This window comes from Actinomyces sp. ICM47, assembly GCF_905369875.1.
Lineage (GTDB): Bacteria > Actinomycetota > Actinomycetes > Actinomycetales > Actinomycetaceae > Pauljensenia.
The window spans coordinates 1-57,671 of sequence record NZ_CAJPJE010000008.1 but is presented as its reverse complement, the minus strand read 5'-3'; the positions used below and the strand labels follow the sequence as shown (position 1 = coordinate 57,671).

Sequence of the window (57,671 nt, the reverse complement as noted above, 5' to 3'; positions counted from 1 at the left end):
TACCAGAACCCCGACGGATCCTGGGTGTCCGGCACGCTTGCGAATGCCGCCGAGGACCTGCCACGCATCGCCAACATGGGCTTCGACGTCGTCTACCTGACGCCGATCCACCCGATTGGCACGACGTTCCGTAAGGGCAAGAACAACTCCCTGATCGCAGCCCCCGGTGACCCGGGTTCCCCCTATGGGATCGGCGCGCCCGAGGGAGGACACGACGCCATCCACCCGGACCTGGGTACCTTCGATGACTTCGACCGTTTCGTCGAACGCGCCCGAGGCCTCGGCATGGAGGTGGCGCTCGACCTGGCCCTCCAGTGCTCCCCCGACCACCCGTGGGTCACCGAGCACCCCGAGTGGTTCACGACGCGCGCCGATGGCACGATCGCATACGCGGAGAACCCTCCGAAGAAGTATCAGGACATCTATCCGCTGAACTTCGACAACGACCCGGAGGGCATCTACCAGGCGGTGCGTGACGTCATCGAACTGTGGATCAACCACGGCGTGACGATCTTCCGCGTCGACAACCCGCACACGAAGCCGATCCCCTTCTGGGAGCGCCTGCTCGCCGACATTAAGGCGCAGTACCCGGGCACGCTCTTTCTGGCCGAGGCCTTCACGCGTCCCGCCATGATGCGCACCCTTGGCGCAATCGGCTTCGACCAGTCCTACACCTACTTCGCGTGGAGAACGTACAAGCAGGAGATCGAAGAGTACCTGGTGCAGATCTCCCAGGAGACCGCGCACCTCATGCGTCCCGCCTTCTGGCCCACCACGCACGATATCCTCACCCCGCAGATGTGGGACGGCGGCACTGCGATCTTCGCGATCCGCGCCATGCTCGCTGCGCTGGGTGCGCCGACGTGGGGCATTTACTCGGGCTACGAGTTCGTCGAAAATGAACCGCGTGGCACCTTCCAGGAACCCAACGACAACGAGAAGTACGAGTACCGCCCGCGTCACTGGGAGGACGCTGACGCGATCGGTATCTCTCGCTTGTTCACGCTGCTCAACGCTGCGCGCGCCAAGCACCCGGCGCTGCGTCAGCTGCACCAGATCCGCATCCACCCGACCTCCTCGGATCGCCTCATCGCGTTCTCGCGTCAGGTACCCGGCAAGTTCACTGAAGACGGCAACCCGGATACCGTCATCTGCGTGATCTCGCTGGATCCGTACGAAGGTGTCGACGGCGCGGTCTACCTGGACCTGGCGGAGATGGGCCTGGCCACGCCGGGCGGCCACATCACCGTCGTCGACGAACTCGATGGGCACTCCTACGTGTGGGGTTCGTCTAACTGGGTGGAGCTATCCCCCGTGACGCGCCTTGGCCACGTCTTCAAGGTCGAACCCGCCCATTCCTCGCCCTGGTCGCAGGCCTAACGTCGCTGCTCCCGCTCGGTGTGGCCACCCACCTACACCGAGCAGGAGTACCCCGTCAAAATCGACCACCTGAATGAGACCCGGCTCCCATTTTTGCTGGGCAAACGATAGACTATAAACACGACAGTGAACTGAGCAGTTCACACCATCTGGAGTAAGGACAATCCATGAGCTGCGAACTAACGCCGATTCAGGTCAATGACGACATTCTCGACGCCGTTGCCTCAGGCTCTTACTATTCGCCGCACTCTGTGCTCGGCGCTCATCTGAGCGAGGCTGGTGTCACCGTCCGCACCATGGCTCGCCTGGCCGACGCGGTCGACATCATCACACCGACCGGCGCTTACGCTGCCACTCATGAACGCGGCGGCATTTGGGTCGCGGTTCTGCCCGGCAAGGAGATCCCCCCTTACCGCGTGTCCGTCACCTACGGCGACAACACCACCGTTCGCGACGCCCCCTACCGTTACCTGCCGACCCTGGGCGAGATGGACACCTACCTCATCTCTGAGGGCCGCCATGAGAATCTGTGGCACGTCCTCGGTGCCCATGTGAAGACCTACACTGACGAGCTGGGCGAAACCACCGGTACCGCCTTCGCCGTGTGGGCCCCCAACGCGCGCGCCGTGCGCGTCGTCGGCGAGTTCAACTTCTGGGACGGCGTGGCTACCTCCATGCGGTCGCTGGGTTCCTCCGGCATCTGGGAGATTTTCGTCCCCGGCGTCGGCGTCGGCATGCGCTACAAGTTCGAGATCCAGGGTCCCGGCGGCAACTGGTTCCAGAAGGCCGACCCGCTGGCTCGCGCCACGGAGATTCCCCCGGCTACGGCCTCGGTCGTCACCGACTACTTCCACGAGTGGACCGACGACGAGTGGATGTCTACCCGCAAGGACCGCAACCCCCACGCCGGCCCCATGTCCATCTACGAGGTCCACGCGGGTTCGTGGCGTCAGGGCCTGGGCTACCGCGAGCTGGCCGACGAGCTGGTCCCCTACGTCAAGCAGATGGGCTTCACGCACGTGGAGTTCATGCCGCTGGCTGAGCACCCCTTCGGTGGTTCCTGGGGCTACCAGGTGACCTCCTACTACGCTCCCACCTCACGCTACGGCACGCCGGATGATTTCCGTTACCTGGTGGATGCCTTCCACCGCGCGGGCATCGGCGTCATCCTGGACTGGGTGCCCGCCCACTTCCCGAAGGATGATTTCGCCCTGGCGCGCTTCGATGGCACCCCGCTGTACGAGGATCCGGACCCGCTGCGCGGCGAACACCCCGACTGGGGCACCTACGTCTTCAACTTCGGCCGCCGCGAGGTGCGCAACTTCCTGGTCGCCAACGCCCTGTACTGGCTCGAGGACTTCCACGTCGACGGCCTGCGCGTTGACGCTGTGGCCTCGATGCTGTACCTGGATTACTCGCGCAAGGACGGCCAGTGGCGTCCCAACCAGTACGGTGGCCGCGAGAACCTGGAGGCCATCGACTTCATCCAGGAAGCGAACGCGACCGCGTATCGTCGTCACCCCGGCATCATCATGATCGCCGAGGAGTCCACGGCGTGGCCCGGCGTGACTGCCCCGACGTCCGGCGGTGGCCTCGGCTACGGCATGAAGTGGAATATGGGCTGGATGAACGACACCCTGCGCTACCTCAGCGAGGATCCGGTCAACCGCCGCTGGCACCACGGCGAGCTTACCTTCTCTCTGGTGTACGCCTTCTCCGAGAACTACGTGCTCCCGCTGTCGCACGACGAGGTCGTGCACGGTAAGGGTTCGCTGATTTCGAAGATGCCCGGCGACAAGTGGCAGCGTCTGGCTGGTCTGCGTTCCCTGTACGCCTACCAGTGGAGTCACCCCGGCAAGCAACTCCTCTTCATGGGCCAGGAGATCGGCCAGGAGCAGGAGTGGAACGAGTCCTACTCCCTCGATTGGTGGCTGCTGGACCAGGAGGGCCACGCCGGTGTCGCTGCGCTGGTGGAGCGCCTCAACAAGATTTACGCGAATTCCCCCGCCATGTGGGACGACGACTACACGGGCTTCGAGTGGATCGATGCCTCAGACGGTGATCACAACCTGATCTCCTACCTGCGTAAGGGTACTGACGCTGACGGCAACCGTGAGGTCGTCGTGTGCGTCTCGAACTTCGCTGGCAACCCGCACGAGGGCTACCGCGTGGGCCTGCCGTTCGGCGGCGAGTGGGTCGAGATCCTGAACACGGACGCCGAGGAGTTCGGCGGCTCCGGCGTGGTCAATGTCGGCACGATCATCGCGGAGGACACCCCGTGGAACGGTCGCCCGGTCTCCGCGTCGCTGCGCGTGCCGCCGCTGGGTGCCGTGTGGCTGGTGCCCGCCTCCCAGGCGCGCTGACCGAGCATTCCTCGAGACACGGACGAGGTCGGGGCAGGGATTCCTGCTCCGGCCTCGTCCGTTGCGTGCTAGGTGCGCGTCTCTCAGGCGCACGTCGATATCACATGAGGAGCATCGCCAGGCGCGTACGCGCCTTGGAAACCTCGGGGGACGAGCCTGCGACACGGAAGAGGTCAAGCAGCCGCAGGCGCAACGCATCGCGTTCCTCGGCGTCGGTAGTGGCGGCAAGGAGTTCGAGGAGCACATCGAAGGCTCCGGCTGCGTCACCTGCCGCGAAAAGTGCGTCGGCACGAGAGGCCGGGTCGTCAGCGTTCTGCTCACCGTAGGCACGCGCGGCGAAACGCACGCGGGACAGGTGAGACTTCGCGTCCTCGTCGCGCGGGTTCAGCTCGACGACGCGCTCCCACAGGGTGATCGCCTCATCGAGGTTGCCGGCCTCCTCCGCGGCCAGCGGTGCCTCATGCTCGGGGGGAATGGGCGCGGCGGTGTCCTCAGCTGCAACCGCGATGCGCGCGGTGATACCCATCTGCGCCGAGGCCTCGAGCAGCTGAGAGACGACCGGAAGGACCTGCTCCTTGGACGCGCCACCCTGAAAGAGCGGCACCGGGCGACCGCCGACGAGAGCAACGACCGTGGGAACGGTCTGGATCTGGAAGGCCTGGGCAATGGCAGGAGCCTTGTCGATATCCACCTCGACGAGCTGGAAGGCACCCGCATGCTCGCGCGTGATCTCCTCAAGCATGGCCAGCGCGGGCTTCGATTCGAGCGAGCGCGGCGACCACATGACCATGATGACCGGCACGGCCTGGGAGGTGGACATGACGTCCTGGAAGTTCTCCTCATCCGTCGTGGTAATCAGCGGGATGTGCAGCCCCTCCCCCGAGGGCGCGGCCGCGTCCTCGGCTGCGGGCGCGCTCGCGCGTGCCGACAGGTCAACGGCCCCGTGTGAATCGGCGGGAATCACGGTCGCTTCAGGGGCATCAATGCGGGGGTCAGGCGTGTTCATAGTGGTCCTCTCGAGAACGCGTAGCTATCCTCAAACGATGATAAGCGTCGTCCCCACGCCAATCGGCGTGGGGACGACGTGTGCGCTATGGGTGAAACTCAGCCCGGACTGTTGGACGGATCCAGCGCGACCTTGGTGATCGCTCGCTCGCCACCGACGATCTGCACGTTTCCGCCCGCCTTCTGCGAGGGGATACGCATAATGATCGTCGCGATGCAGTCGGCGGTTGCGGTACCTTCCACCTTCGTCCCGCTGGGACTGAGCGCGGCGGTATTCCCGGCGAGGTTCATCGTCGAACCGGCAACCGTACGCTGATAGGTCAGCGTGTACTTGACGTTCGCTGCGACCAGAGCCGAGCCATCCTGCAGGACCAGGCCCGAGACCGGGTAGCTCGTCGCGCTGGCCGCCATGGTCACGGATCCGGCGCTGCTCACCGACGAATTTAGGTCGCTCACCTGCTGCAGCGTCTGCTTGGTGAAGTCGTCGGCCACGAACTGCGTCGTATCCTGGGTGCCGGAGTTCAGCATCGTGATGTACTGCGCGAGAGCGGTGTCGGGGGTAACCGTGAAGCCCTGCGAGTCTCCGGTGACGTATGCTGATCCAGTACCGACGGACGGCAGGGTCAGATGCGTGCCGCCGAGCAGGCGCGCATAGTTCGTGAGCTTGTAGTCCGAACGCGCAGAGTCCTGCACGTAGACCTCAAGGACGGGCAGCGTCGTCGAGGACGTATCAGAGATGTTAAAAATCGCGCGCGGCCACGAATCCGAGTTCGTGATGGCCAGCGACGTCGGTTCGAAGTCCAGAGGCGGCAACGCCTGGCTGTTCGCGTTCGCCAGCGCGTACTGGGCGGTACGCATCTCCAGGGCACCCTTGGTCACCTGATCGCCGAGGTCGGCAGCGTTCAGCGAAGCGTCAGCCGTCGCCATGACTCCACCAACCGTCTCGAGCACGGACGAAATGCGCTCGTGGTCCAGGTTCGCGGCGCTCTGCGCGGAGCTACTGCCCGACTGGGCGACAAGCTCACTCGAGCAGGCGCTCATGCCGAGCGCAGAGGTCATGAGCAGGGCGGCGGTGGCAGCCGCGAGGGTCCGTCGTTTCATCACTGTTCTCCCTGACGGTCCTCGAGCCAGCCGGACATAATCGAGGTCCAGCCTCCGGTCGCCGACGCGTCATCGTCAGGAGCGGACGTGGGTGCAGGCGGGGGGGCCTGCACCTCGGTGGTACGCGGGCGCGTGACCGGAATCAGACCCGTGTTGAATTCCTGGCCGTCCACGACGACAACCTCTTCACCGTTGTTGCGCGCCTCACGCAGAGCGCGCCGCGAGGGCAGGTTGCGGCCTCCGCGGATGCCCGACAGGTCGATGACGCCGGTATCCGTCGTCGCACGCTCCGGGGGATCCACGTCGAAGGGGCCGGTGTTGAGACCGTGTCGGCCGCGGCGCTCGAACGTGTCCATCATCGGATCCGGCGCATAATCGGGTGCGGACAGGGCGCTGATATCCGGGGCGGGGACACCAACAATGGACGCGCGGACGATGGACTTATCCCTCGTCGAGCGTAGCGGAAGAGGTTCACGGACTGCGGCGTCCCGAGCGGACAGTTCGTCGCGTGTCCTATCCGAGGCAGGGGCTTGGCCGGTTGAAGACACGAAGGCGGCAGCGCCCCACGCTGGAGCAGCCTGTTTCTGGGTACTATCCTCGATCTCCTCGGACTGAGCATCCTCGAACATGTATGCCACAGCCTCGTCATCGTCATCGTCAGCGACGACGGGTTCGTCTGCGGCGGTCTCATCGACGGCGGGTTCCGCAGCGGGGGGCGGCGCGACCGGGGGCTCCGAGACAGCGGGGGCGTGGGCAGCGCGGGAACCGGACTCGCGGGCGGCGGCAACCATCTCAGCCACCTCGGCCGCGTTGATCGTGGAGGTGTCCAGGGTGTCGGCCTTGCGGCGCTCCTCAATACGCTGTGCGCGGATCTTACGCAGGCGCAGCAGCTGCCAGCGCGTCAGGAAGAGTGCAAAGGCCAGAAGGGCGAAGAACGCAGCAGTCAGGAATGCGATGATCGCCAGCAGGTTCACCTGCTCGACCTGCCACGTCAGCGTGAACGTCAGGTCACCGGGGCCACCCGCGGAGGCAGCGACAGCCGACCGCCCGCTGGGAACGTTTTCGAGATCGAGGGAGACACTACCCGTGCCGCTCTCCTGTTTGAACCACATGGGCGACTTCGCCAGCTGATCGGCCAGCTGCGCTGAGGTCGGGTCATCAAGGGGCTGTGCACCGGACTGCACAGCATTCTGAGCGTTCGGGTTCACCATGCCGGTTCCGTTCGCGGCATGCGATTCCGCCTTCAGCTTGGTGCGATCAGCCTCGACGCCGATGACCTCGGTGTAGGCTGCATTGCCGATCCAGCCCTTCGCGTCCTGCGAGGTGCCGATCACGAGCGTGACGGGGGCACCCGACTTCGACGTGGCGGTCACCGTGACGTCATCCTTGACGATCGACAACACATTGTCACGCGTCATGATCAGGTCCGTCGCGGATTCCACCGTCGAGACCTGCTGCGCCGGCGGCCGTAGCACGGTCACGCCGAGCAGCCCAATAAGGATGCATACGAGTGCGACAGCGCCCATCGACGATGCCGCCACGTATCGCTTTAAGAGTTCCACGGTAGCTCCTCAGGTCCAACGCCCACACTGCGGGCATTCTTCAGCCCCCACTTTACGTGCAAACCCAGTGAACAGGCGCATTCGCAGGCGAGGCAGTGATACATCACATTTCATTTCACAGGGGTCGAAGCCCACGCCGCCAGCATTCGGAGTGCCAATGCCGACGGCCCTCAACACCCTGCGGCAAACCGAAGGGGGCTTCCTCGGGCCACGCCACAACATGCGGCGTTCCCCTCGGGATGGGACGCAGGCACGCGGGGCAGGTGTATTCCTTGACCGCGCTGGGCAGACGGCGAACCTGATAGTCGCCTCCGTCCGGGCCCTGCTCCGTGCGCGGCACGGAAGCGAGGCGGTCCATCTGCAGTGGACGCGCTTCACCCCACGGCCGTTTCTTGCTTCGTTTACCTCTCACGCAACCACAGTGCCACGGCGGAACACACGGCGCACGTTCAGCTCCTTGTCGACCTCGACAATGTCAGCCTTCTTTCCGGGCGAGAGCGTGCCCACGGTGTCGTCGCCTAGGATGGCTGCCCCCTGCGCCGACGCCATGTAGACCGCGTCTACGAGCGGGATACCGCCCTTCGTCACGGCCACGCGGACGCAGTCCAGAAGGTGAGCGGTGCCCCCTGCAATCGCATTGCCCTGCGCCAGGCGGGCAACCCCGTCCTTGACGACGACATCCTGCGGACCCAGCGTGTACGCGCCGTCAGCCATACCGGCCGCCGCCATCGCGTCGGTAATAAAGACGACGTGATCGCGGCCCACCATTTCGTAGACGTCTCGCACGAGCGTTGGATCAACGTGGATCGAGTCGCAGATCAGCTCGGCGACAGCACCTCCCCGCGCCGCGTCCGAGAGGAACTCGGCGATGGGGCCAGTGTCGCGGTGGTGCAGCGGGCGCATGCCGTTAAAGAGGTGCGTGATCGTCGCGCGGGGTCCGCGTGTGGTCTGCACCTGAGCGAAGCGCTCGCGCGAGTAGGCCAGTGCCTCGCGTGCCTTCGTCGAATTGGAGTCGGTGTGTCCCCACGAGGGCAGCGCTCCCCCATCAATGAGCGCTTCGGCAACGGAGCCGGACCCATAGGCGTTCGGTTTCTCGGGGGCAAGGGTCATCGACAGGGCGTACCCCTGGCAGTCCTCCAGAAGAGTGCGGGTCAGATCCGCGTCAGGATCGATGATGTATGTCGGGTCCTGGGCACCACAGCGCTCGTGGGAGACGAAGGGCCCCTCGAAGTGGATGCCGGCGATCTCGCCAGCGGCGGCGAGCTGAGCGAGCGTCTTGGCACGGGCACGCAACACGTCGGCAGACGCAGTCACGCACGAGGCAACGAGGGTCGTTGTGCCATGGCGGCGGTGTTCCTTGACAGCGACGAGCGCTGCCTCGGCTGTCTCCGCGTTCGGGAAAGACTCGCCACCACCGCCGTGGCAGTGCACATCGACGAGACCGGGCAGGAATGTCGAATCGGTGGCCTCGGGAAGCTCACCGTCATAGTCGGATACGGGGCAGGCACGAGTAATAGTCGAGCCGTCAATCTCGATAACTCCGTCATCAACAATGGAGTTTTCGAGGACCAGGCGGCCGCGTAGCACAGAATCAGTCATGATCTTCATTGTGGCACACCTGACACTCAAGCGCTCTCACTTCGACATCCAATTCTCCCAGTCCTTCATGAGCGCACGTGCCTCCTGCGCATGCGCCTCTCCCCCGTCTGCGAACGAAAGAATTCCACCCGGCGCGCGCACCGCGACAACACGTCCGCCCGACACCACGATAGGACGGAACATACCATTCTTCGCCGGACAGATGAGTCTCTCCCCGGCCTCGTCCGTCAGACAGGTTCGATCCCTGTACCCTACATGCAACTCATCGAAAGCTGGCAGCGCAAAAGTTCCCCTGGCCTCGTCCCTGCCTGACGCCACCAGGTCCTCCAGGTCGGCGCGAGCAACCGCATCGCCGCGTCTCGACAACCTCATCCCAGCCGTTTCTGTTACCTCGAGGGCACCCCCTAACGCACGCCGCGCCTCGGTGAGTGTCAGCCCGGTCCACCTGGCCAGGTCGGCCGCATCGATGGGGCCATGCCCCCACGCGTAACGCGCCGCAAGCAGAGCCAGCGCTTCCTCATGCCCAGCTTCCCCCTTCGCAACGCCAGGAGCCTGCGGGAGCGAACGCGCGTCGATCAACAGATGCTCCCCCGCCCGCACTGGACCCGAGGTGAGAAAACCATCGAGGTGCAGGCGCATCATGAGATGACGGCGTCGCAGGCCAGCCTCGGAGGAGGCTGAAGAAATTACCTCGATCCCAGCGCTCTGCCACGCCTCGATCAGCTCCGCGCGACTCACGCCCTGCGGCGCGTTATCCAGCACGGCATACGAGGCAGCCGCCGCCCGTTCAACGACCGCGTCGACGAGGCCCAGCTCGATCGCCCTACGCTCCCACGACCCACGACGATGGCGCAGCACACGTCGCAGCCAGTGGTGGTCTCGAGCACTCGTGACGTGCACCGTGCCGCGCATCGGCCAGGAACGAACCAACTCGCCGCGCGCAAACGACTCCTCAACCTGGGCGCGAGACACACCCGGGCAGCGAACCCCAATCGCCCAGGGAATGGCACTCACCAATTGGCCTTGAAGCGCGAGCAAAGACTCGACCGCCTCCACCGGGGTGTGCGCACAGGTCGCACTCACCAACCCCTGGGAAACGATGCGCGACAAGCTAGCATGCAGGTCAGCGGGCATCAGAACAGACGCGACTCGGGGTCGTCAAAGCCGCGCATCGCGTCGTAATCCAGGACCACGCAGCGAATACCGCGATCCTCAGCGAGCGTGCGAGCCTGCTTCGTAATCTCCTGTGCCGCAAAAATCCCCGTGACGTCACCGAGAAGCGCATCTCGACCGAGAAGAGACAGGTAACGAGTCAGCTGCTCGACGCCATCGATGCCACCGCGGCGCTTCACTTCAATCGCCACGTATGCTCCATCGGCATCACGCACCATCAGGTCAACCGGACCCACCGGTGTGGGGTACTCCCGGCGTACCAGCTCCCACCCCTCACCCAGAATCTGAGGGACCTGTTCGGCGAGGAGCTCCTGCAGGTGAGCCTCCACGCCGTCCTTCACGAGGCCGGGGTCCACTCCCAGGTCCTCCGTGACGTCAGCAATGACGTCATGGATGCGGATGACTAGCTTGTCATCCGTCTTGTCGGCCTGAACCGTCCACACCTGCTCCACGCCTTCCTCACCCTCCTCCGGCTCACCGAAGGAGACTGTGCACGGAGCCGTCATCCAGTTGAGAGGCTTGTACGAACCTCCCTCGGAGTGAATAAGCACAGAGCCGTCACCCTTGAGCATGATGACGCGCTTAGCAGGGTCCAGGTGGGCGCTCAGTCGACCGGAATAATCAACGGTGCAGGTAGCAATAACAATACGCACCCCGTGAGCTTACCAATCTCGGTCACGGGCGGCGCGGAGGACCAGACTCAACCCAGGAGACCAATCCGTTATACGTCAAGCGTTCCACGGCGACCTCGTAACGATGCTCACCATAGGCCAGGCGCACCTCGACCATGGCACCATCGTCCGAATGGGAGATCGGAGCGGACACTTCCATACCGCGACGAGGAATCGAATACACCGGCTTCAGAGACATGGCGACCAGGCGATACCACTGCAGTTCTTCGACGCCATAGACGCCGATCCCGGCCGTCCACCCCGCATGGTGGTCCGGGCGCGACCAACAGCGGAACGCGCCCAAACGCGCAGCGATCCTGCGGGCGCGCACATTCATGTACGCCCACAGGATCACCGCCGCGCACGCGAGGAGAACCACTACCGCGATCAAAACATGTATCAGGCTCATCAGGTTCTCCTCGCGTTGCGTCAACCTACTGTGATGCCACTGTAGCGCGATCCGCCACGACCGTGATGAAATCGGAGTCAACTGAGGCGAATCCCCCACTGACCTCGACGGACACGATCTCATTGGCACACGTCACCGTGACAATTCCATCGCCCAGCTGGGCGAGCAGCGGCTGACGGCCGGGCAGAATGCCCAGGCTGCCATCAACCGTCGGGATCTGGACGGCGCTCGCAGCGCCGTGCCACAGGCGCGCCTCATGAGAGACGACCTCAACCTGCAGGGACTTCGCCGACGCCATCAGGCTTCCTTGGCCAGCTCGTGAGCATTGCGCTCCAGATCGTCGATGCCGCCGCAGTTGTAGAACGCCTGCTCCGGAACATCGTCGTAGTGGCCCTCGGCGATGCGCTTGAACGCTTCGATGGTCTCCGACAGCGGCACGGTCGAGCCGGGCACGCCCGTGAACTTTTCAGCCATGTACATGTTCTGAGACAGGAACTGCTCGATGCGACGAGCGCGCGCAACCGTGACCTTGTCATCCTCGCTCAGCTCGTCGACGCCGAGGATCGCGATGATGTCCTGCAGTTCCTTGTTCTTCTGCAGGATGGCCTTGACGTGCGTGGCGACGTCGTAGTGCTCGCGGCCCACGAGGGCAGGGTCGAGGATACGCGAGGTCGAGGCCAGCGGGTCCACGGCGGGGTAAATACCCTTGGCCGCGATCTCACGGGAAAGCTCGGTCGTCGCATCCAGGTGAGCGAAGGTCGTCGCCGGAGCCGGGTCGGTGTAGTCGTCGGCGGGAACGTAGATCGCCTGCAGCGACGTGATCGAGTGGCCACCGGCCGAGGTAATGCGCTCCTGAAGCAGACCCATTTCGTCAGCCAGGTTGGGCTGGTAGCCAACGGCCGAGGGCATGCGGCCCAGCAGCGTGGAGACCTCGGAACCCGCCTGGGTGAAGCGGAAGATGTTATCGATGAACAGGAGAACGTCCTGGTGCTGGACATCGCGGAAGTACTCCGCCATGGTCAGGCCGGTCAGCGCGATGCGCAGACGCGTGCCCGGCGGCTCGTCCATCTGACCGAAGACGAGAGCGGTCTTGTCGAAGACGCCCGCCTCTTCCATTTCGCCGATGAGGTCGTTGCCCTCACGGGTGCGCTCGCCGACGCCGGCGAACACAGAAACACCGCCGTGGTCCTGAGCAACGCGCTGGATCATCTCCTGAATGAGGACTGTCTTACCGACGCCCGCGCCACCGAAAAGGCCGATCTTGCCGCCCTGCACGTAGGGGGTCAGCAGGTCGATGACCTTGATGCCGGTCTCGAACATCTTGGTGCGCGCCTCGAGCTGGTCAAAGGCCGGGGGCTGGCGGTGGATCGGCCAGCGCTCGGTGACCTCGAGGGTCTCGCCCTCTGCGAGGTTGAGGACGTCACCGGTCACATTAAAAACGTGGCCCTTCGTGACGTCGCCGACGGGCACGGAGATCGGGGCACCGGTGTCAGTGACGGGGGTACCACGCACGAGGCCGTCGGTGGGCTTCAGCGCGATGGTACGCACGAGGTTGTCGCCGAGGTGCTGGGCAACCTCGAGTGTCATCGTGAAGGTCGACTCGCCCTCGCCCTGACCGGCGAGGTTCACTTCGACGGTGAGTGCGTTGTAGAGCGGCGGGATGCGATCCGGGGGAAACTCCACATCGACGACAGGGCCGACGACGCGGGCGACGCGCCCCTCGGCGATTGCAGGTGTATCAGTCATTGTTTTACTCCGTGTCTCGAAGGGGTCAGCTCGCGCTCAGAGCGTCGGCCCCGCCCACGATTTCGGTGATTTCCTGGGTAATTTCCGCCTGGCGGGCCGAGTTCGCCAGACGCGTGTACTTCGTGATGAGTTCCTCAGCGTTGTCCGTCGCCGTGTGCATCGCACGCTGACGCGATGCGAGTTCGGACGCCGCCGACTGGAGAAGGACGTTATGGATACGCGCCTCAACGTAGAGGGGTAGCAGCGTATCCAGGACCGCTTCGGGCGACGGGATGAACTCATACTCGGGTAGCGCCGAAGCAGGATCATCCGCGTAACCGCGCTCGGCCTCGCGTTCCTCGTCTGATTCAGGGGTGTCCACGACCGTGAGGGGCAGCATCTGACGTACCTCGGGCACCTGGCTCATAACCGTCTTGAAGCGGGTGTACACGAGGTGCAGAGAACCAACGCCGGTCGTCGGGTCCGGGTCCAAGAAGCGCTCGAGCAGCACGGATGCGATGTCACGCGCGGTCTCGGGCGAGGGCGAATCGGACTCGCCCTCCCACTCGCGTTCGATAGTAACGCCGCGGAAACGGAAGTAGGCAGCCGCCCTGCGTCCGAAGGTGTAGAGCAACGGCTCGAAGCCGTCAGCCGTCAGGTCGGAGATGAGCTTCTCCGACTCACGCAGAATGGTCGCCGAATAGGCTCCGGCCATGCCACGATCCGATGCCACAACCAGGATCGCAACGCGCTTGGTGTCCTCGCGTTCCAGGGTCAGTGGGTGGTCGAGGTCCGTGTGGACCGCAACCGCCGCAACCGCCTGAGTCAGAGCCTTCTCGTATGGTCCGGCCTCGGTGGCAGCGCGCCTCGCCGCGCCAATGCGAGACGCAGCGATCATCTCCATGGCGCGGAAGACCTTCGCGAGCGTCGTCGTCGAAGCGATGCGCTGCTTGTAGATCCTCTGCTGTCCGCCCATCGTTTAGGCCTTCTCGTTCGTGCGACCGCGCGAGATTTCCTCGCGGGTGCGCTCCGCCACGACCTCGCCGTCCTCCGCGGAGGCGGCACCGCGTCCGGCGCTGATCCACTGGCGGTGGAACTCTTCGACGGCTTTCTTCAGGGCTTCCTCGGTATCCTTGGACAGGTCACCGGTTTCGGCAATCGTGTCAAGGACGGTGGAGTTCGCGCGAAGGTGGTCGAGGAGACCGCGCTCGAAGCGCAGGACATCCTCGACCTCGATGTCATCGAGGTAGCCGTTCGTGCCCATCCAAATCGAGGCGACCTGGTCTTCCATCGCGTAGGGCGTGGACTGGGGCTGCTTGAGCAGCTCCATGAGGCGCTCACCGCGGGTCAGCTGACGACGGGTCGCCGCATCCAGGTCGGAGGCGAACATCGCGAAGGCGGCCATCGAGCGGTACTGCGCGAGCGTGAGCTTGAGCGTACCGGCGACCTTCTTCATCGCCTTGGGCTGGGCGGCACCACCGACACGGGACACGGAAATACCCACGTCGACGGCGGGACGCTGATTCGCGTTGAACAGGTCGGACTGCAGGAAGATCTGGCCGTCGGTGATCGAAATGACGTTCGTCGGAATGTACGCCGACACGTCGTTTGCCTTGGTCTCGATGATCGGCAGGCCGGTCATCGAACCGCCGCCGAGGGCATCCGACAGCTTCGCGCAGCGCTCCAGCAGGCGGGAGTGCAGGTAGAAGACGTCGCCGGGGTATGCTTCGCGGCCCGGCGGACGGCGCAGCAGCAGCGACACCGCACGGTAGGCCTCGGCCTGCTTGGACAGATCGTCGAAGACGATGAGGACATGCTTGCCCTGGTACATCCAGTGCTGGCCGATGGCGGAGCCGGTGTAGGGAGCCATGTACTTGTAGCCGGCGGGGTCCGAGGCCGGGGAGGCGACGATGGTCGTGTACTCCATGGCTCCCGCATCCTCGAGCGTAGAACGCACGGAGGCGATGGTCGAACCCTTCTGGCCGATCGCCACATAGATGCAGCGCACCTGCTTGTTCGGGTCGCCGCTCTTCCAGTTCTCACGCTGGTTGAGGATCGTGTCGAGCGCAATCGCAGTCTTACCGGTCTTACGGTCACCGATGATGAGCTGACGCTGGCCGCGGCCAACCGGGATCATCGAGTCGATGGCCTTCAGGCCGGTGGCGAGGGGCTCGTGGACGCTCTTACGCATCATGACGCCGGGAGCCTGCAGCTCGAGCGCGCGGCGCCCATCCAGGTCCGTGATATCACCGAGGCCGTCGATCGGGCGGCCGAGGGGATCAACCGTGCGGCCGAGGTAGCCGTCACCAACGGGAACGGAGAGGACCTCGCCCGTGCGATGGACGAGCTGTCCTTCTTCAATGCCACCGAAGTCACCGAGGACGACGGCACCAATCTCACGCCGGTCGAGGTTCATGGCCAGGCCCAGCGTCCCGTCCTCGAAACGCAGCAGCTCGTTTGCCATGGTGCCAGGCAGGCCCTCGACGTGGGCAATACCATCGGCCGTTTCGATGACGTGACCCACCTCTTCGGTGGCCACGTCCGCCGGACGGTAGGACTCCATGAAGGAGTCCAGTGCTCCGCGGATTTCCTCCGGGGAGATGCTGAGGTCAGCCATGAGGATTCCTAACTAAGAAAAAGTGAAGTAAATGATGGACGAGGGGCGCTAGCTAGCGATGGCGTCCCGAGCGGCGCTGATCCTGGTGGCCAGCGACGCGTCAATGGCGGTCAGACCGGCGCGCAGGCGGAAGCCTCCGATAAGCGTGGGATCCACCGAGATTGCCAGGTCAACGGTGACGCCGTAGCGCTTTTCGAGAATGGCTCGCAGACGGTCAACCTGAGCCTCGGTCATCGGCGAGGCCGTGGCGACCGTGACGAAGAGGCGGTCCTGCATGGTGGCTGCCCACTGGGCGTACCTGCGGATGTTGTGCAGGAGTCGTCCGTGGTTGGAGCGGCCGACGGCGCGACGCACGAGGCGCATCGTCCACACGCTGACTCGCGAGCCAAACAGGCTCGTGGCCAGGTCACCTCGCTCATGCGAGTCGCCTGTGGAGATGTCGGAGAGGCGCACGCGCACCTCTCGGTTATGGTCCAGGAAGTAACGGACCTGGAACAGCTCCTCACGAACCTGGTCGAGCGCCCCCTTCACACCTGCGGCATTCAAGACGCTGAGGATGCCCAGCACTTCGAGTGTGTCATCGACGTCAGTGGGGCGACGCCAGTGGTCGGCGACGACAAGATTGACGACGGCCATCGTCGCAGTTGTCACGTGGGAGGCGAATGCTTCCTGTGCGAGGGATTGCTTGTCCGCCAATGACCGGGCCGGGTCGGTCAGCGCACGCGCGAGACGAGTGTTTTCCTTAAACAGGTCGGCCAAGCCGAAGAAGTCCTCGGCGACCCGCATCGCGTCGGTGCCCGGGGTGGCGAGGGCCGCCGCCAGGTCGGTCGCGAACGGGACTGACTCGATCGTGCGCATCTGTGTCATCGCTTCTCCTCGACCAGGGCGTTGTCGGCCTCGAGTTCGTCAAGGAAACGATCAACGACGCGAGAGGTCAGGGCCGTGTCGGTGAGCTGCTCACCGATGATCTTTTCGGCCAGCTCGGAGGCGAGCAGACCCACCTCGGAGCGCAGGGAGATTTCCGCGGCCTGCTTTTCAGCGAGGATCTGGCGCTGCGCACCCTCGAGGATGCGGCCCGCTTCGTTGGTTGCCTCGTTACGGGCTGCGGCCACGATGGCCTTGGCCTCATCGTTGGCGCGCTCACGAATCGTGTGCGCCTCGGCGTGTGCCTGGCGGATGATCTCTTCACGCTCGCGCGCAGCGGCAGCCTGGTCGGCCTTCGCTTGCTCGGCAGCACCGAGACCCTCCTCGATTGCGGCAGCTCGCTCGTCCATCGTCTTGTAGATGCGAGGAAGCGCGTAGCGTCCGACGAGGAGCAGGACGATAAGCAGAACGAGAGCCGACCAGAAAATCTCATACAGCGGCGGCAGGATGACGGCGAGGCCGCCGACCTCCTGGTCCGCAGCGGCGACAATCTGGTGCATGGCGATCACTTAACGATGAGCGGCAGAACGAAGCCGATGAGGCCGAGAGCCTCAACCATGCCGGCACCGATAATCATGTTGGTGAAGAGACGACCGGCAACCTCGGGCTGACGGGCGGTCGCTTCCTGGGTCTTGCCGACCATGAGGCCGATGCCGAGGCCGGGGCCCAGGGTGGCGAGACCATAGCCGATGTAGGCGAATGCTGCGGTTCCCATAGTGGTTTCCTTCTGTTAGTAACGCCGGATGGCGTTGGGGGTCAGTGATGTTCGATGGACAGCTTGATGTACACGGTCGACAGGATCGTGAAGATGTAGGCCTGCAGGAAGGCAACGAAGACCTCGAAGCCGGTCATGACAAACATGGCGGCACCGGTCAGTGCGGAGGCCGCCGACAGGACGGAGAGTTCGTGCAGCAGAATCGCCGTGCCGAAGTAGGTCATGCCCAGCAGCAGGTGCCCGGAGATCATGTTGCACAGGAGTCGCAGCGTCAGTGTGACGGGGCGGACGATGAAGTTCGACAGGAATTCGATCGGCGTGATCAGCAGGTACATGGGCACAGGCAGGCCGGGCGGAAAAAGCTGGGAGGAGAAGAATCCGCCCACGCCCTGCTTGCCGATGCCCGCTCCGATGAAGGTCACGTAGGTGATGAGTGCGAAGACCATCGGCACGGCCACGACCGACGAGGCCGCGATGTTGATACCGGGAATAATGCCCGCGATATTCATCGAGAGCACACCGAAGAACAGGAATCCGATAAAGCCGGAGAACTTGCGCCCCGTCTTGGGGCCGAGCATGTCGAGCGCAACGTTGTCACGGATGTACCCGGCGATGGCCTCGACAGCCATCTGACCGCGGGTGGGCACGAGCTTCGGCTTACGCGCAACGGCCACCAGCACGAGGCACACGACCAGGCCCATGATGACGCGGGCCAGAGTCAGGCGGTTGAACTCGTAAAAGGTTCCCTCACCGAAGATTACCGAGGGAAAGAAGTCCTCCAGGGCGGGCTGATGAGGATGCTGGGTGAACGCCGGGTAGGCGGTCGCGCCAATGATGAGGAGCAGGATCGCGAGGCTCACCCAGTACCAGCGCGGCTTGGACGCGGAAGCGCGGCGAGCGGGCGCGTTATTGGACACGGAACGTGCCTCCTTCATCGGAACTCCATTGGTTGTGTTGCCTCACTAGCAACTCGTTTCATTCTATACAGATCGGCGCGCCCGCGGCGCGCGCAACAGTTAGTCGTTGTGAGGGTGTGGATCCACGTTTATCGTACGCCTACGGGCCATGACGATCATCTCAACGGTCGAGGACACAATGATGGCGATAATCGTTGCAATCGCAGCAATGCGCACGTCCATACCGAGCATGCGCGGAACGTACAGGCCCAGGGCAAGCAGTGCGATTTTCGCGACATATCCGCCGCTCACCCACGCGAGGAAGCGGGCGGGTGAGGCCAGGGCACGTGAGGTGAAGAACCACTGGGCACCGCAAATGACGGCGACCATGGCGAGGGCCAGAAGGTAACTCATGCTGCGTCCGTCCCGATCTCGTCCTTCGGAAATTCGCGAGTTGTGACTGTCACACCCACGGCGGCCGCAATAACCGCCCCTAAAGCGACCTTCCACCACGCGAAACCGAGCAGCCCCGCGGAGGGGAGACACACGATGGCGGTCCACATCCACAGGATTGCCACAACGCCGCGGTGGGAGTGCCCGGCAACGAGGAGGCGGTCATGGAAATGTGAACGGTCAGCGATGAATGGACTCTTTCCACGGCTCATCCGTCGCACGGAGGTGACGACGAGGTCGGCGACGGGCATGAAGATGACGGCCATCGGCAGGATGAGCGGCAGGGCCGAGACGATCACCTGCTGGCGCCCGAGCAGTGACGGGTCGATTTTGCCGGTGACGATGATGCCGGCGGCGGCCAAAACGAGGCCCATGGTCTCCGCTCCCCCACCCATCATGATCGAGGACGGGTGGAAGTTGAACCAGAGGAAGCCCGCGCATACTCCGACGAGAGCAATAACGATAAGGCTCGCGGTTGTCGCGTAGGAGGCAGACCCCATGAGGCGCGTGATGACATACGAGTAGATAAAGAAAGATCCGGCACCAATCGCAATCATGCCGGAGGCCAGGCCGTCGAGTCCATCGATGAAGTTGACGGCGTTCATGATGCCCACGATGAACAGGACGGAGATGAAAAGCCAGAGCCTTGAGGAACCCAGCGTGATACCGAAAATCGGGAAGGACGCGAGCTGGACGCCGCCGAAAGCCATGCCGCCTGCGATGAGGACTTGCCCGCCGAGCTTGGCCATCCAGTCGAGCTCGATGATGTCGTCGATGATGCCGAGGACGCACATGGCACCGGCACCAGCCATGACGGCCCACGGGACAGTGGTCGTAAACAGCGGTGCCATGTAGGGAATGCGCGAGGCGACGAGCATCGTGACGATGAGCGCGATGGTCATGGCGACGCCGCCCAGACGCGGGATCGGTGTCTTTTGAATGTCGCGCCCACGCACGGGCGGCAGGATATGAAAGCGCAGGCAGGCCCAGCGCACGGCTGGGGTCAGCAGGATCGTCAAGGCCATTGCCATGGCGGCGAGCAGCAGGTAAACCTTCACGAGTGGCGTCCCTCCGTTTCCCGAATGGGCATGTCGGCGACCGCGCTCAGGTCGGCGAGGCTGATGGTCCCCTGGCGGATGACGCGAGGGTCGCCGTGGGCGCAGTCGACGATAGACGAGGCCGTGGTCCCCCGGGTGGGGCCACCGTCGAGGTAGGCAGCGACGGAGGTGCCGAAGTAACCGATGGCCTGCTGGACCGACGTGGCGGGCGGGTGGCCGGTCAGGTTCGCGGAGGTCACGGCCATGGGACCGAAGTCGCGCAGAAGGGTCAGGAGCGCGTCCTGGTTCGGCATGCGCACGCCGATGGTGCCGCCAGTCTCCCCCAGGTCCCACCCGAGGTCGGGGCGGGCACGCAGGATGAGTGTGAGTCCGCCGGGCCAGAAGGCGCGCGCGAGGGTTCGCGCATAGTCGGGAACATCGACGCACAGGGAGTCGATGGCGTCGACCGAGGCGACGAGGACGGGCGGCGGCATCTGACGACCGCGTCCCTTGGCGGCCAGCACCGCGTTCACGGCATCGGGGTTGGAGGCGTCGCATCCGATCCCGTAGACGGTGTCCGTGGGAACGACGAGGACACGACCGCCGTTCAGTTCACGGATTGCGTGCGCTAGCGCGTCGGCCTCAAGGTTCGGTGTTGCGCTCAGGATCGTCTCAGTACTCATCGGTGCCATTGTGTCACGGATCGCGGTCGGGGTATCAGCGGGGCACGCGGGCGCGCAGGAAGCGCATACGACCGGCCAAGTCCGCCTCTGTCGCAGCGTCGACCATTCCGACGGAGGTCGCGTAAGCGCGCAACGCCTCGTCCTGGCTGGGCGAGTGCTCCATCAGAAGCAGGCCGCCCGGACGCAGAAGCGTGAGGGCACGGCGGATGATCCGCGCGGGAATATCCAGTCCGTCCTCGCTTCCCCCGTAGAGGGCCGAGTGCGGATCGGCGCTGGCCTCGGGCTGGGTGGGCATCTCGTCGGCCGGAACGTAGGGCGGGTTGGTGACGACCACGTCGACCAGACCGTTCAGGAAGTGGAGGGTCGCGGGGTTCGTTGCGTCGCCGCGTTCCAGGTGCACGCCGCGCGCGCCGATACGGTCGCGGTTATGGCAGGCCAAGGCGAAAGGATCCGGTTCCTTTTCGACGGCCCACACTTCGGTGCGCGCGGCCTCGGTGGCAACGGCCAGCGCGATCGCCCCGGAGCCGGTGCACAGGTCGACGACGCGCGCCTCGCCGCGGCTACCCACGACGGAGCGCGCCTCGTCAATGGCCAGGCCCGCCAGGACCTCTGTCTCCGGGCGCACGATGAACATGCCAGGCATTGCGGTCAGGACCAGCGAGCGGAAAAACATGCGTCCCGTGACGTGCTGGAGGGGAATACGCAAGGCTCTCTCTGCTACGCCGCCGCGCAGCTTCTCCGCCTGTTCGGGGTCGAGGACGGTGGGTAGATCCCACTGCGTGGTGACGTCGCACGCCCACTCGAGGAGCTCGCGCACGTCGGCGTCGACCGAGTCAACCCCGGCCTCGTCCAGGCGTGCGCGCGCCCACGCCCGGGCCTCGTGCAGTCCCCACTGACCCTCCACCTGCGCGCTCATGCGTTCGCGGCGGCGGCCAGGCGTTCGGCCTCATCGGCCTCCTGCAGGGAGGAAATGACGGCATCGAGCGCGCCCGACAGAACGGCATCGAGGTTGTGGGCCTTGAAGCCCGTACGGTGATCCGCGATGCGGTTCTCCGGGAAGTTGTAGGTGCGGATGCGCTCGGAGCGATCCACGGTGCGCACCTGGGACAGGCGCTGGGCCGAGGCCTCGGCCTCCTTCTTTGCGCGAGCCTCCGCAGCGAGGCGAGAGGCGAGGACGCGCAGGGCCGCTTCCTTGTTTTGCAGCTGGGACTTCTCGTTCTGCATCGACACGACGATGCCCGAGGGAAGGTGGGTGATACGCACGGCAGAGTCGGTCGTGTTGACGGACTGGCCGCCGGGGCCGCTCGAGCGGTAGACGTCGATGCGCAGGTCGTTAGGGTCGATGACGATCTCGTCGTCGTCCTCGATCTCCGGCATGACGAAGACACCGACGGCGCTCGTGTGGATACGTCCCTGGGATTCGGTAACGGGCACGCGCTGCACGCGGTGGACGCCGCCCTCGTATTTGAGGTGGGCCCACACGCCCTCGTCGGGGGCGGGTGTGCCCTTCGCACGGATCGCGAGCGTGATGTCCTTGAAGCCGCCGAGCTCCGTATGGGTCGCACTCAACTCAGTAACGCTCCAGCCGTGTGCCTCGGCGTAACGACCGTACATGCGCGCCAGGTCGGAGGCAAACAGCGCGGATTCTTCGCCGCCTTCACCGGCTTTGATTTCGAGGATGACGTCCATCGCATCCTCGGGGTCGCGGGGAGCCAGGATTTTGACGAGGGCCTCATGGGCCACTGCTTCCTCTTCTTCGAGGGCTGGAATCTCGTCAGCGAAGGATCGGTCTTCGGCAGCCAGTTCGCGGGCAGCCTCAAGGTCCCCCGCCGCCGTGCTCAGCCGATCAGCGGCGGCCTTGACGCGGCCAAGCTCAGCGTACCGGCGGCCGACGCGGCGCATCAGCTGGGGGTTCGTCAGTGTCTGTGGATCAGCCATCTGGGCCTCCACCTGCGCATATTCCTCCAACAGCGGGCCCAGTGCGCCCAGCTCATCCGTCGCCGCCACGATTCACCACATCCTTACGAGTCAAACGTTTGAAAAAGCGGCGGCGCCGCCAGCCTTCAGGCCGACGACACCGCCGTCGAGCTATCCGCTCACCCTCATCACTTCGAGGGGCGCACGCGCTTGCCGTAGCGAGCCTCGAACTTGGCGACGCGGCCGCCGGTGTCGAGGATCTTCTGCTTGCCCGTGTAGAACGGGTGGCAGGCCGAGCACACGTCCACGCGCATCTCGCCGGAGGTGAGCGTGGAACGGGTGTGGAACGAGTTGCCGCACGTGCAGGTCACGACGGTGTCCACGTATTCGGGGTGGATGCCCTTACGCATGGGATACTCCTGGATCGTTTGGTGCCCCGGGTCCGGACATGCAGCGTTCCTCGCATCTGACGGGGATTCGCCCTCCAGCGCGCGCAAGCGCCTGGGGCATGCCGGTGAACCGGTAAGCCGACATGTCATTATGGCACAGCAGCCCAACGCCTTCAACGATGGATGCCATCAGGTGAGCGTGAGATCGGCTATGGGGGTCGGCCTCTCCTCTGCTCAGAACGACGAGGATGAGCCTGAGCCGTGGAAGCCACCCGAGCTCGACGTGCCGTGCGAATGGGAGGACGAGAGGCTCACACGACTACGGTTGCGATAATCATTCGCGGTACCAAGGTTTGCCGGCGACGTCAGGTAGGTCTCGTATGAGGCGCTATATCTCGTGATTCCGTCATAGACGATGTAGCGGTTGAAGTACGCGGGCGGCACGTAGACCGGCGCGTTGTAGGCCATGAAACGCCCCGATGGGATAGCTGCGCTTCCACTCAGGTCGATGCCCGCGCAGTGCGCTGTCAGGCGAATCGTGACAGCGGGATTGTAGGAGTGCGACCAGCCGTCGACGGAGTACGTGCCTATGTAACGCAGATCGTAGTCCTTGAGTTTTTCTCCCTTGCCCGCCTGCCAGCGGGAGTAGCGCCTGCGTCCCATCCACGATGTGTCGGCCGCCAGCACGTTCTCGACGAACACCGCCAGGCGGAGCCTGGCCTCGTTCGCAATCCAGTCAAGGCACTCCAAGGCCTTGGCAGGTGTCACCTCTGCTCGCTCGATGCTGCCTTGCAGGTTCTTCACGGCCACGCGCTGCTCGTTCGTCCACGCGCTGAGGGTGGCATACAAGGTGATGACGTGCTGATAGTTTGTCCGGTCCGCAGCCGTGCGCGCGACCAGGTCCACCACGTCCAGGTCCTCGAAGACCGACCCCACCTCATTGGCCCACACGCTGCGCCAGTTCGGGGAAAGCGCGAAGAACTCACACGCTGCCTCCATCGCTGTGTCCGCGTCCGACAGGTCCTGAAAGGCTTGGGTGAGCGACCGCATCGTTGTCTGTTTCCCACGAGCCGAGGCGATGTGGGCACGCACCTTCTCGCGCTCCGCCCGCGCAGCCTGGTAGCGCGCGGTCAGGCCACGCTCATAACCCCCTTCGGCGAGGAGCGCAGCAAACGAACTCTCGACCCCGATGTGACGCTTTTCCATAGCGTTCCACTGTTCGGCGAGCGGCCTCGCGACCTCGTTTGGCCGACGGCGGGCTTTCCCACCGATCAAACAGACGACGATTCCGGCGGCCGTCGTCGTCCACGCGTAAAGGGGAGGCCACGGAACGATATTCCCCTGACGCTGAGTGTTCTCGCCCGGGATCAGCGCCGCAGCCTTGTTCACCGCGGCGACGATGCCTTCGCTCCAACGCCCATTGCGGAAGTCATCCTTCGCCGCATCCTGGACGTCCTTCTGAGCAGCCAGGGGAAGAACGACATCATCGCCGACATAGGTACCCACCATATGATCAGCGGGCGACACGACTAGGATTACATACCCATTCGCCCAGGTCGAGCCGCCCGCGCTCAGCCACTCCGGATGATTGGCGCGCGCGTAGGTGACCACCGCCTGATCCATGTCGTCGCCACTGAGGCTATCGGTCGACAGGACCACGAGGTGAACGGCGCGCGTGAAACGAACGTCCTCGAGGACGGCATTCAGGGGACGACCGCCGATGTCGCGAAAACTCCCCGTCTCGTCGTGGACCTCCACGACGGGCGTGACCGGGTTACTCTGCTTCGGTACCGCATGGACATTGACGTAGTAGGCAGTGCCCAACCACACGGGCGCGACGAGGAACAGGAGGAGACCGGCCACGAAGCACAGGACGCGCAACGATGTGGGTGGATGCTCTGCTTCCCTGTCAGCCCCGTTGAGTGTCATAGATATCATGGCTCCACTCTGGCATGAATGACGGTCGGTTGCTCGGTATCCCGCGTTCCTGCTGTCAAGCAGTCTGACGGGCGACGTACATGACTGCTGCGCCGCTCAGGCCGACGAGGAAGCGTCGCCGCTGCCGTCCACATCCTCAGTCAGGTATCGATCAAGATACATCGGCAGCAGATAGACGAACGAGCGACCAGCCGTCAGGACACCGGTCGCCGGGGCTGCCAGCCCGTTCAGGTCGACGCCTGCGGAGTTTGCAATCAGTCGGATCGTGGCTGCCGGATTGTACTCGACGTCAGTGTCTGCGTCCTCGCTCCAGTAGGCCCCGTCATACTCGGCGTTAGCCGCGGTCAGGCTGATTCCCGCGCCCTTCCACCGCGCGTAGCGTGCGCGTCCCTGAGACGAGGCATCGGTGGCGAGCGTCGCCTCGATGAGTTCGGCGATGCGCGTGCGCGCATCATTGGTGATTTGGTCGAGTTCTTCCAGCGCCTGTGCGGGAGTGATCTGCCCGCCCTCGAGGCGCTTCCCGAGGTCGTGTACGGCGTCTTTGTGATCACCCACACGCTCCCTGAAAGCCTCAATATCCGTCAGGATGTGCGGGTCCGTACCGATTGCTTCGAGGCTGTCTGCGACGTCATCGAGGACGTCCAAGTCTTCGAAGACCGGGCCGACCTCGTTGCTCCACACGTCGCGCCAGCCGGGCGCACACGCGAAGAAGTTGCGCGCAGCCATGATTGCGGCATCCGCGTCCGCCAGGTGATCAATGCCCGCAAGAACCTCATCACCGTCACCTCTTGACGTCTCGCTGAGCGATGCGAAGAAACCCGGCGACTGGTGCTCGGCGATTCGAGCGCCGACCCTGGCGCGTTCGGCTTGGGCGCGCTCGTAGCGCGCTGACAGACCGGCCTCGTAGTGCCCGGCACCGACGAGCGAGGAGAACACGCGCTCAACCTGCCCGTGCTGCCCCTCCAGGGCCACCCATTTGTCTGCGATCATCGTCATTTTCTGACGTCCCGAGCGCCGAAGATCCCAGCCGTGCCACAGCACGCCTATTCCGCACAGCACCATGACCCAGCCGGTCCAATTAGGCCATTCCACCGCGTCCCCCATCCCGTGACGGGCCTGGGTATAGATGGCGATTCCCAGCTGAAGAGGAGCCACGAGGACAAGAAAAAGCCCCAGCACGAGACGCAAACAACCACGCACGCCGCTCCACAACCGGCGCGAGGTTTCCCGCGTAGCCTGCTCATCGCTCTCGTTCGGTGTCGTGTCCGCCATGCCCCAACTCTGGCACACACCACAGCCGGTTGCCCGGTATTTACGCGCGCACCCGAGAAGAAAACGGGGCGAACGGCTCTCGCCACTCGCCCCGCGTTAACCCGCCGCTCACTCGGAGGGCGTCGTCTTCTGGATAAGCATGAGGAACTCAGCGTTCGACTGGGTTTCCTTGAGCTTGTCGAGGACCAGCTCGAGGCCCTGCTGCTGGTCGAGGGTGCCCAGGACGCGACGCAGCTTCCACATGATGCGCAGCTCCTCGGGCGCAAACAGCAGCTCCTCGCGGCGGGTACCCGACGCGTTGAGATCGATCGCCGGGAAGATGCGACGCTCGGCAAGCTGACGCGAGAGGCACAGTTCCATGTTGCCGGTGCCCTTGAACTCCTCGAAGATGACCTCGTCCATCTTCGACCCGGTCTCCACCAGCGCGGAGGCGATGATGGTCAGCGAGCCGCCCTCGGAGAGGTTGCGGGCCGCGCCGAAGAACTTCTTGGGCGGGTAGAGCGCGGACGCGTCGACGCCACCGGAGAGGATACGGCCCGAGGCGGGCGCAGCCAGGTTGTAGGCGCGAGACAGTCGCGTCAGCGAGTCGAGGAGAAGGACGACATCCTGGCCCAGCTCCACGAGGCGCTTGGCACGCTCGATTGCGAGTTCGGCAACGGTCGTGTGGTCCGATGCGGGACGGTCGAAGGTGGAGGCGATGACCTCGCCCTTAACGATCGAGCGCATGTCGGTGACTTCTTCGGGGCGCTCGTCCACCAGGACGACCATGAGGTGCACCTCGGGGTTGTTCAGCTCGATGGCCTTGGCCATCTGCTGGATGACCATGGTCTTACCGGCCTTGGGCGGCGAGACGATGAGGCCTCGCTGCCCCTTGCCGACGGGCGCGACAAGGTCGATGACGCGCGGCGTGTAGGCCTTCGGTGAGGTCTCCATGCGCAGCTGCTCGGAGGGGTAGACCGGCGTCAGCTTGCCGAATTCGCGACGCGCCTGCGCCTGCTCAATCGTCATGCCGTTCACGGAGTCGACGCGCACGAGGGCGTTGTACTTCTGGCGCTGACGCTCGCCCTCGCGGGGCAGGCGGACGGCACCGGCGACCGCGTCACCGGCGCGCAGGCCCCAGCGGCGCACGTTGCCGAGCGTCACGTAGACGTCGTTCGGGCCGGGCAGGTAGCCGGAGGTACGCACGAAGGCGTGGTTCTCCTGGATATCGAGGATGCCGGCAATCGGGGCGAGGTTGTCCTCGCCGCCGCGCGCAGGGCGCGCTTCGCGATTCTCACGGCCCTCACGATTCTCACGGTTGTCGCGATTCTCGCGCTCGCGACGGGAGCGACGTCCGCGTTCGCGGCGTCCACGCCGTCCCTCAGTGTCGTCGCCGTCGGGCAGCTCGATGTTCAGGACGGTCTCGACGACGGTCGTGTCGGGTTCCGGCGTGGATTCACTGCGTTCGGAAGCGGGCAGCGGCAGATCGAGGGTGACATGCGCGGGTTCGACGGCCCCCTGGCTCACCGCGCGACGGCGGCGTGAACGACGGAGCCCCTCGGCTGCGGGCATCTCAACGGCGGGCTTGTCGGCCAGGGGGACCTCGGGCTGCGCGGGAACGGCCGGGGTTTCAGACGACGAGGCAGGGGTCTCCTCTCGGGGAGCGGCTTCCTGCGTGGTCGGAGCGCTGGCGTCGTTGCTCAGGAGCTCGATCAGCTGGGGCTTGCGAAGCTGGGAAATGCCCTTGAGACCGCGGGACGCGGCCAGAGCTTTCAGCTCAGGCAGCTTCATCGCCGACAGCGACGCGGTCGTCATCTCGGCGGGGTTTTCGTTGCTCACGAAGTGGTCCTTACTGGAATGCGCCCAAGTCGGGCGAGGTGAATTGCTCAAGCACACGAAAAAGCTTGATGGAAGAAGATGCGCAATGAGGGCGCACCGCAATGATCGGAGTCGAGCATTCGACTCGGACCTGAAAAAAATATAGCAAGACCGCCAGCCAGCTGTCGATCAGACAGCAAAACTGACGGTGCTTGCGCAGAAACTCACAGATGAGAGGCTAGTTAGAACTCCACCTTCGCTAAAGATCCACGTGTGATCTGCACGCCGGAAGCGGCGACCGTGAGGGGGAGGACACGCCACCCGGAGTCCGCGGCATCGCTGCGGATCTGCGCACCAACGGGTTCCAACGAGATGACGGTGGGTCCGGCACCCGAGACCACGGCGGCGTACCCCGCACCGCGCAGCCAGTCGACGAGGGCCAGCGAGGGTTCCATGGCACCGCGGCGCTGCTCCTGGTGGAGGCGGTCGCACGTCGCTTCCATGAGCACCGCGTGCAGATCCGCTCCCCCGCTGGCCTGCGCATGACCGGACAGGATCGCAGCGAGCGCGCTCGCGCGGGCGACGTTGAAGCGCGCATCCGCGTGAGACACGTTCTCAGGCAGCGCAGCGCGGGCGGTGGCAGTACGCAGCTCGAAGTCGGGAATGAAAACGACGGGAGACACGCCCGTCGGCGGGTTCAGCCGAAGCGCACCCACCTCCTTCGTGTCCTCGTTCATCCAGGCGACGGTGGCCCCTCCATAGACGGCGGGCGCAACGTTGTCGGGGTGTCCCTCCAGTTCCGAGCCGATCTCGAGGATCTCCTGGCGCCCCAGCACGTCCGGGTCGCCGATGAGCGCACGGGCCAGCGTCAGGCCGGCGACGATTGCGCTCGCGGAGGAACCCAGGCCTCGCGAATGAGGAATACGGTTCATGCAGCGCATGCGCACCCCCACCTGGGGAGCGCCCGCATGGTCCAGGGCCAGGCGCAGGGCACGAACGACCAAGTTATCCTCACCGAGGTCGACGTTGCCGGCCCCCTCGCCTTCGACGACGACAGAGGTCGGCCCTGTCGTCGCGTGGATCGAGACCTCGTCCCACAGGTCGAGCGCGAGGCCCATGCAGTCGAAGCCGGGACCCAGGTTGGCGCTCGTCGCGGAAACCTTCACTGCGACAAAGTCATCGTGCACGCGCACCTCACTCCCCCTCAACGCGGATCGTGGAGGTCACCTCGCGCACAGCGTCGGACACGGCGAGCGCACGAGCGACGGCACGCAGGTCGGCCTCGCGGGCCTGGTGGCTGGTCACGACGATGACGCACGCACCGGGAACCTCGTCGTTGCGCTGGTGCACCGACTGGATCGAGACGCCGTGGCGGGCGAAAATACCGGCGACGTCGGAGAGCACGCCGAGACGGTCCTCGACCTGTAGGCGGATCTGGTAGCGCGTGTGGGTCGATCCCGGATCGAGGATCGGCAGATGGGCGTAGACGGATTCGCGCGGGGCGTGGCCTCCGAAGGCGCGGTGATGCGCAGCAGCCACGAGGTCGGACAGGACGGCCGAGGCCGTGGGAGCTCCGCCGGCACCCTGGCCGTAGAACATGAGGCGTCCGGCGTTCTCACCCTCGACCAGAATTGCGTTGAAGGCGCCGTCGACGGAAGCCAGCGGATGGTCGGATGGCACCTGGGCGGGGTGGACGCGCATGGCGACGCCTTCGCGGCCATCCTCACCGATGCGGCGCTCGGCGATGGCCAGGAGCTTGATGGTATGGCCGACACGAGCGGCCTCTTCCATGTCCTCCTTGGTGATATTGGAGATACCTTCGACCGCAACGTCGTCGATGCCGACGCGCGTGTGGAAGGCCAGCGAGGCCAGGATGGAGCACTTCGCTGCGGCATCCAGGCCCTCGACGTCTGCGGTCGGGTCGGCCTCAGCGAAGCCCAGGTCCTGCGCCTGCTTGAGGGCTTCCTCGTAGCTCAGGCCCTTGGAACTCATCGCGTCCAGGATGAAGTTCGTCGTGCCGTTGACAATGCCCATCACGGTGGTGACGCGGTCGCCGGCCAGCGACTCGCGCAGACCGTACACGACGGGGACCGCGCCGGCCACGGCGGCCTCGTAATAAAGGTCCGCGTCGTTGGAAGCGGCTGCCTCGTACAGTTCGGGACCGTGGGCGGCCAGCAGTGCCTTGTTGCCCGTCACGACCGAAATTCCCTGCGTGAGGGCGCGCAGTACGAACGTGCGCGCAGGCTCGATGCCACCGATCAACTCGACCACGAGGTCCATCCCGTCAATCGCCTCAGCAGGGTCCATCGTCAGCAGCTCGCGATCAATCGGCGAATCACGCGGAGCATCCACATTGCGGACGAGGACGCGACGAACCTCCATCTCAGTGCCGGAACGAGCCGCGAAATCCTCGCGGCTCGACTGCAGGATGCGAATGACCTGGCTACCGACAGTTCCAGCTCCAAGAACGCCAACTCCGAGGACCGGACGGGGTACAGACATAGGAATTTTCTCCTTCGTGAAACGGGCACTGACACCAGTGTATGTGGTCAAAGCCCCCACTTTCTTTACGGGGACCTTCGTCCTACAATTGAAGTGTAAGAGACTTAAGACCCACACCCCTGAGACACAGAACATAGGTCGATAGACGCAAGCGGTTGTCCCGCCTCATCGGTCGTAGGACAATAGACCCAAGCGCCGGAATCCGGCGCACTGACGGAGCTTTGCTCCCTACAACCGTCCCCACAGGGATACGGAAAGATCCGAGAAGAGGAAGAATGACGACAGCAGACCAGAAAGCCTGGGAAGGTTTTGTCAAGGGTAACTGGTGCGATGAAATCGACGTGCGTGACTTCATCCAGCTGAACTACACGCCGTACGAGGGCGATGCCTCGTTCCTGGCGGGTCCCACCGAAAAGACCATGCGGGTCTGGAACACCCTTGAGGAAAAGTACCTTTCCGAAGAACGCAAGGTGCGCATCCTCGACGTTGACACCGACACCCCGGCTGACATCGACGCTTTCAAGCCCGGTTACATTTGCGAGGACGACAACGTGATCGTCGGCCTGCAGACCGACGCCCCGCTCAAGCGCGCAATGATGCCGAACGGCGGCTGGCGTATGGTCGAGACCGCCATCCACGAGGCCGGCAAGGAATACAACCCCGAGGTGAAGAAGATCTTCACCCAGTACCGCAAGACCCACAACGACGCGGTCTTCGATATCTACACCCCGCGTATTCGCGCCGCTCGCTCCTCCCACATCATCACCGGCCTGCCGGATGCCTACGGCCGTGGTCGCATCATCGGCGACTACCGCCGCGTGGCCCTGTACGGCGTGGACCACCTGATCGCCGAGAAGCAGAAGGACAAGGATCGCTACGCCGACCAGCCCTTCTCCGAGCACTGGGCACGTTACCGCGAGGAGCACTCCGAGCAGATCAAGGCCCTCAAGAAGCTGAAGAACCTGGCTCAGTCCTACGGCTACGACATCTCCGGCCCCGCCACCAACGCGCACGAGGCCGTGCAGTGGACCTACTTCGGCTACCTGGCTTCCGTGAAGTCCCAGGACGGTGCCGCCATGTCGATCGGTCGACTCTCCGGCTTCTTCGACTGCTACTTCGAGCGCGATCTGAAGAACGGTACGCTGGATGAGTCCGGCGCGCAGGAGATCATCGACGCCCTCGTCATCAAGCTGCGCATCACCCGCTTCCTGCGCACCATCGCCTACGATCAGATCTTCTCCGGTGACCCCTACTGGGCCACCTGGTCGGACGCCGGCTTCGGCGACGACGGTCGTACGCTGGTCACCAAGACCTCCTTCCGTCTGCTCCAGACCCTGGTGAACCTCGGCCCGGCCCCCGAGCCGAACATCACCATCTTCTGGGACGAGAACCTGCCCCGTGGCTACAAGGAGTTCTGCGCTCGCATTTCGATTGAGACCTCCTCTATCCAGTACGAGTCCGATCCGCAGATCCGCGCCCACTGGGGCGACGACGCCGCCATCGCATGCTGCGTCTCCCCCATGCGCGTCGGCAAGCAGATGCAGTTCTTCGGCGCTCGCGTCAACGCCGCCAAGGCTCTCCTCTATGCCATCAACGGTGGCCGCGACGAGATGACCGGCAAGCAGGTCATGGAAGGCTACGAGCCCGTCCAGGGTGACGGCCCGCTCGACTTCGACGACGTGTGGAAGCGCTACGAGGAGATGCTGGACTGGGTCGTCGGCACCTACGTCGAGGCCCTCAACATCATCCACTACTGCCACGACCGCTACGCCTACGAGGCCATCGAGATGGCACTGCACGACGCCGAGATCGTGCGCACCATGGGCTGCGGTATCGCCGGTCTGTCCATCGTCGCCGACTCCCTGGCCGCGATCAAGTACGCGAAGGTCTACCCGATCCGCGACGAGACCGGCCTGGTCGTCGACTACCGCACCGAGGGCGACTTCCCGACCTACGGCAACGACGATGACCGCGCCGACAACATCGCCGCGACCGTCGTCCACACCGTCATGGACAAGATTCGCGCGATCCCCATGTACCGCGACGCGATCCCGACCCAGTCGGTCCTGACGATCACCTCGAACGTCGTCTACGGCAAGGCCACCGGTTCCTTCCCGTCGGGCCACGAGAAGGGCACCCCCTTCGCCCCCGGCGCGAACCCGGAGAACGGCATCGACACGCACGGCATGGTCGCCTCCATGCTGTCGGTCGGCAAGCTGGACTACAACGACGCGCTCGACGGCATCTCGCTGACGAACACGATCACCCCGCAGGGCTTGGGCCGCTCCAAGGAAGAGCAGATCCAGAACCTGGTCGGCATCCTCGACGCGGGCTTCGTCCCGGACGATTCCTGCGCCTACGACGGCACCAAGGGCTACTGATCCACCATTGGCGGGGGTCGATGTGCAACCTGCGTTGATCCCCGCCACCCACCATCGTGGGCGCACCGCAACCCGGTTCGCCCAGCCGGCACCGCCGGCGTCTCACAAGTAAGGAGAAATGTTATGGCAACCAAGACCTACGAAGAGCGTCTCGCTGACATGAAGGCCGCTCGCGAGGAGCGCGGCGACAAGGACGGCCTGTACCACGCGAACATCAACGTTCTCGAGGAGTCCACCCTGAAGGACGCCATGGAGCACCCCGAGAAGTACCCGAACCTGACCGTTCGCGTCTCCGGCTACGCCGTGAACTTCGTCAAGCTCACCCGTGAGCAGCAGCTGGACGTTCTGTCCCGCACCTTCCACCACTCGGCCTGATCGGTCGAATGTAGTGGGGCGTCGGGCGTACGCGCGACGCCCCACTACTCTGTATGCCGCTGTCGGCCAATCCCACCGACCTACCCCGGCCTCGTTCCTGCGTGAACACCGCGCCCCATCCCCTCGAAGAAGGAAACATGACGCAGACCCTCGCTATTCCGACTTTTCGCGAGCAGGACTTCCAAGCCCCCCAGTCCCGCACCGTCGGTGCGGGTGTTGAGGGCCTTGAGGAGATCACGGACCTGGAGCGTTCCGAACGCCTGCGACGCATGCGCGAGGGCACGCTCGGTTCGATCCATTCCTGGGAACTCGTGACAGCCGTTGACGGTCCCGGAACGCGCATGACCGTGTTCCTCAATGGTTGTCCCCTGCGCTGTCTGTACTGTCACAACCCCGACACGTTCCTTATGAAGGATGGCGCACCCGTGTCCGATACGGAACTGCTGTCCCGTATTGCGCGCTACCGCCGCATTTTCCGCACAACGAAGGGCGGAATCACGCTATCCGGCGGTGAAGTTCTCATGCAGCCCCATTTCGCCAAACGCATCCTCCTGGGTGCTAAGGAGATGGGCGTGCATACGTGCATCGACACCTCCGGTTACCTGGGCGCGAACTGCGATGACGAGATGCTTGATGCCATCGACCTCGTGCTCTTGGACGTGAAGAGCGGCGACCCCGAGACGTACAAGAAGGCAACGGGCCGCGATCTGGCTCCCACGATCACCTTCGGCGACCGCATCGCGGCACGCGGCGGTGACACCCGTATCTGGATCCGTTTTGTCTTGGTTCCGGGTCTGACGGACGACCCTGACAACATCCGCATGGTTGGCGAAATCGTCAGCCGCTGGAAGGACGTCATCGACCGCATTGAGGTTCTGCCTTTCCATCAGCTCGGCAAAGACAAGTGGCATTCGCTCGGCCTGGAGTACCAGTTGGAGGATGCGAAGGCCCCGACACCCGCAGCAACGGAGGACGTGCGCAACTACTTCCGTTCGTTGGGTTTCGAAGTCCACTGACCCACGCACGCATAGAAGGACCTCGGGAGGATTGAGCTAGGCTCGCTCCCCCGGGGTCCACGTGCATCCGCTTGACCCCCAGCCGCGCTCGGCCACATACGCGCGCGAGTCCTCACGGTAGGGCGTATCGAGGCGATCAACGTAGAGGGTTCCGCGCAGGTGGTCGTACTCGTGTTGGAAGATGCGAGCGAGCCATCCGCGAGCACTCGCCTGGACGGTGTTCCCGTCGGCGTCGTAGCCGCGTAGGATCACTCCGAGCGCGCGACGTAGCGGGTACTGGACACCGGGAACGGAGAGGCAGCCTTCGGACTCGTTCGTCATGTCGGGCTGCGTGGGTAGAATCGCGCCGACGCCATCGTTATCCCAGACGAGTTCGAGCGTCGGGTTGACGACGACGCCGCTCATTGCGGAGTTGTAGCTGCGGGCTGCTCCGTCGTTGAGTCCCAGGATGTCCTTGTAGCGCCGATCAAAGGCACCACCACCGCGATAGGACCAGACGAAAAGCTGGAGTCCGACGCCCACCTGCGGAGCGGCTAAGCCGACGCCGGGGGCTGCGTGCATCGTCTCGATCATGTCGGCCACCAGGTCGCGCAGGGTTGAGTCGAAGGATTCGACGGGGTCCGCGACCCGGTGGAGGATCGGCTCGCCCGTGATGTAGATCGGCAGGATGGTCATGCCCGCTCCCCCGTTTCCCCGAGGCTTATAACGCCAACGCTGGCGGCTTCGATGGCGCGCGGCACGCTCGGGTCGAGTGCCTTGATGACGCGGGCGGGGTTTCCGACGGCGACGGAGTTCGGGGGAATCGAGCGCGTGACGACCGCGCCCGCGCCGATGATTGAGTTTTCGCCGATGCTCACGCCGGGGCAGACGACGACGGAGCCGCCCAGCCACACGTTGTCCTCGAGGGTGATGGGCGCGGAGGATTCCCACTTGGCGCGACGAGGCCCGGGTTCGGTCGGGTGGATCGCCGTGTAGAGGGAGCAGTTCGGTCCGATGAGAACGTCAGCACCGATCACGATAGGAGCAACATCGAGGGCTGTGAGGCCGAAGTTGACCCAGGAGCCGTCCCCGATGGTGATGTTGTAGCCGTAATCGACGCGCAGGGGCGGGCGGATGTCAACGTCCTCCCCCACCTGTCCGAGGACCTGGGAGAGCAGGTAGCGAGCGATGTCTGGGTCGCTCGGGTGAGCCTGCTCGTAGAGGCCAAGGAGGCGAACGGCCCGCCTCGTGAGTGCTGAGAGTTCATCGTCCGCAACGTAGTAGTCGCCGTCGCGCATGCGTCGGGCGGGCGTGCGCCCATCGTCGTGGAATCGGGGGTCGTCGAAATTGGTTCCCGGGGAGATGGTCATGCGACCAGGGTAGTCGAGGCCCTCTCCAGTCGCGGCGCGCGGCGCGCGTCCAAGTGGCCCAGGAGTGCGTGCAGCTGGGAGATGTCGGCTGCGGGGTCTTCGGGGTGCCACTGCACGCCGATAATGGGGGCATCGATCGACTCGATGGCCTCGATCGTTCCGTCGGGAGCGTAAGCGCTGACTTGAAGGCCTTCGGCGAGGCGTGCGACGCGCTGGTGGTGCGCCGACGAAATGACCAGCTCTGAGTCAGTGAGGACGGGAGTAAGGGCACGCTCAAGGTGGCTGTCGGTCTCGACACGCACGCTGTGGCGAATGAAGCGGTGATCGGAGAGGATCGTGGGGTTCGTGTGGGTGCCGTCCGCACCGTCGATATGCTGTTCGAGGGTGCCGCCGAACGCGGTGTTGATGATCTGCATACCGCGGCAGATGCCCAGCAGCGGTGTGCCGGTGCGGGCGGCGTAGTCGACGAGAGCGAGCTGTCCCTGGTCGGCGCGGTACCAGTGGCGACCCTCGCGGTTGTAGCCCTGCGAACCGCCGTAGTTGAGCGGATGGACGTCCTCGCCGCCCATGATGATGATCGCGTCGGCGGCCTGTGCACGTAGCGCTGCCCCCTCGGCTCCGTCCTCCTGCGCGTACTCGCGAATGACGTTCCAGGTCGGCAGAGCTGCCTGGAGAAGACGATCCCACAGGCGCATGCAGATGTTGTTGTATGCCTCGTCCCCCGGCCGTGCCGGCAGGACGTTGGAAATCAACAACGTCGGCTTCGTGTGGTTCGTCATGGCCTCTATCATGGCAGGCGACGGGTCGGCGCGCGCGTTGCGTTCACAAAATGGCGTTTTGTGACAGCGCGCGTCCACGTCGTAGGCACTGCGAAAAGTGCGCGTTTCTCGCGTGAAATCAACGGACGAGGCCGGGGTAGGCCACGCGATCACGCGTCCACGCCCCGGCCTCGTCCCACGAAACGAACGCTCAGGCGAGCGCGCCCATCGGATCCCACGCGGGCAGATGCAGGGGTTCCTCCGTGATGACGGCGCGCAGATCGGCGGGCAGGTCGTCCACGTGCACGGCCACCTCGAAGACGTTGGCGTCGAACCAGGCGGCGTCCATCGTGAAGAAGCCCTTGTCGCCGTGGTCCTCGCCCCAGGAGTTCTCCACGCGGAAGCGGCGGCCCTCCCCGACCTCGTCAATGTCGACGCCGGTGAAGAGCATCGCGTGGTTCATCGCGGACTCGCCGGTGTTGACACGCTGTTCCTTGGAGGTGGAGAAGTCCACGCCGAACATGTTGTCGAAGTCGTAGAGCCCCTCAACGAACAGGCCGGAGGTGCGATCAGACTGCTGGCTGCAGTCGGCACCGAACCAGACGGCCCGGCCCGAGGCGAGGATGGAAGCCGTGATCTGACGGATCTGCTCGACGGGGGTGTTCACGTACAGGATCGGGCGACCGCCGACGACATTGCCCATGTGGTCGACGGTCAGGGTGTGGCCCTTGGGGTGCTCGGCACGCGGGTCGTCGACGAGGCACACGTACTGCGTGAGGTCCACGTCCACGTAGCGGGAGTAGAACTCGCGCGGGGTAAGGACGCCATCGCGGTGGAACTCGCCCGAATCGTCACGCCACTCCCACTCGAAGGAGGCCGGGGGCTCGCCCAGGCAGATGACGAGGATGCGCCACACGTCGGCCAGCGCAGCTTCCTTGACCTCGTTGATCTCTTCCTCGGAGGCTCCGTCTGCGACGAGGGCACGAAGCTCCAGGGCGGTGCGGCGCAGGACGACCTTCAGGCGGTTGTTCATCGGGGCGGTGTGGCCCGAGGATTCTGTCTCGGGCATCGCGGTCTTGGGGACGAGGCCGTGCTTGAGGTACAGGGATACAGCCATGTCCCACTGGCCGCCGTCGGAGAGAACGTCGCCGAGGAGGAACTGCAGGAGTCGGCCGTCCAGATCTTCGGTCGCGGCCGTAGCAATGATGTCGGTCAGGAAGAAGTTAGCGCGCTCGAACTTGTCCCAGAAGAGGACGTAGTTCTGCGAGAACTCGAAGTCCTTGAGGCCCAGATGCGTGCGGGTTGTCGAGCGCAGGAGGTTCAGAGAGGAGAAGAGCCAGCAGCGGCCGGACTTCTTTTGGGAGGTGACCTTCCAGTCGTCCACCTTGTGAGAAACAACCGTGGGGGTGGCGACGACCTTCGCGCGGTCGAAGGCGACGGATTCGACGCCGGCGTGGGAAACGGCGTTGCGCGCCACCGTGCGGGCGCTGTCCGAGTATGCCTGAAGGCGGTCAATCAGCTCGTCGGTGATCTCGTGAGCCATAAGTCTGGGCATCCTTTCTATCGAGAGTCATTCTCTATAAGAATACGCCTGGCGCGTGATGCGAACGACTCGACTCCGTTTAGAATGAATGTGTTTCATGTTCAGTGAACGCACAGGAGCATTCATGGTTACGGTAGGCGCATCGGGGCGCGAAGTGAGTCTCACGGCCGGAGACTATCGGGCGCGGATTGTCACGGTCGGCGCGGGCCTGGCCGGCTTGACGTATCGGGGCCACGAGCTGATCATTCCCCACAGCGTGGACGAGTGTCCCCCCGCCTACCTGGGCAAGGTGCTCATGCCCTGGCCGAATCGCATCGCCGAAGGCACCTATTCGTGGGAAGGAACCTCCTACGACCTGCCCGTCAACGAGCACGCTTTCGGCACGTCTCTGCACGGCTTTGTGGCCTTCCAAGAGTGGGAAATCGCCGAGGCCGACACCTCCTCGGTGCTCCTGCGCACTCTCATCCCGGCGCGCTACTCCTACCCGTGGACGCTCGTTGCGTCCGCTCGCTACAGCCTGGATCCGGAGCGCGGCCTCGCCGTCGAACTGTCGGCAACGAACATCGGCGAGGGCACCGCCCCCTACGGCGTCGGATTCCATCCCTACATGGCTGTCGACGGTGTACGGGTGGATGATCTGGAGCTTGAGAATCCCGCGTCGATTATCTACAAGGCCGACGCCTCCATGATCCCGGTCGCCCCCCACGACGTCGCTTCCTTCGGCCTTGACTTCCGCTCCCACGCCCTCATCGGCGCTTCCCTACTGGACCACGCGTTCGGTGGTCTGCCGGAGGGCACCTGGACTGTCACGCTGCGTGACCCCGCCTCCGGCGTCGGCGTATCGCTGTCCTCGGATGCTCCCTGGCTGCAGGTCTACTCGGCGGACAACATCGGCCGCGTGGGCGTTGCCGTCGAGCCGATGAGCTGTCCACCCAACGCCTTCAACTCAGGCACGGACGTGGTTGCCCTGGCGCGTGGCGACAGCTACACGCTGCGCGCACGCATCGCGGGCACCGTCACCGCCTAGTAGGCTCCGGCGGCAGCGCGAATCAGCGTCAGGGCGACTGCGCCAGCCGTGGAGGAACGCAGGACATTGGCCCCCAAGCCGACTGTTCGAGCTCCGGCGTCCACCAGCTGAGCGGTCTCCTCCGGACCGATTCCTCCCTCGGGGCCGACAATCAGGGCAACGCGCGCGGGCAGGGACCCATCCGTAGCGTCCCCCTGCACCCGTGCAAGGGCAGCTCCCAGGGACTGCGTGGCCTCTTCGTGACAGACGAAGGCCACCCCGGCCTCGTCCGTGAGGGCGCGCACCCAAGAGGCCAGCTCACGACTGTCCGTCACCGCCTCAACGACGGGCACGTACGCGCGGCGTGACTGCTTAGCGGCTGCCCGCACGACGCCCTCCCATTTGGCGCGGCCCTTCTCGGCTTTCGGTCCCCTCCACTGGACAATCGCGCGCTGCGAGGCCCACGGGATGACCCGATCAATACCGATCTCGGTGCAGATTTCCACGGCGGCCTCGTCGCGTCCGCCCTTGGCCAGGGCTTGGACGAGGATGATCTCGGGGCGCGGACTCTCTTCCTGAACAACCTCACGCACCACGAGGGACAGCGAAGACTTGTCAGCCCCCACAACCTCGCAGGTCAGGCGCAACCCGCGCCCGTCGGCGACGTCCACCCACTCCCCTGCGCTGATGCGGCGCACGGAAGCAGCGTGACGACCCTCGCTGCCCCCGAGCGTCGCACGCTCCCCCACCGCCAGCGACGAGGGAACGCAGGAGAGGTCCTCAGCGAGAAAAACGGGCCGTGTCATCGCGCATCAGCCCATAAAAGTGTCGCGCAGCTTGTCGAAGAACGTCGGCTGCTGGCGGTAGGGCTCCACGCGGACCTCACCGCGCACCTTCGCGAGTTTTTCCAGCAGTTCGCGCGACTGATCGTCAAGCTTCTTCGGGATTTCGATATCCACGTGCACGTGCATGGCACCACGGCCCGAGCGCTGCAGGTGGCCGACCCCCAGACCCTCCAAGACGATATCGTCGTTGGGCTGCGTCCCCGGGTCGATCGTAACGTTCTTCTTCCCATCCAGGGTGTCGAGTTCGAACTCGGTACCTAGGGCGGCAGTCGTCATCGGGATCGTGATCCACGTGTGCAGGTCGTCTCCGCGGCGATCAAACACGGGGTGCTTCTTTTCGCGGATGGACAGGTACAGGTCTCCGTTGGGGCCGCCGCCCGTACCGACCTCGGCCTCGCCGCTCACGCGGATCTGGGTACCTTCGCTGGCACCGGCCGGAATGTTGATGCTCAGAGTGCGGCGCGTCGGAACACGACCCGTGCCGTTGCACTCGGTGCAGGGACTGGGGATCGTCGTGCCGAAACCCTGACACGTAGGGCACGGTGCCTGCGTCTGCATGCGGCCAAACAGGGAGTTCTGGATCTGCGTGACGAAGCCGGATCCCTGGCACATCGTGCAGGTCTCGGAAGAGGTACCCGGCTGGCACATCGAGCCGTGGCAGGTGTCGCACAGAACGTGCGTCTTGAAGGACACTTCCTTTGCTGCACCGAACGCGGCGTCCTCGAGGGTGATGTCCACACTCACCTGCTGGTCCTTGCCTCGGCGCACGCGCGAGGCCGGGCCGCGTGAGGAGGCACCGAATCCGCTGGCGAACACGGCCTCGAAGATGTCGGAGAAACCGGTGAAGGGCGCGCCCGCGCCAGCTCCACCACCGCGCAGGGCGTCGGGGCCGCCGATGTCGTACATCTGACGCTTCTCAGGGTTCGAGAGCGTTTCGTAGGCGACCGACAGCTCCTTGAAGGCTTCCTCCGAGTCCGCACCCGCGTAGTCCGGGTGGAGCTTACGCGCGAGCTTGCGGTACGCCTTCTTGATCTCGTCCTGGCTGGCGTCTCGGGAGACGCCGAGGACCTCGTAATAGTCTCTCACGCTTCCTGTTCCTTCCCGCGGGGGCGCTTATTCGTCGTCTGATCGGTCATGGACTGCATGGTCAGTTGGTATTCTCCTGGGCCAGGTACCTGGACAAGTAGGCGGCGACGGCTCGCACGGAACTCATGGTGCGCGCGTAGTCCATCCGCATGGGGCCGACGATTCCCAGGTGCGCGCTTCCTCCACTCTCGTCCGCCCCGGCACGGTAGGTTCCCGTGACCACGGCGGCCTCAGCCAGGGCATCATGGGGGTTTTCCGCGCCGATACTCACGTGCAGGTCTTCGCTGGGGTCGGCCTCGGAAAAGAGACGCATGAGGACGACCTGCTCTTCGAGGGCGTCCAGGACGGGGGCAATGTCGCGGAAGTCGAGTGCTCCGCGCGCCAGGTTGGCGGCGCCAGCGACGACGATCTTCGCCTCACTGGCTCCGGAGAGCACATCGGTGAGTGCCGCGCCAACCGCATCAACCGCACCGCTCAGCTCAGGCCGACACGAGGCCGTGGCCGCCTCCGCGCACGAGCGCACAGTTTGTGAGGTGGCGGCTTCACAGTGAACCCGCAGGTGGTCGCGCACCTGGACGACCTGGGCATCGTCAAGGGGGGTATCGAGAGTGAGGGTCCGCTCCCCTACCTCTCCATCGGTCGTGATCGCGACGATGAGGACGCGGCCCGGAGCGATACCGAGAACCTCGAGGTGCTTGAGGGTACGCACGCGCGAACCCGGGTATTGCACGAGGGCCACCTGATGGGTGACCTGCGCGAGCAGTCGAACGGAGCGTTCCACGACGTCATCGATATCGACGGACTCGGAGAGAAACGTTTCCAGAGCCTGGCGTTCCGGGGCACTCATGGGCTTGAGCTGGGCGAGGCGGTCAACGAAAACGCGGTAGCCGCGGTCGGTCGGGACTCGCCCGGCAGAGGTGTGGGGCTGGTAGATGAGTCCGGCTTCCTCCAGGACCGCCATGTCGTTGCGGATCGTCGCGGATGAGACACCCAGACCTCCCGCAGCGATGGCTTTTGAGCCGACAGGTTCGCGAGTGGCCACGTACTGGGTGACGATGGCTCGCAGGACGTCAAGCCTGCGATTTTGCGCGCTATTGCGTGCCATCTCACTCCCTTCGCCCTGGCACTCTCTTTTTCTGAGTGCCAATGCTACTCCCCGCGCCCAAGCCGAGGCGACCCGTGCGCTGCCGGATATGTGCGCTCATTGCGAACCTCACGGCCACGGTCCGCCTCACTGCGCCCAGGGCACCGTCACGAAGTCGATGAGTTCTTCGACGCGCCCCAGCAGCGCGGGTTCTAGGTCGCGATACGTGCGCACAGTAGAGAGGATGCTCTGCCTGCCCATGGCGATGTCACGCTGGTCGGCGTGCGGCCAACCGAGGGCGTCAAGGGTCCCATGCTTGATATCGATACCACGTGGAACGTCAGGCCAGCGTTCAAGGCCGACGCGAGCGGGTTTCACGGCCTGCCAGATGTCAACGAAGGGGTGTCCGAGGACGAGAACCGCGCCCAGCCACCTGCGCGAGACGGCCTCGGCGATACGCGATTCCTTCGACCCCGGAACCATGTGGTCAACGAGGATGCCCGCGCGCGCTGTGTCCGCAGGACCGAAGACCTCCAGGACCGCCTCGAGGTTGTCGACGCCCTCGAGGAGCTGGACCGCGATGCCTGCCTCTGCCAGGTCCTCTCCCCACACATGCTGCACGAGTTCGGCATCGTGGCGTCCCTCCACCCAGATACGCGAACGCTTGGCAACCTTCGGGCCGCTCGATGTGGGGGCAAACGAACCGGAGTTCGTGATACGCCGCCCCGTCGCGCTGACCTGCACAGTCGACGAGGCCTTGGCGGCCTTGGGTCGTGGAGGCAGCGCCTCGATGGGACGCCCCTCCAGCCAAAAGCCGGGACCCAGCGGGAAGGACCGACGCACTCCGTGCCGATCCTCGAGTTCGACGAGGTGAACACCGCCGGACTTTTCGACGCGCGTGACAGCTCCCACCCAGCCGGAGGACACGTCCTCAAGGACCATGCCGATCTCGACGTGTACGGCCACCGAACGCGGGCGACGGGCACCGGGACCGTCTCGATGCGGGTCGTGGGCGAAGATATCACGCCCGTAGGGATCTGCTGTGCTCACCCGGGATACTCTAAGTGGCGTCACCCGAACGTCTGGAGCGCCACGCGGACGAACAGCGCCACCAGCGCAGCCAGAATCCAGGAGGAGATCGAGCCGATCAGGAACTCCTCGGCCTTTTCACCCGTGGAATCCTGCGAGATCTCAGGGAATCGAATGACGCCCTTAGCCGCGACGACCGCGCCGATAGCGACGTCCGCACCGGCACCCACCAAGACGATGACAAGCAGGCGTTCAAGGGGACCAATCCAGCGTCCTCCACGCAAGGCAGGCCCCTCTTCTTCAGCTATTGCCACGTCAGTATCGGCACCCGACGAGGAAGCGAGGCGCAACGAGTCCTCGTCATCCTCAACCTGCGCGCCGTCGCCCTCTGGCGCAGCTACTCGCGCGCTCCCGCCATCGAGCTGGTCGGTATCGGCGGGCATCGGAGGCAGGACAGGAGCGTTAATCCACCCCGGAACGGGGTCCGTCGCTCGGCCTCGGGCACACATGAGGATCGCGGTGATGAGATGGTTGGCGGGCCCCAATGCCATAAAAGTAATGGCAATAATGAGGTCAAGTGGCCGCACATCAAGCAAGGACAACGCGGGATACTGCCCCGGTTCCACGATTATCAGAGCTACGAAGCCGATGGTGGCCAGCGCCCACCTAGTGAGCACGCCGCGAGCGGACCCGTCCACCAGGTCCCATCCGAACCAGACAAAGGCGAGCACGGTACCCGTCACGTTCGCAAACGTACTCACCCCAAGAACGAGCCACGAATAGAGCACGACCCCAATGATGAGCGTGACAAACAGTACGAGGCGACGCGACCACCGCCTCGGATCGGACGTCAGTAGGACTGTTAGCTCCGAGGCAGCGATGCCAAGAAGAAGAGTTTCATGCACGAGTGGCCTCCGCAATGAGAAGAGAGGACTGGATGAGCCCCGCCCCCGTGCCCCGCGCGAAGTCTGAAATTGCCTGTTGCGAGAGCTTTTCGACGCGCGCAATCTCCACCTGCGTCTTACCGAGCAGGAGCGAGGCGGTGATACGACGGTGGCGAGCAGAGAGTTTGAGGATCGCATGGTCACGCAGGCTCAGCAGCGCATTGACCACGGTCTGGCAGCTTGACGACACGTAGGTTTCCACGGAGGCATGAGCTACAAACCACGTGCGAATAAAGGGGTTGGAGGAATCCTGGACATCGTGCGCGCGATTGATAGCCGCACGCGCAGCCCACCACGCCGACCCGTCCTGGAGGGATGTTCCTTCACCCGCGCGAGGACGCGCCGGTGCCTGACGATGGACACCGGAAGAGAACTCTTCGATACGACCCGCACCAATGCCAAAACGTAGCTGAAGCTGAGGAGGCAGCAGAAGCTGAGTACGCAACGTTAAGAGCAAGGCGTCTTCAAGGGAGTAGGCGACAGCCTGAAATTCGTCACCCACCGTCGGGTAGGGGGCTTCCAGGAGACCAAGCCCCTCAGCAGCCCTCTCAAGAGCAGCTTCAAAGATTCTCTGAGCCTCTGCACGATTGGTCAACGTACGAGAGCCCACGATGTCAGCAATGACAGCGTACCGCAGAGTCACAGTCCCACACTTTTCCTTGTATACCGCTCTCTACAAGTCCGATTATGGAGAAGTCTTGTAGACAGCTCGGCTTCACATGACAACTCTAGGGGACCATACTTCAACCACGATGTCAACATTATTGCGACGTAATCGGAGCTTGTCACACCCTATACAAGCACAAACTGACAAATGGTGGGTATTTGTTGACATAATTTGTCTTGTATTCGCCTAAATACAAGTCAGTTAATTATTTGTCTGAACAATTTTGAATATTTGCCAAAATGTTGAAATCCGCGTCATTGCAGCCTGTCAGGATCAATATCCCATCAATTCGCGCGTCACATAGTCAGCCAACAGCCGGCCACGCAGTGTCAAAACCGCACGCCCACCCAGCGCCGCGACACCGTCGATCAGTCCATCCGCGATGAGCGCGGTGACGCGACCACTCGCACACTCGTCGACGATGCTCCCAGACACGGCCTCGTCGCCCCGACCAACCCCCGCAAGTCCATCAAGCGCCACGCCTTCGGACGTACGCAACCCCAGCATGACACGTTCAAGTTCGCGCTCCTGCGCGCCCAGGACCTCCCCCGCTGCCGCGGGCGAGGCACCCGCGCGCAGGCGTCCGGCATACGCTCCCGGGTTCTTGACGTTCCACCAGCGCGCACGCCCCACGTGAGAATGGGCACCCGGCCCAAAACCCCACCAGTCCCAGTCGCGCCAGTACGCCAGGTTGTGCGCGGAGGCGTGTTCAAAACTCGTGGACGGCTGCCCGGAGGCTAAGTCGGCCTCGGTCGCGCGCGCGAAGTTGGAGATCTCATACCAGACGTATCCGGCCTCGGCAAGCAGCGCGTCTGCCAGCTCATACTTGGTGGCCTCATCGTCCGGGTCTGGCGTGGGCAGCTCGCCGCGCGCAACCTGCGCGCCCATCTTCGTCCCCTCCTCGACGACGAGAGCGTAGGCGCTAATGTGATCGGATTCGTAGGACAGAGCGGCACGCAAGGACGCCTCCCAGTCCGCAAGGCTCTCACCGGGCGTCCCATAGATGAGATCGACGGACGTCGATAGACCTGCTTCCTTCGCCCACTGAACAACGAGGGGCACACGCTCGGGCGTGTGAGTACGGTCTAAGGTCGCCAGGATCTCCGGCACGGCGGACTGCATGCCAAAGGACACTCGCGTGAAACCGGCGTCAGCCAATGCGTGCAGATCCTCACGCGTCACGGTGTCTGGGTTAGCTTCGAGCGTCACCTCAGCGCCGGACGCAATCCCTATGCGCTCACGCAGGCCCGCCAGAATGTCGATCAGCTCGGTCGCATCCAGCATCGTCGGTGTACCACCGCCGAAAAACACCGTCCGCGCGCGGCGCGCAGGCAGGCCGACCTCCTCCATGACACGCACCGCCAGATCCGCCTCAGCCAGGACAGATGGCGCATAATCGCCTATCTGCGCGCCCGGCCCGAAACCCACCGTGTACGTATTGAAGTCACAGTACCCGCAGCGCACGCGACAAAAAGGCACGTGCACGTACAGGGACAGCGGGCGACCACAATCAGCCTCGACGAGGCCGGGGTCAAGCGCTCCGTCAGCTGGCCACCGCGTTCCGTCAGGCTGGGCGGGACTCATGAATGTCCGTCAACCACGAGGGCGGCGAACGCCGACAATGTCATGAGCGTGGCGGCCCGCATCGATGCCTCGCGTCTCAAAGTGCGTGACGACTCGGCCTTCGAAACGCGGCGCAAATCCGCCACGCTCCGGCTGCGGATCCTCCGGGTCCGGACGCTCACCCGCATGCGGGTTCTCAAATAGTTCGCAGGCCTCAATGACGTCGCGCATCTGCCAGGCATAGTCATCCCAGTCGGTGGCCAGACGCCACACGCCGCCATCGCGCAGGAGACGTCCGATCTCAAGTGCGAAGTTGTCGGAGACCAGGCGACGCTTGCGGTGCCGGGCCTTGCGCCACGGGTCCGGGAAGAAGGTCCAGACCTCGTCGAGGGACGCGTCCCCAAGCATGATCGGGAGTGCCTGGGCGGCATCGGCCTCGATGACGCGGATGTTGTCCACCTCGGCCTCGACAGCCTTAGAGATCAGTTTCGCGATGCCGGGAACCCACACTTCGAGGGCCAGGAAGTTGCGCTCAGGGTGGGCGGCGGCCGCAGCGACGATCTGCTCGCCCGTGCCTGAGCCAATCTCAAGCGTCACGGGAGCGCTGCGTCCAAACAGCTCGGCCAGATCAAGCGTAAAGTCCTGCGCGACCGTCGTGTATCCGACTCCGCGACGCGGCTCAACCACGTAGCGGTGCGCATGCGCCTCCCACGTGCGCGCCAGGTTCGACGGCAGCTCGCGAGTACGCCGCGTGAAAGACTTCGTGCGGCTCAAGAACACCGTGCCCTCTGGAGCCTCGCCCGGACGTCGGCCCGCGGCCTGCTCACCTTGAGCGCGGGCCTCCACGGCCTCGTTCACCTGATTCGCGCTCACTTCTTACCCGTCGGAACGTCGGAGGTCAGGGCAGCAATGAAGGCCTCCTGCGGCACGTCGACGCGACCGATGGACTTCATGCGCTTCTTGCCTTCCTTCTGCTTCTCGAGCAGCTTGCGCTTACGGCTAATGTCGCCGCCGTAGCACTTGGCCAGCATGTCCTTACGCAGGGCCTTGATGGTCTCGCGGGCGATGACGCGCGCGCCGACCGCGGCCTGGACCGGAATCTCAAACTGCTGGCGGGGAATGAGTTCCTTCAGGCGCTTCGTCATACGCTGGCCGTAGTTGTAGGCACCGTCGCGGTGCACGATCGCGCTGAACGCGTCCACGCGGTCACCGTTCAGCAGGATGTCGACCTTAACGAGGTCAGCACTTTGCTCACCGCTCTCCTGATAATCCAAGGAGGCGTAACCGCGCGTGCGAGACTTGAGCTGGTCGAAGAAGTCGAAGACGATCTCGGCCAGGGGCAGCTGGTAGTGCAGCTCGACACGGTCCTCGCTCAGGTAATCCATCCCCCGCATCGAGCCACGCCGATCCTGGCACAGCTCCATGATCGTGCCCGTAAACTCCGTGGGAGTCAGGATCGTCGCGTTGACGACGGGTTCGCGCACCTCGGAGATCTTGCCCTCGGGGAACTCGCTCGGGTTGTCGACGCGCACCTCGGTGCCGTCTTCGGTGATGACGCGGTAGACGACGTTCGGGGCGGTCGCGATGAGGTCCAGGTTGAACTCGCGCTCAAGCCGCTCTCGAATGATCTCCAGGTGCAGCAATCCCAGGAAGCCGCAGCGGAATCCAAAGCCCAGAGCCGCCGAGGACTCCGGCTCGAAAGTAAGCGCCGCGTCGTTGAGCTGAAGGCGTTCCAGCGCGTCACGCAGATCCGGGAAGTCCGAGCCATCGACCGGGTAGATGCCGGAAAAGACCATCGGGTTCGGGTCGCGGTATCCGGCGAGGGCCTCGGTCGCGCCGCGCACCTGGCTGGTGACGGTGTCGCCGACGCGGGACTGACGCACATCCTTCACACCCGTGATCAGGTAGCCAACCTCGCCGGCGCCGATGCCCTCTTCCGGCTTCGGCTCGGGCGAGATGACGCCCAGCTCCAGGAGCTCGTGGGTGGCACCCGTCGACATCATGCGCACGCGCTGACGGGTCGACAGCACGCCGTCGACGACACGCACGTAGGTGACGACCCCACGGTACGTGTCATACACGGAGTCGAAGATCATCGCGCGCGTCGGGGCATCGGGATCACCCTCGGGAGCGGGGATTACCTCGACAATACGGTCGAGAAGTGCTTCGACGCCCTCACCGGTCTTGCCGGACACCTTGAGTACCTCATCCTCATCGCAGCCGATGAGCTGGGCAACCTCATGCGCATACTTCTCGGGCTGGGCACCCGGCAAATCGATCTTGTTCAGGACCGGGATAATCGCCAGGTCATTCTCGAGAGCCAGGTACAGGTTCGCGAGCGTTTGAGCCTCGATGCCCTGCGCGGCGTCGATGAGCAGGACCGCGCCCTCGCATGCCGCCAGGGAGCGGGACACCTCGTAGGTGAAGTCCACGTGCCCGGGCGTGTCAATCATGTTGAGCGCGTATGGGGTGTCCTTGTGCGCCCACGGCATGCGCACGGCTTGGCTCTTGATCGTGATGCCACGCTCGCGCTCGATGTCCATGCGATCCAGGTACTGGTCGCGCATCTCGCGAGCCTCGACGACGCCAGTCAGCTGGAGCATGCGGTCCGCGAGCGTCGACTTCCCATGATCGATGTGGGCGATGATGCAGAAGTTACGGATCTGCGCCTGCGGGGTGTGGGACGGGCAGATCTGCGCCTGCTGCGCGGGCGTGGGGATGGGCACGTGTACCTCCGTGAAGTCGTTAACCTCTTTATCGTCCCATTGTCGTAGGCCTTTGTGCCAGTTCAGGGGCGGGAAGTCGCGCACACTCGCCCAGGCTCACACCCGCGCCCAAGCGCTACTGAAAGTCCTGCGGGCTGATGCCGGCCTCGGCGAGCAGCTCCACTGCCTCGGTCATGTCGCACTCATCCCAGTCGTCGGGGTGATCAGCCTTGAGCTTGCGGGCAATCGACATCGCGGTGTCGTCGTCTCCGCGCAAGATCGCCAGGGTAAGGAGGATCGTGCGAATGCGCGCTGTGAACTCGTCTCGGTCCCCGAGGTAGCGTCGACAGTCCTCAGCCAGGACAGTCCACAGGCCTTCTCCCGCGACTCGGTCCCCGCCCATCCAGGTGTTGCGCGCAATTTCGTTGCGCAGACGCAGGACTCGCCAGTCGCCTCGGTCGGCGACACGCAGGAGGGCCTGAAGGTTGCGCTCGTACAAACGGATCGCTTCCTCGTACTGACGGTCAGCAGATAGCACTTCGGCGAGGTTGTCGCGCACCGTCAGCACCGTCATGTCCTCCTCGTCGCACAGGGGCTCCATGTCTGTCAGCAGCTCCCGGTAGACGCGCGCGGCACGAGACCACTTACCCGTATTCTTCCAAGGCATGGCCGAGTTGTTACGGATCGCGAAGGCGAGCTGTGGGTCCAGGGACGGGTTGTTTCTGACGTCGGCCACCAGGGCGGAGAACTTGCGGGCCGACATGTCCGCGTCTCCGAGGATGGCGAGCCAGTAGGCCTCCGAATTACGCAGCATGAGGATGAGCGGGTGATCGCACTCCAAGTAGCTGGTTCCCAGGTGGGCCGCGCCTGCGGCGATCACGCGGCACTTCCCGTAGTCACCGAGGGCCGCGTGCCAGTCAATGCAGAGCTTCGCAGCCTCAAGCCTCAGCTCGATCGACGCTTCCTCGTTATCGTAGGCCTCACGTGCATACTCGAGCGCCTGGTCGAGTCTGCCGGACGTGGCACTACGAAGAGCCGCGCTCAGGGATGCACGGGTCTCCATGTCGGGGGTGGAGGCGAAAGATGAGCTCGGGCATCCAAAGGAATCGATGGGGACAGACATTCCGTGAATCGTTGCGGTCGACATCGTTGTCACCTGTCTTTCAGTGAGGGAGCTATTCAACGAACACATCCAGAGTGACAGCCACGTACATTTACTGTCACGTCCGACAATAAACCCTGTGCATAACTTGCATCCCACGGATGCTCTGTGGATAACCACTGTTCGACCCCGCTCCCGTATGCTGGTGCCATGAATTCACTTCTCACCGGCATCGTGCGTGCACTCCTCGGCTTCCTCACCAACACGGGTTCGTCGAACACCGAGTCCACGGGCCAGAACGCAGCGCCCGCCCATCCAGAGCCGCGCCCCGACAAGCGCCAGGAGAAGCACTCGACGTCGCACACCCCCACGCCCACTCCCCGACCCCAGCAGTCCCAGCCACGCGGGAATGCCCACCGCTATGAGGACCCGGCTACCTCGAACCGCCCCCACACCTCGATTCGAGAGGCCAGCATCGCCGACGCACTGGCCCACGCCTCGTACCAGCCGATCATGGACGGCGACGCCGACCCGGGCGAAGTCGTGTGGACGTGGGTGCCCTACCAGGAGGACGCTTCCGTGGGCAAAGACCGCCCCGCTGTCGTCATCGGTGCCCAGGGCGAGGGCGTCTACCTCCTACAGCTGACCAGCAAGGACCACACGCGCGAAGCCGCACAGGAGGCCGCCGCGGGGCGCTACTGGTTCGACATCGGAACGGGTGCGTGGGATTCGAAGGGACGCCCCTCCGAGGTTCGCCTCGACCGCGCGCTGTGGGTCAAGGCCACCGACGTACGTCGCGAAGGTTCGATTCTGCCCGAGGTGACGTGGCGTCGCATCGTCGACGCACTCGAGGAGCATTACCGCACGCACGGCGAGTGACACACCGCCCGGACCGCAAGCCGACCCCGCCAAAGAATACGCGACCGCTCCCCGGAGCACTCACAACCTTGACGTGACCGACCTTACGAGGCCTCGGCCCGTCTCGGGGCGCGACGACTAGCCACACTGCTGGTATGCTTGGTCGTTGGACTCCCGGCCTGGTCGGGCAGGGGGTCTGGTTAGGACCGTTTGCGGGTGTCCCCACGCCTAAGTCCCGGTCTTGACACAGCCCTCACCGACCCTGCAAGACATACATCAAGGAGAAATCCGACTGTGGCAAACATTAAGTCCCAGAAGAAGCGCATCCTGACCAACGAGAAGCGCCGCGTTCGCAACCAGTCCGTGAAGTCCGAGCTGAAGACCCTGGTGCGTCACACCCGCGAGGCCGTTGAGGCCGGCGACAAGGAGAAGGCTCTCGCCGCGCTGCGCGTTGCTTCGCGCAAGCTGGACGTCGCCGTCTCCAAGGGCGTCATCCACAAGAACCAGGCCGCGAACCGCAAGTCCAAGCTTGCTCGTCGCGTCGCCTTGATCGCTGACTGATCGCAAACAATAGTTTGACGTGAAGCGGGTCGCCCTTCGGGGCGGCCCGCTTTCGTATACCCACTCCCCCGCGCGCTTGCGCGCATGGTCGAGGAACGCCCCCCAATCAGTCCCATACGCACGCAGCGCACACATGACGAGGCCCCAACCTCGTCCGACGACGAATGAGGCCGGGGCCAGGTGCGCGAAGCGACGACCGCTAGTCGAGTTCGAAGGCTCCCGTGTAGAGCTGGTAGTACACGCCCTTCTGAGCGATCAGATCGTCGTGGCTGCCGCGCTCGATGATGCGTCCCTGCTCCAGGACCATGATCGCGTCGGAGTTCCGCACCGTCGAGAGGCGGTGGGCGATGACGAAGACCGTACGCCCCTCCATGAGGTTGTCCATGCCCTGCTGCACCAAGGCCTCGGTGCGCGTGTCAATCGAGGAGGTCGCCTCATCCAGGATCATCGCGGGCGGGTCGGCCACGGCCGCGCGAGCAATCGACAGGAGCTGCGCCTGCCCCTGAGACAGGTTCGAACCGTTACCTGTCAGCATCGTGTCGTAGCCGTCGGGCAGGCGACGAATGAATGAATCGGCGTTGGCCAGCTTCGCGGCCTCGATGCATTCCTCGTCCGTGGCGTCCAGGCGGCCGTAGCGTATGTTCTCCATGACCGTGCCCGTGAAGAGCTTGACGTCCTGCAGGACGACGCCGAGGGAACGGCGCAGGTCCGACTTGCGGATCTTGTTGATGTTGATGCCGTCGTAGCGGATCTTGCCGTCGGCGATGTCGTAGAAGCGGTTGATCAGGTTCGTGATCGTTGTCTTGCCTGCTCCCGTGGCACCCACGAAGGCGATCTTCTGACCGGGCTTGGCCCACAGGGAGATGTCGTGCAGGACATCCTTCTTATCGTCGTAGGAGAAGTCCACGCCCTCCATGACGAGTTCGCCGCGCAGGCGCGTGTAGGTGACCGTGCCGTCCGCCTTATGGGGGTGACGCCACGCCCAGATGCCCGTGCGTTCCTCGGTGGGTTCGACCGAGCCGTCGGGCAGTTCACGGGCGCGCACGAGGGTCACGTAACCGTAGTCTTCCTCGGGTTCCTGGTCGATGAGGGCAAATACTCGGCCCGCACCCGCCATGCCGAGGGCGATCATGGGGACCTGCATCGACATCTGGCCGATGGTCTGAGAGAAGTTGCGGACCATGCCCAGGAAGGACACGACGATGCCGACCGTAATGACGTTGATGCCGAACAGGTGCACGTTCGGGGTCTGTTCCAGGATCATGACGCCGCCGACAATGGCGATGACGACGTACATGATATTGCCGATGTTGCCCAGGGCCGGCATGAGGACGTTGCCGTAGATATTCGCCTTCTGCGAGGAGTCGAAGAGTTTCTGATTGTACTCGACGAACTCGTCCTTGGCGTCCTGCTCGTGGTTGAAGACCTGAACGACCTTCTGGCCGTCCATCATCTCTTCAATGAAGCCTTCTTCGTCCGCCAGTGCAGCCTGCTGGGCCTTCATGAAGCGGCCCGAGAGTCCGCCAAGCTTGCCCGTCAGGAACGCCATGAGGCCGCCCACAACGAGGACGACGAGGAAGAGCCACACGGAGTAGTAGAGCATCGTGCCGATCAGCACGATGATCGTCAGGCCCGACTGGATGAGAGTCGGGATCGACTGGCCGATGAGCTGACGGATCGCGTCTGTGTCGTTCGTGTAGGTCGACATGATCGCGCCGTGTGGGTGTGTATCGAAGAATCGCAGGGGCAGGCGCTCCATCGAGTCGAACATGTCGTCTCGCATGTGCTTGAGCGTCCCCTGCGTCACGATCGCCATGGCGCGGGTGTAGATGAAATTGCCTATGACACCGGCGCTGAAGATGATTCCCATCGTGACGACGAGGCGTACCAGTGTTCCTCGCACGGCGTCGAAGCCGCTCGCGAGGCCCGGGGTCACGACGTTGTCAACGATCTGCTGCATGAAGATCGAGCCGACGGCCGAGGCCACGGCGGCCAGGATGATGCACACGACCGTCAGGGTGATGCGCACTGGGTAGTGGTGGAACACGTAGCGCATCAGGCGACCGAAGGGACGCTCGATTCCCTCGAGCTTCTCCGAGTCCTCCACGCGGGAGTTAACCGAACGTGCCATGTCAGGCCACCTCGCTTTCGCTCGCGGCGTTCTGGGAGTCGTAGATTTCGCGGTATTCGCCGCCCGCTGCCATCAGCTCGGCGTGGCTGCCGCGCTCCTTGATGCGTCCGTCGTCCAGGACGATGATCTGGTCCGCGTGCTCGACGGAGGACAGGCGCTGGGCGATGATGATCGTCGTCGTGCCCGGGATCTCGGTCTCGAAAGCGCCTCGGATCAGTGTGTCGGTCCTGGTGTCCACCGCGGAGGTCGAGTCGTCCAGGATGAGAATTTTAGGGTTCTTCAGGAGCGCGCGGGCGATGCACAGGCGCTGCTTCTGGCCGCCTGACACGTTGGTGCCGCCGCGGGAGATCACGTAGTCGTAGCCGCCGGGCAGCTGCTGGATGAACTCGTCGGCCTGCGCGAGCTTGCACGCGTGCTCAATCTGTTCGTCGGTGGCCTCGGGGTTACCCCAGCGCATGTTGTCCTTGATGGTGCCGGAGAAGAGGACGTTCTTCTGCAAGACGACGGAGACGGCATCGCGCAGCGAGGTCAGGTCATAATCGCGCACGTCGCGCCCGCCGACCTTCACGGAGCCTTCGGAGACGTCGTAGAGGCGGCAGATCAGCTGGATGAGCGAGGTCTTGGCTGAGCCGGTGCCGCCCACGATGCCGAGCGTCGAGCCGGATTCGATGCGCAGGTTGATATCGGACAGCGCGTTTTCTTCGGCGGTGGCGGAGTACTTGAAGGACACGTCCTCGAAGATGACGGAACCATCCGCAACGTCGGTCGCACCGTTCTCGAGTGAAGTCAACGACGGCTCGTGGTTAAGGACCTCGGCGATACGATGCGCGGACTCAGCCGCCATGGTCGTCATGACGAAGATGAAGGCGAGCATGAGCATCTGCGACAGGATCTGGATGCCGTAGGTGATGAGGGCGGTCAAGCCGCCCTTTGTCAGCTCGGTTGCCCCCGAGTTGATAATGATCGAAGCACCCACGTAGTCGACGGCCACAATCGCGGCGAAGATGAAGAACATCATGACGGGGCTGTTGAGCGCGATGAGTTTTTCGGCGTTTGTGAAGTCCTTGCGCACGTCGGCCGAAGCCGAGCGGAACTTCGTGGTCTCGTGTTCCTCGGTGACGAAGGACTTGACCACGCGGATCGCGGCGACGTTTTCCTGCACGGAGTTGTTCAAGGCGTCGTACTTTTTGAAGATACGGCGGAAAATCGGAAAGGCGATGAGCACGATAGCCGCCAGGATGATGGCAAGCACCGGCACCATTCCCAGGAAGATGAGCGCCATCTGGACGTTGATACGCCACGCCATGACGATGGAGAAGATGATCATGAGCGGCACGCGTACAGCGATACGGATCATCATTCCGAATGCATTTTGCACGTTCGTGACGTCGGTCGTCATGCGGGTGACCAGCGAGGAGGTGGAGAAGCGGTCGATGTCCGCGAACGAGAAATCCTGCACTTTAAAGAACAGATCCTGACGCAGGTTCTTCGCCAGGCCCACCGAGGCGGTCGCTGCGAAGCGCGCGGAGAGAATGCCACAGGCCAGCGAGGCGAAGGCCAGTCCGGTAAGGATCAGTCCCAGGTGCATGACGGGGCTCAGGGACACGCCGTCGAACGCATCCACCAGCGACACCATGGTCAGCGGGATCAGACATTCGAGGATCACCTCCCCGATGATGAACAGCGGGGTCAGGATCGCGGGAGCCTTAAACTCCCGCAGTCGCCCCATCAACGTTCGAATAGTTTTCATGAATCTCCTCAGTTCCGTCGTTCTTCTTCTCCGTGACGAGGCCGTGGCGCTTTCTCAGCGTCCGTGCAGCCTGCAGATAGTGATGATTGCTTTTTCGATGGCGCGCTGCGGATCCCGCGACGCGCCCTTCGTTTCGGCGTCGGCGGTGGCGATGGCACCGAAGGCCCCGGCCAGCGAGGCGTCGGACCAGCCGCGCAGCTCACGCCGGGCACGGTCGACCTGCCAGGGAGCCATTTTGAGGGCGGACGCAGAGCCGCCGATGGATACCTTCGCCATGGCGCGGAACTTCATGGCTAGCGCGGCGACGAGTACCTGCGGGGCAATACCTGTCGCAAAGGCGTGGCGCGTAAGAGTGAGGGCCTTGGCGGAGTTTCCGGCGACAGCTGCGTCGGCGACGTCGTAGCCGGTGGCCTCGACGCGTCCGGCCTGGTAGCGGCGCACGTCCTCCAGGGTGATGCGTCCGCTCACGTCGGAGAGCAGCTGGGCGAGGGCACCGGCCATGGCACGCGGGTCATTACCGAGCGCGTCCACGAGGGCCTGCTGCGCTTCGGTATCCATCTGTCGGTGCGCGGCTCGCACGTCGGAAGCGATGAGCGCCAGCTTATCGCGGTCGTTTTTGAGCGGATCGGCCGGGATCACGGGCCATTTCGCCTTGGCGATCACGTCGATCACCTTCTTGCCGCGAGCGTTGCCGCCGGGGTGGGCTAGGAACATCCACACGTCGGGGGCGGGGGCTGCTGCGTAGGCGATCAGGTCGCTGGCGAGGGCATCACTCATCGTTTCCAGGTCGCGGATGATGACCATGCGGGACTCGCCGAACAGGGAGGGCGAGGCGATGACGTCGATCTGTCCTGCCTGGTAGGTGGCGGCGTTGATGTCGGTGCGCTCCAGGTTCGGGTCGGCCTCGTAGGCCAGTGCGCGCAGCCGGTCGAGGGCACGGTCGACGAGAAGGCCCTCGGGTCCCTTGATCAACACGATGGGGGCCAGCGTGATGGGGGCGGGTGCTGCCGAGCGTGATCCGCGTGCTGCCACGTCTTCCTGCCTTTCGACGCGATGGTAACTCCCTAAGTCTGCCACCGCGGGCGCTCATCTGCGTCCGCCTTTGCCCTGGGCGGACATGAGTCGTGGCAGGTGTCACCGCCTTGTGCCCAACGGTTGCACAGAGGAGTTCTCCGTGGAGCTAACACGGATGAGGGAACACACGCCCTCGCGATGCCGATGAACCACGCAGGCGTCACGGGTCCGCGTGAGGATCCCAGGCCTCGTCCGTCAGGGGCACGACCCAGCGCCGCCACACGCACCACAGTGCCCACCCGCATCCCGCGCACGCGTATAGAGAGAGGATGGTCCGCGCTCCCCCGGGCACCTGTGTCCCCGATCCTGGCATCCCCTCGAAGAACCGTGCGGAGGATGCGATCCACCCGGTCGCCCAGGAGGCCACTCGCGCGCAGAATTCGGCGATCCCGGGGCTGATGTGCGCGAGGAGGGCTCCAGCCAGGCCCGCGAGCGTGGCCACGGGCACCGCAGGCTCGGCGGCGACGTTGGCGGCGATCCCCCACACAGGCACGGATCCCGACAGGGACACGACGAGTGGCGCGGTGGCGAACTCTGCCAGGGCGGGCACGCACACCATCTCGGTCAGCCGACGCAGGACCTGACCGATGCGCGTATCTCCCCGGATACGCCGTTTCGTGCTCCTCACGATGGCTGCCGCGGGTCCGACGACAGCCAGGGCCGCCAGCGCGGAGAGCGCGAACCCGTAGGATCGGGAAGCCCACGGGTCGATGAGGAGGGTCCCAATGACGACGGCACCGAGAGCTGCGATGGCCTGTCCTTCGCGTCCGAGTATCAAGCCAAGAGCCGCGACCGACGCGACGCACACGGAGCGCACGACGGAGGCCTCCGGTCCGACGAGCACGACGATGGTCCCCAGCACCGCAAGTGTCGCGCCGACGCGCAGGGGCACGCGCGCGGGCAGGATCAGGGTCAGGGCCGCCAGGATGATAACGATGTGGGAGCCGGACACAGCCGTCAGGTGCGTGAGGGAGGTGGCTTTCATGGCGTCGGACAGGTCGGAGGGCACCAGGCGGTCGTCACCGATCGCCATGCCGGGAACGAGGCCTCGCGCGTCTCTCGCCAGATGTTCGCACGCACGCGCGAAGGCCCGGTGTGTGTCCCGCCTCCAGCCGTCCAGGCCGCCGGGACGCTCTGCGAGAATCGCGGTCCGGGCTCGGATCGAGCCGACGGACGGAGCGGCGGCCGCGAAGGAGGCATCGAGGCTACCAGAGATCTCGTAGACATCGCCGCGCGCCGCGTCCTCCCACCCCGGGGCACTCACCAGGGCGGTGGCACCAGAGGTCAGCCACCGCTCCCCCACTCTCACCGCAAGGATTTTCACGCGCGCTCGGTACTTCGTCGAGAAACCGGACGAGGCCGGGGCCGGGTCGCGCTCGAGCCGGACCCGCGCGTGGATCGGCCCGGAGTCCATACGAGCGGGGTCAGTGAGGTAAGCGCGTCCCGCAGCGGAGGCGACCGCGAGCGCGCATGCGGTGGATGCGAGGATGAGGGCAGCTGCTAGGCGGAGGGATCTCGGTGGGGTGAGGGCATGGCGTGGTGGGCGTGTGTGCCTGTGGGACCAGGAGTAGGAGGTGGCAGTGATGGCGGCCGCGAGCGCGCATGTGGCGATGAGGGGGTGGGGTGCGGGGTGGGTGGTGGCCCACCAGGTTGTGGCCCAGGTGGCGGTGGCTGGGGTGAGGAGGCGCAGGTCGATCATGCGGGGAGCGCATTGGG

53 protein-coding genes (1 of these 53 running past the window's edge) are annotated in these 57,671 nt (G+C 64.4%); 8 read left to right on the top strand and 45 right to left on the bottom strand.

Annotated elements, in window-relative coordinates; all coding sequences use genetic code 11:
• Positions 1-1,380, top strand: the 3' portion of a protein-coding gene (locus QZ149_RS03080; protein ID WP_291449828.1) for a maltotransferase domain-containing protein. Its footprint begins 663 nt before the window's first position; 1,380 of the gene's 2,043 nt are visible here — the last part of the coding sequence; its start codon lies off the left edge, out of view; the stop codon is at positions 1,378-1,380.
• Positions 1,381-1,547: 167 nt separating this feature from the next.
• Positions 1,548-3,743 carry a 1,4-alpha-glucan branching protein GlgB gene (glgB, locus tag QZ149_RS03075; RefSeq protein ID WP_291449827.1) on the top strand — a complete coding sequence of 732 codons (2,196 nt, stop codon included), beginning with the start codon at positions 1,548-1,550 and terminating at the stop codon, positions 3,741-3,743.
• Between the two features lie 100 nt (positions 3,744-3,843).
• On the opposite strand, the gene QZ149_RS03070 is transcribed toward glgB, so the two are convergent.
• The 27 genes from QZ149_RS03070 to QZ149_RS02940 form a co-directional block, all read right to left on the bottom strand.
• A complete protein-coding gene (locus tag QZ149_RS03070) occupies positions 3,844-4,749 on the bottom strand; it encodes a tetratricopeptide repeat protein (RefSeq protein ID WP_291449826.1) in 906 nt (301 codons plus the stop codon).
• Positions 4,750-4,847: 98 nt separating this feature from the next.
• Positions 4,848-5,849 carry a hypothetical protein gene (locus QZ149_RS03065; RefSeq protein ID WP_291449825.1) on the bottom strand — a complete coding sequence of 334 codons (1,002 nt, stop codon included), beginning with the start codon at positions 5,847-5,849 and terminating at the stop codon, positions 4,848-4,850.
• Complete coding sequence (locus tag QZ149_RS03060) at positions 5,849-7,375, bottom strand: hypothetical protein (RefSeq protein ID WP_291449842.1); 1,527 nt, start codon at positions 7,373-7,375, stop codon at positions 5,849-5,851. Before QZ149_RS03060 ends, QZ149_RS03065 begins: the two co-directional genes overlap by 1 nt.
• A gap of 151 nt (positions 7,376-7,526) precedes the next feature.
• Positions 7,527-7,769 carry a hypothetical protein gene (locus QZ149_RS03055; protein ID WP_291449824.1) on the bottom strand — a complete coding sequence of 81 codons (243 nt, stop codon included), beginning with the start codon at positions 7,767-7,769 and terminating at the stop codon, positions 7,527-7,529.
• A gap of 50 nt (positions 7,770-7,819) precedes the next feature.
• Complete coding sequence (locus QZ149_RS03050; RefSeq protein WP_291449823.1) at positions 7,820-9,010, bottom strand: amidohydrolase family protein; 1,191 nt, start codon at positions 9,008-9,010, stop codon at positions 7,820-7,822.
• Between the two features lie 36 nt (positions 9,011-9,046).
• Complete coding sequence (locus QZ149_RS03045; protein ID WP_291449822.1) at positions 9,047-10,144, bottom strand: crosslink repair DNA glycosylase YcaQ family protein; 1,098 nt, start codon at positions 10,142-10,144, stop codon at positions 9,047-9,049.
• On the bottom strand, positions 10,144-10,836 hold the full coding sequence (nucS, locus tag QZ149_RS03040) for an endonuclease NucS (protein ID WP_291449821.1): 693 nt from the start codon (positions 10,834-10,836) through the stop codon (positions 10,144-10,146). The genes QZ149_RS03045 and nucS overlap by 1 nt, the downstream gene beginning before the upstream one ends.
• Before the next feature lie 22 nt (positions 10,837-10,858).
• Positions 10,859-11,263, bottom strand: a complete 405-nt coding sequence (locus QZ149_RS03035; RefSeq protein ID WP_009648814.1) for a DUF2550 family protein — start codon at positions 11,261-11,263, stop codon at positions 10,859-10,861.
• Between the two features lie 25 nt (positions 11,264-11,288).
• Positions 11,289-11,561, bottom strand: a complete 273-nt coding sequence (locus QZ149_RS03030; RefSeq protein ID WP_291449820.1) for a F0F1 ATP synthase subunit epsilon — start codon at positions 11,559-11,561, stop codon at positions 11,289-11,291.
• Positions 11,561-13,009 carry a F0F1 ATP synthase subunit beta gene (gene atpD / locus QZ149_RS03025; protein ID WP_291449819.1) on the bottom strand — a complete coding sequence of 483 codons (1,449 nt, stop codon included), beginning with the start codon at positions 13,007-13,009 and terminating at the stop codon, positions 11,561-11,563. The genes QZ149_RS03030 and atpD overlap by 1 nt, the downstream gene beginning before the upstream one ends.
• A gap of 25 nt (positions 13,010-13,034) precedes the next feature.
• Positions 13,035-13,964 carry a F0F1 ATP synthase subunit gamma gene (locus tag QZ149_RS03020; RefSeq protein ID WP_009648838.1) on the bottom strand — a complete coding sequence of 310 codons (930 nt, stop codon included), beginning with the start codon at positions 13,962-13,964 and terminating at the stop codon, positions 13,035-13,037.
• Between the two features lie 3 nt (positions 13,965-13,967).
• A complete protein-coding gene (gene atpA / locus QZ149_RS03015) occupies positions 13,968-15,605 on the bottom strand; it encodes a F0F1 ATP synthase subunit alpha (protein WP_291449818.1) in 1,638 nt (545 codons plus the stop codon).
• Between the two features lie 48 nt (positions 15,606-15,653).
• A complete protein-coding gene (locus QZ149_RS03010; RefSeq protein ID WP_291449817.1) occupies positions 15,654-16,472 on the bottom strand; it encodes a F0F1 ATP synthase subunit delta in 819 nt (272 codons plus the stop codon).
• On the bottom strand, positions 16,469-17,029 hold the full coding sequence (gene atpF, locus QZ149_RS03005) for a F0F1 ATP synthase subunit B (protein ID WP_291449841.1): 561 nt from the start codon (positions 17,027-17,029) through the stop codon (positions 16,469-16,471). Before atpF ends, QZ149_RS03010 begins: the two co-directional genes overlap by 4 nt.
• A 5-nt stretch (positions 17,030-17,034) precedes the next feature.
• On the bottom strand, positions 17,035-17,244 hold the full coding sequence (gene atpE, locus QZ149_RS03000) for an ATP synthase F0 subunit C (RefSeq protein ID WP_003792932.1): 210 nt from the start codon (positions 17,242-17,244) through the stop codon (positions 17,035-17,037).
• Between the two features lie 41 nt (positions 17,245-17,285).
• The gene (gene atpB / locus QZ149_RS02995; RefSeq protein ID WP_291449806.1) at positions 17,286-18,179 is read right to left on the bottom strand and encodes a F0F1 ATP synthase subunit A; all 894 of its coding nucleotides are present in this window, start codon (positions 18,177-18,179) and stop codon (positions 17,286-17,288) included.
• A gap of 81 nt (positions 18,180-18,260) precedes the next feature.
• Positions 18,261-18,554, bottom strand: a complete 294-nt coding sequence (locus QZ149_RS02990) for a hypothetical protein (RefSeq protein WP_291449804.1) — start codon at positions 18,552-18,554, stop codon at positions 18,261-18,263.
• Entirely contained in the window at positions 18,551-19,651 is a 1,101-nt protein-coding gene (locus QZ149_RS02985; RefSeq protein ID WP_291449803.1) for an MraY family glycosyltransferase, read from the bottom strand. Before QZ149_RS02985 ends, QZ149_RS02990 begins: the two co-directional genes overlap by 4 nt.
• Positions 19,648-20,322, bottom strand: a complete 675-nt coding sequence (locus tag QZ149_RS02980; RefSeq protein ID WP_291449801.1) for an L-threonylcarbamoyladenylate synthase — start codon at positions 20,320-20,322, stop codon at positions 19,648-19,650. Before QZ149_RS02980 ends, QZ149_RS02985 begins: the two co-directional genes overlap by 4 nt.
• 25 nt (positions 20,323-20,347) lie before the next feature.
• The gene (locus QZ149_RS02975) at positions 20,348-21,229 is read right to left on the bottom strand and encodes a HemK/PrmC family methyltransferase (RefSeq protein ID WP_291449798.1); all 882 of its coding nucleotides are present in this window, start codon (positions 21,227-21,229) and stop codon (positions 20,348-20,350) included.
• A complete protein-coding gene (prfA, locus tag QZ149_RS02970; RefSeq protein WP_291449796.1) occupies positions 21,226-22,320 on the bottom strand; it encodes a peptide chain release factor 1 in 1,095 nt (364 codons plus the stop codon). Before prfA ends, QZ149_RS02975 begins: the two co-directional genes overlap by 4 nt.
• A 98-nt stretch (positions 22,321-22,418) precedes the next feature.
• Entirely contained in the window at positions 22,419-22,640 is a 222-nt protein-coding gene (gene rpmE, locus QZ149_RS02965) for a 50S ribosomal protein L31 (protein WP_009648831.1), read from the bottom strand.
• 213 nt (positions 22,641-22,853) lie between these two features.
• On the bottom strand, positions 22,854-24,557 hold the full coding sequence (locus QZ149_RS02960) for a DUF5129 domain-containing protein (RefSeq protein ID WP_291449794.1): 1,704 nt from the start codon (positions 24,555-24,557) through the stop codon (positions 22,854-22,856).
• A 96-nt stretch (positions 24,558-24,653) separates the two neighbouring features.
• Entirely contained in the window at positions 24,654-25,712 is a 1,059-nt protein-coding gene (locus QZ149_RS02955) for a DUF5129 domain-containing protein (protein WP_291449840.1), read from the bottom strand.
• A gap of 225 nt (positions 25,713-25,937) precedes the next feature.
• Positions 25,938-27,647: a transcription termination factor Rho gene (gene rho / locus QZ149_RS02950; protein ID WP_291449791.1), complete on the bottom strand. Its 1,710-nt coding sequence runs from the start codon at positions 27,645-27,647 to the stop codon at positions 25,938-25,940.
• 221 nt (positions 27,648-27,868) lie between these two features.
• Complete coding sequence (thrB, locus tag QZ149_RS02945) at positions 27,869-28,819, bottom strand: homoserine kinase (protein WP_291449790.1); 951 nt, start codon at positions 28,817-28,819, stop codon at positions 27,869-27,871.
• Position 28,820: 1 nt separating this feature from the next.
• A complete protein-coding gene (locus QZ149_RS02940) occupies positions 28,821-30,128 on the bottom strand; it encodes a homoserine dehydrogenase (RefSeq protein WP_291449787.1) in 1,308 nt (435 codons plus the stop codon).
• 275 nt (positions 30,129-30,403) lie between these two features.
• On the opposite strand from QZ149_RS02940, the gene pflB reads away from it, so the two are divergent.
• From pflB to pflA, 3 genes are all read left to right on the top strand, one after another.
• Positions 30,404-32,509, top strand: coding sequence for a formate C-acetyltransferase (pflB, locus tag QZ149_RS02935; protein WP_291449784.1), 2,106 nt, complete (start codon positions 30,404-30,406; stop codon positions 32,507-32,509).
• A gap of 123 nt (positions 32,510-32,632) precedes the next feature.
• Positions 32,633-32,884 carry an autonomous glycyl radical cofactor GrcA2 gene (gene grcA2 / locus QZ149_RS02930; RefSeq protein ID WP_009056454.1) on the top strand — a complete coding sequence of 84 codons (252 nt, stop codon included), beginning with the start codon at positions 32,633-32,635 and terminating at the stop codon, positions 32,882-32,884.
• Positions 32,885-33,021: 137 nt separating this feature from the next.
• Positions 33,022-33,900 (top strand): pyruvate formate-lyase-activating protein, encoded by an 879-nt coding sequence (gene pflA / locus QZ149_RS02925; RefSeq protein WP_291449776.1) that lies wholly within the window; start codon positions 33,022-33,024, stop codon positions 33,898-33,900.
• A gap of 36 nt (positions 33,901-33,936) precedes the next feature.
• On the opposite strand, the gene QZ149_RS02920 is transcribed toward pflA, so the two are convergent.
• From QZ149_RS02920 to QZ149_RS02905, 4 genes are all read right to left on the bottom strand, one after another.
• Complete coding sequence (locus QZ149_RS02920) at positions 33,937-34,575, bottom strand: peptide deformylase (protein ID WP_291449773.1); 639 nt, start codon at positions 34,573-34,575, stop codon at positions 33,937-33,939.
• Complete coding sequence (locus QZ149_RS02915) at positions 34,572-35,249, bottom strand: sugar O-acetyltransferase (protein ID WP_291449770.1); 678 nt, start codon at positions 35,247-35,249, stop codon at positions 34,572-34,574. Before QZ149_RS02915 ends, QZ149_RS02920 begins: the two co-directional genes overlap by 4 nt.
• Complete coding sequence (locus QZ149_RS02910) at positions 35,246-36,028, bottom strand: gamma-glutamyl-gamma-aminobutyrate hydrolase family protein (protein ID WP_291449767.1); 783 nt, start codon at positions 36,026-36,028, stop codon at positions 35,246-35,248. Before QZ149_RS02910 ends, QZ149_RS02915 begins: the two co-directional genes overlap by 4 nt.
• A gap of 190 nt (positions 36,029-36,218) precedes the next feature.
• Positions 36,219-37,550, bottom strand: coding sequence for a C1 family peptidase (locus QZ149_RS02905; protein WP_291449765.1), 1,332 nt, complete (start codon positions 37,548-37,550; stop codon positions 36,219-36,221).
• 124 nt (positions 37,551-37,674) lie between these two features.
• Between QZ149_RS02905 and QZ149_RS02900 the strand changes: the two genes are divergently transcribed.
• Entirely contained in the window at positions 37,675-38,577 is a 903-nt protein-coding gene (locus QZ149_RS02900; protein WP_291449763.1) for an aldose-1-epimerase, read from the top strand.
• On the opposite strand, the gene QZ149_RS02895 is transcribed toward QZ149_RS02900, so the two are convergent.
• The 10 genes from QZ149_RS02895 to QZ149_RS02850 all read right to left on the bottom strand — a co-directional run bounded on the left by QZ149_RS02895 (position 38,574) and on the right by QZ149_RS02850 (position 49,635).
• Entirely contained in the window at positions 38,574-39,362 is a 789-nt protein-coding gene (locus QZ149_RS02895; RefSeq protein WP_291449760.1) for a 16S rRNA (uracil(1498)-N(3))-methyltransferase, read from the bottom strand. The two genes, QZ149_RS02900 and QZ149_RS02895, sit on opposite strands and share 4 nt — an antisense overlap.
• A gap of 6 nt (positions 39,363-39,368) precedes the next feature.
• Positions 39,369-40,487, bottom strand: a complete 1,119-nt coding sequence (gene dnaJ, locus QZ149_RS02890; protein WP_291449757.1) for a molecular chaperone DnaJ — start codon at positions 40,485-40,487, stop codon at positions 39,369-39,371.
• Between the two features lie 61 nt (positions 40,488-40,548).
• Positions 40,549-41,592, bottom strand: a complete 1,044-nt coding sequence (hrcA, locus tag QZ149_RS02885; RefSeq protein ID WP_291449755.1) for a heat-inducible transcriptional repressor HrcA — start codon at positions 41,590-41,592, stop codon at positions 40,549-40,551.
• 126 nt (positions 41,593-41,718) lie between these two features.
• Positions 41,719-42,621 carry a DUF3097 family protein gene (locus QZ149_RS02880; protein ID WP_291449752.1) on the bottom strand — a complete coding sequence of 301 codons (903 nt, stop codon included), beginning with the start codon at positions 42,619-42,621 and terminating at the stop codon, positions 41,719-41,721.
• A gap of 20 nt (positions 42,622-42,641) precedes the next feature.
• Positions 42,642-43,505 (bottom strand): hypothetical protein, encoded by an 864-nt coding sequence (locus QZ149_RS02875; RefSeq protein WP_291449749.1) that lies wholly within the window; start codon positions 43,503-43,505, stop codon positions 42,642-42,644.
• Positions 43,498-44,187: a SatD family protein gene (locus tag QZ149_RS02870; protein WP_291449746.1), complete on the bottom strand. Its 690-nt coding sequence runs from the start codon at positions 44,185-44,187 to the stop codon at positions 43,498-43,500. Before QZ149_RS02870 ends, QZ149_RS02875 begins: the two co-directional genes overlap by 8 nt.
• 297 nt (positions 44,188-44,484) lie before the next feature.
• The gene (hemW, locus tag QZ149_RS02865; protein ID WP_291449743.1) at positions 44,485-45,795 is read right to left on the bottom strand and encodes a radical SAM family heme chaperone HemW; all 1,311 of its coding nucleotides are present in this window, start codon (positions 45,793-45,795) and stop codon (positions 44,485-44,487) included.
• 9 nt (positions 45,796-45,804) lie between these two features.
• Positions 45,805-46,620: a tRNA (guanosine(46)-N7)-methyltransferase TrmB gene (gene trmB / locus QZ149_RS02860; RefSeq protein WP_291449839.1), complete on the bottom strand. Its 816-nt coding sequence runs from the start codon at positions 46,618-46,620 to the stop codon at positions 45,805-45,807.
• A 23-nt stretch (positions 46,621-46,643) separates the two neighbouring features.
• On the bottom strand, positions 46,644-48,500 hold the full coding sequence (gene lepA, locus QZ149_RS02855; protein WP_291449740.1) for a translation elongation factor 4: 1,857 nt from the start codon (positions 48,498-48,500) through the stop codon (positions 46,644-46,646).
• Between the two features lie 115 nt (positions 48,501-48,615).
• Positions 48,616-49,635: a hypothetical protein gene (locus QZ149_RS02850; RefSeq protein WP_291449738.1), complete on the bottom strand. Its 1,020-nt coding sequence runs from the start codon at positions 49,633-49,635 to the stop codon at positions 48,616-48,618.
• Positions 49,636-49,791: 156 nt separating this feature from the next.
• Between QZ149_RS02850 and QZ149_RS02845 the strand changes: the two genes are divergently transcribed.
• Complete coding sequence (locus QZ149_RS02845; protein ID WP_291449736.1) at positions 49,792-50,460, top strand: type II toxin-antitoxin system PemK/MazF family toxin; 669 nt, start codon at positions 49,792-49,794, stop codon at positions 50,458-50,460.
• Positions 50,461-50,733: 273 nt separating this feature from the next.
• Positions 50,734-51,000 (top strand): 30S ribosomal protein S20, encoded by a 267-nt coding sequence (rpsT, locus tag QZ149_RS02840; protein WP_291449733.1) that lies wholly within the window; start codon positions 50,734-50,736, stop codon positions 50,998-51,000.
• 199 nt (positions 51,001-51,199) lie between these two features.
• On the opposite strand, the gene QZ149_RS02835 is transcribed toward rpsT, so the two are convergent.
• The 4 genes from QZ149_RS02835 to QZ149_RS02820 all read right to left on the bottom strand — a co-directional run.
• Positions 51,200-53,131, bottom strand: a complete 1,932-nt coding sequence (locus QZ149_RS02835; protein WP_291449731.1) for an ABC transporter ATP-binding protein — start codon at positions 53,129-53,131, stop codon at positions 51,200-51,202.
• A gap of 1 nt (position 53,132) precedes the next feature.
• Complete coding sequence (locus QZ149_RS02830) at positions 53,133-54,881, bottom strand: ABC transporter ATP-binding protein (RefSeq protein WP_291449729.1); 1,749 nt, start codon at positions 54,879-54,881, stop codon at positions 53,133-53,135.
• Between the two features lie 54 nt (positions 54,882-54,935).
• Complete coding sequence (gene holA / locus QZ149_RS02825; RefSeq protein WP_291449726.1) at positions 54,936-55,913, bottom strand: DNA polymerase III subunit delta; 978 nt, start codon at positions 55,911-55,913, stop codon at positions 54,936-54,938.
• Between the two features lie 202 nt (positions 55,914-56,115).
• Positions 56,116-57,671: ComEC/Rec2 family competence protein (locus QZ149_RS02820; protein WP_291449723.1), on the bottom strand; the 1,556-nt coding region annotated here is incomplete at its 5' end.

Excerpts from the sequence above, each read along its gene's own strand:
- glgB (WP_291449827.1), top strand. The coding sequence starts at position 1,548 with ATGAGCTGCGAACTAACGCCGATTCAGGTCAATGACGACATTCTCGAC.
- QZ149_RS03070 (WP_291449826.1), bottom strand. The coding sequence starts at position 4,749 with ATGAACACGCCTGACCCCCGCATTGATGCCCCTGAAGCGACCGTGATT.
- QZ149_RS03065 (WP_291449825.1), bottom strand. The coding sequence starts at position 5,849 with ATGAAACGACGGACCCTCGCGGCTGCCACCGCCGCCCTGCTCATGACC.
- QZ149_RS03060 (WP_291449842.1), bottom strand. The coding sequence starts at position 7,375 with ATGGGCGCTGTCGCACTCGTATGCATCCTTATTGGGCTGCTCGGCGTG.
- QZ149_RS03055 (WP_291449824.1), bottom strand. The coding sequence starts at position 7,769 with ATGGACCGCCTCGCTTCCGTGCCGCGCACGGAGCAGGGCCCGGACGGA.
- QZ149_RS03050 (WP_291449823.1), bottom strand. The coding sequence starts at position 9,010 with ATGACTGATTCTGTGCTACGCGGCCGCCTGGTCCTCGAAAACTCCATT.
- QZ149_RS03045 (WP_291449822.1), bottom strand. The coding sequence starts at position 10,144 with ATGCCCGCTGACCTGCATGCTAGCTTGTCGCGCATCGTTTCCCAGGGG.
- QZ149_RS03035 (WP_009648814.1), bottom strand. The coding sequence starts at position 11,263 with ATGAGCCTGATACATGTTTTGATCGCGGTAGTGGTTCTCCTCGCGTGC.
- QZ149_RS03030 (WP_291449820.1), bottom strand. The coding sequence starts at position 11,561 with ATGGCGTCGGCGAAGTCCCTGCAGGTTGAGGTCGTCTCTCATGAGGCG.
- atpD (WP_291449819.1), bottom strand. The coding sequence starts at position 13,009 with ATGACTGATACACCTGCAATCGCCGAGGGGCGCGTCGCCCGCGTCGTC.
- QZ149_RS03020 (WP_009648838.1), bottom strand. The coding sequence starts at position 13,964 with ATGGGCGGACAGCAGAGGATCTACAAGCAGCGCATCGCTTCGACGACG.
- atpA (WP_291449818.1), bottom strand. The coding sequence starts at position 15,605 with ATGGCTGACCTCAGCATCTCCCCGGAGGAAATCCGCGGAGCACTGGAC.
- QZ149_RS03010 (WP_291449817.1), bottom strand. The coding sequence starts at position 16,472 with ATGACACAGATGCGCACGATCGAGTCAGTCCCGTTCGCGACCGACCTG.
- atpF (WP_291449841.1), bottom strand. The coding sequence starts at position 17,029 with ATGCACCAGATTGTCGCCGCTGCGGACCAGGAGGTCGGCGGCCTCGCC.
- atpE (WP_003792932.1), bottom strand. The coding sequence starts at position 17,244 with ATGGGAACCGCAGCATTCGCCTACATCGGCTATGGTCTCGCCACCCTG.
- atpB (WP_291449806.1), bottom strand. The coding sequence starts at position 18,179 with ATGAAGGAGGCACGTTCCGTGTCCAATAACGCGCCCGCTCGCCGCGCT.
- QZ149_RS02990 (WP_291449804.1), bottom strand. The coding sequence starts at position 18,554 with ATGAGTTACCTTCTGGCCCTCGCCATGGTCGCCGTCATTTGCGGTGCC.
- QZ149_RS02980 (WP_291449801.1), bottom strand. The coding sequence starts at position 20,322 with ATGGCACCGATGAGTACTGAGACGATCCTGAGCGCAACACCGAACCTT.
- QZ149_RS02975 (WP_291449798.1), bottom strand. The coding sequence starts at position 21,229 with ATGAGCGCGCAGGTGGAGGGTCAGTGGGGACTGCACGAGGCCCGGGCG.
- rpmE (WP_009648831.1), bottom strand. The coding sequence starts at position 22,640 with ATGCGTAAGGGCATCCACCCCGAATACGTGGACACCGTCGTGACCTGC.
- QZ149_RS02960 (WP_291449794.1), bottom strand. The coding sequence starts at position 24,557 with ATGATATCTATGACACTCAACGGGGCTGACAGGGAAGCAGAGCATCCA.
- QZ149_RS02940 (WP_291449787.1), bottom strand. The coding sequence starts at position 30,128 with ATGTCTGTACCCCGTCCGGTCCTCGGAGTTGGCGTTCTTGGAGCTGGA.
- pflB (WP_291449784.1), top strand. The coding sequence starts at position 30,404 with ATGACGACAGCAGACCAGAAAGCCTGGGAAGGTTTTGTCAAGGGTAAC.
- grcA2 (WP_009056454.1), top strand. The coding sequence starts at position 32,633 with ATGGCAACCAAGACCTACGAAGAGCGTCTCGCTGACATGAAGGCCGCT.
- pflA (WP_291449776.1), top strand. The coding sequence starts at position 33,022 with ATGACGCAGACCCTCGCTATTCCGACTTTTCGCGAGCAGGACTTCCAA.
- QZ149_RS02920 (WP_291449773.1), bottom strand. The coding sequence starts at position 34,575 with ATGACCATCCTGCCGATCTACATCACGGGCGAGCCGATCCTCCACCGG.
- QZ149_RS02915 (WP_291449770.1), bottom strand. The coding sequence starts at position 35,249 with ATGACCATCTCCCCGGGAACCAATTTCGACGACCCCCGATTCCACGAC.
- QZ149_RS02910 (WP_291449767.1), bottom strand. The coding sequence starts at position 36,028 with ATGACGAACCACACGAAGCCGACGTTGTTGATTTCCAACGTCCTGCCG.
- QZ149_RS02905 (WP_291449765.1), bottom strand. The coding sequence starts at position 37,550 with ATGGCTCACGAGATCACCGACGAGCTGATTGACCGCCTTCAGGCATAC.
- QZ149_RS02900 (WP_291449763.1), top strand. The coding sequence starts at position 37,675 with ATGGTTACGGTAGGCGCATCGGGGCGCGAAGTGAGTCTCACGGCCGGA.
- QZ149_RS02895 (WP_291449760.1), bottom strand. The coding sequence starts at position 39,362 with ATGACACGGCCCGTTTTTCTCGCTGAGGACCTCTCCTGCGTTCCCTCG.
- hrcA (WP_291449755.1), bottom strand. The coding sequence starts at position 41,592 with ATGGCACGCAATAGCGCGCAAAATCGCAGGCTTGACGTCCTGCGAGCC.
- hemW (WP_291449743.1), bottom strand. The coding sequence starts at position 45,795 with ATGAGTCCCGCCCAGCCTGACGGAACGCGGTGGCCAGCTGACGGAGCG.
- QZ149_RS02845 (WP_291449736.1), top strand. The coding sequence starts at position 49,792 with ATGAATTCACTTCTCACCGGCATCGTGCGTGCACTCCTCGGCTTCCTC.
- QZ149_RS02835 (WP_291449731.1), bottom strand. The coding sequence starts at position 53,131 with ATGGCACGTTCGGTTAACTCCCGCGTGGAGGACTCGGAGAAGCTCGAG.
- QZ149_RS02830 (WP_291449729.1), bottom strand. The coding sequence starts at position 54,881 with ATGAAAACTATTCGAACGTTGATGGGGCGACTGCGGGAGTTTAAGGCT.